This is a genomic window from Anabaena azotica FACHB-119 (assembly GCF_014697625.1).
In the GTDB taxonomy this organism is placed as follows: domain Bacteria; phylum Cyanobacteriota; class Cyanobacteriia; order Cyanobacteriales; family Nostocaceae; genus Trichormus; species Trichormus azoticus_A.
The window spans coordinates 1-52,719 of the sequence record NZ_JACJSG010000052.1 but is presented as its reverse complement, the minus strand read 5'-3'; the positions used below and the strand labels follow the sequence as shown (position 1 = coordinate 52,719).

38 protein-coding genes are annotated in these 52,719 nt (G+C 42.1%); 21 read left to right on the top strand and 17 right to left on the bottom strand.

Annotation, left to right across the window (positions count from 1 at the left end; translation table 11 throughout):
• A partial coding sequence (locus tag H6G83_RS28460; protein WP_190478347.1) for a hypothetical protein occupies positions 1-197 on the top strand: 197 nt, incomplete at its 5' end.
• On the opposite strand, the gene ptsP is transcribed toward H6G83_RS28460, so the two are convergent.
• Positions 194-2,749 (bottom strand): phosphoenolpyruvate--protein phosphotransferase, encoded by a 2,556-nt coding sequence (gene ptsP, locus H6G83_RS28455; protein ID WP_190478346.1) that lies wholly within the window; start codon positions 2,747-2,749, stop codon positions 194-196. The genes H6G83_RS28460 and ptsP overlap by 4 nt on opposite strands.
• A 16-nt stretch (positions 2,750-2,765) precedes the next feature.
• Between ptsP and H6G83_RS28450 the strand changes: the two genes are divergently transcribed.
• Complete coding sequence (locus H6G83_RS28450; protein ID WP_242044892.1) at positions 2,766-2,981, top strand: hypothetical protein; 216 nt, start codon at positions 2,766-2,768, stop codon at positions 2,979-2,981.
• Here the strand turns inward: H6G83_RS28450 and dhaL are convergent.
• Together dhaL and dhaK are read right to left on the bottom strand one after the other, a co-directional pair.
• The gene (dhaL, locus tag H6G83_RS28445) at positions 2,978-3,625 is read right to left on the bottom strand and encodes a dihydroxyacetone kinase subunit DhaL (protein WP_190478344.1); all 648 of its coding nucleotides are present in this window, start codon (positions 3,623-3,625) and stop codon (positions 2,978-2,980) included. The genes H6G83_RS28450 and dhaL overlap by 4 nt on opposite strands.
• A 1-nt stretch (position 3,626) precedes the next feature.
• On the bottom strand, positions 3,627-4,700 hold the full coding sequence (dhaK, locus tag H6G83_RS28440; protein ID WP_190478342.1) for a dihydroxyacetone kinase subunit DhaK: 1,074 nt from the start codon (positions 4,698-4,700) through the stop codon (positions 3,627-3,629).
• Between the two features lie 324 nt (positions 4,701-5,024).
• Here dhaK and H6G83_RS28435 point away from each other — a divergent pair, with 324 nt between their 5' ends.
• The gene (locus H6G83_RS28435; protein ID WP_199328626.1) at positions 5,025-5,975 is read left to right on the top strand and encodes an aminoglycoside phosphotransferase family protein; all 951 of its coding nucleotides are present in this window, start codon (positions 5,025-5,027) and stop codon (positions 5,973-5,975) included.
• A gap of 102 nt (positions 5,976-6,077) precedes the next feature.
• On the top strand, positions 6,078-6,464 hold the full coding sequence (locus tag H6G83_RS28430; protein ID WP_190478341.1) for a hypothetical protein: 387 nt from the start codon (positions 6,078-6,080) through the stop codon (positions 6,462-6,464).
• Between the two features lie 178 nt (positions 6,465-6,642).
• Here the strand turns inward: H6G83_RS28430 and H6G83_RS28425 are convergent, their stop codons facing one another.
• Both H6G83_RS28425 and H6G83_RS28420 read right to left on the bottom strand, forming a co-directional pair.
• Entirely contained in the window at positions 6,643-7,266 is a 624-nt protein-coding gene (locus H6G83_RS28425; protein ID WP_190478339.1) for a class I SAM-dependent methyltransferase, read from the bottom strand.
• 127 nt (positions 7,267-7,393) lie between these two features.
• Complete coding sequence (locus tag H6G83_RS28420; protein WP_190478337.1) at positions 7,394-8,899, bottom strand: phytoene desaturase family protein; 1,506 nt, start codon at positions 8,897-8,899, stop codon at positions 7,394-7,396.
• A gap of 325 nt (positions 8,900-9,224) precedes the next feature.
• On the opposite strand from H6G83_RS28420, the gene H6G83_RS28415 reads away from it, so the two are divergent.
• The 11 genes from H6G83_RS28415 (at position 9,225) to H6G83_RS28365 (ending at position 25,926) form a co-directional block, all read left to right on the top strand.
• Positions 9,225-11,135, top strand: a complete 1,911-nt coding sequence (locus H6G83_RS28415; protein WP_190478335.1) for a hybrid sensor histidine kinase/response regulator — start codon at positions 9,225-9,227, stop codon at positions 11,133-11,135.
• A 294-nt stretch (positions 11,136-11,429) separates the two neighbouring features.
• Positions 11,430-15,071, top strand: coding sequence for a PAS domain-containing protein (locus tag H6G83_RS28410; protein ID WP_190478333.1), 3,642 nt, complete (start codon positions 11,430-11,432; stop codon positions 15,069-15,071).
• Positions 15,072-15,079: 8 nt separating this feature from the next.
• Positions 15,080-15,535, top strand: a complete 456-nt coding sequence (locus H6G83_RS28405) for a response regulator (RefSeq protein ID WP_190478324.1) — start codon at positions 15,080-15,082, stop codon at positions 15,533-15,535.
• A gap of 135 nt (positions 15,536-15,670) precedes the next feature.
• Positions 15,671-16,216, top strand: coding sequence for a DUF1349 domain-containing protein (locus H6G83_RS28400; RefSeq protein WP_190478321.1), 546 nt, complete (start codon positions 15,671-15,673; stop codon positions 16,214-16,216).
• An 834-nt stretch (positions 16,217-17,050) separates the two neighbouring features.
• Complete coding sequence (locus tag H6G83_RS28395; RefSeq protein WP_190478319.1) at positions 17,051-17,371, top strand: DMT family transporter; 321 nt, start codon at positions 17,051-17,053, stop codon at positions 17,369-17,371.
• A 204-nt stretch (positions 17,372-17,575) separates the two neighbouring features.
• Positions 17,576-18,415: a class I SAM-dependent methyltransferase gene (locus tag H6G83_RS28390; protein ID WP_190478318.1), complete on the top strand. Its 840-nt coding sequence runs from the start codon at positions 17,576-17,578 to the stop codon at positions 18,413-18,415.
• Between the two features lie 28 nt (positions 18,416-18,443).
• Positions 18,444-19,220: a peroxiredoxin-like family protein gene (locus H6G83_RS28385; RefSeq protein WP_190478316.1), complete on the top strand. Its 777-nt coding sequence runs from the start codon at positions 18,444-18,446 to the stop codon at positions 19,218-19,220.
• A 107-nt stretch (positions 19,221-19,327) separates the two neighbouring features.
• Entirely contained in the window at positions 19,328-21,916 is a 2,589-nt protein-coding gene (locus tag H6G83_RS28380) for a chloride channel protein (protein WP_190478315.1), read from the top strand.
• 934 nt (positions 21,917-22,850) lie between these two features.
• Positions 22,851-24,251: a sugar porter family MFS transporter gene (locus tag H6G83_RS28375; RefSeq protein WP_190478313.1), complete on the top strand. Its 1,401-nt coding sequence runs from the start codon at positions 22,851-22,853 to the stop codon at positions 24,249-24,251.
• 116 nt (positions 24,252-24,367) lie between these two features.
• Entirely contained in the window at positions 24,368-24,757 is a 390-nt protein-coding gene (locus H6G83_RS28370; protein ID WP_242044886.1) for an MAPEG family protein, read from the top strand.
• Positions 24,758-24,897: 140 nt separating this feature from the next.
• Positions 24,898-25,926 carry a WD40 repeat domain-containing protein gene (locus H6G83_RS28365; RefSeq protein ID WP_190478307.1) on the top strand — a complete coding sequence of 343 codons (1,029 nt, stop codon included), beginning with the start codon at positions 24,898-24,900 and terminating at the stop codon, positions 25,924-25,926.
• Here the strand turns inward: H6G83_RS28365 and H6G83_RS28360 are convergent.
• A complete protein-coding gene (locus H6G83_RS28360; protein ID WP_190478305.1) occupies positions 25,923-26,624 on the bottom strand; it encodes an SDR family NAD(P)-dependent oxidoreductase in 702 nt (233 codons plus the stop codon). The two genes, H6G83_RS28365 and H6G83_RS28360, sit on opposite strands and share 4 nt — an antisense overlap.
• 68 nt (positions 26,625-26,692) lie before the next feature.
• On the bottom strand, positions 26,693-27,478 hold the full coding sequence (locus tag H6G83_RS28355; protein ID WP_190478303.1) for an MGMT family protein: 786 nt from the start codon (positions 27,476-27,478) through the stop codon (positions 26,693-26,695).
• Positions 27,479-27,499: 21 nt separating this feature from the next.
• Between H6G83_RS28355 and H6G83_RS28350 the strand changes: the two genes are divergently transcribed.
• From H6G83_RS28350 to H6G83_RS28335, 3 genes are all read left to right on the top strand, one after another.
• Positions 27,500-28,435, top strand: coding sequence for a M48 family peptidase (locus H6G83_RS28350; RefSeq protein WP_190478301.1), 936 nt, complete (start codon positions 27,500-27,502; stop codon positions 28,433-28,435).
• Between the two features lie 189 nt (positions 28,436-28,624).
• Positions 28,625-28,849 (top strand): DNA-binding protein, encoded by a 225-nt coding sequence (locus H6G83_RS28345; protein WP_242044883.1) that lies wholly within the window; start codon positions 28,625-28,627, stop codon positions 28,847-28,849.
• A 389-nt stretch (positions 28,850-29,238) separates the two neighbouring features.
• On the top strand, positions 29,239-30,432 hold the full coding sequence (locus H6G83_RS28335; RefSeq protein WP_190478296.1) for an MFS transporter: 1,194 nt from the start codon (positions 29,239-29,241) through the stop codon (positions 30,430-30,432).
• Between the two features lie 11 nt (positions 30,433-30,443).
• Here the strand turns inward: H6G83_RS28335 and H6G83_RS28330 are convergent, their stop codons facing one another.
• Together H6G83_RS28330 and H6G83_RS28325 are read right to left on the bottom strand one after the other, a co-directional pair.
• Positions 30,444-31,694, bottom strand: coding sequence for an energy transducer TonB (locus tag H6G83_RS28330; protein ID WP_190478290.1), 1,251 nt, complete (start codon positions 31,692-31,694; stop codon positions 30,444-30,446).
• A gap of 305 nt (positions 31,695-31,999) precedes the next feature.
• Positions 32,000-33,238 (bottom strand): damage-control phosphatase ARMT1 family protein, encoded by a 1,239-nt coding sequence (locus H6G83_RS28325; protein WP_190478289.1) that lies wholly within the window; start codon positions 33,236-33,238, stop codon positions 32,000-32,002.
• A 685-nt stretch (positions 33,239-33,923) separates the two neighbouring features.
• Here H6G83_RS28325 and H6G83_RS28320 point away from each other — a divergent pair.
• The gene (locus tag H6G83_RS28320; protein WP_190478288.1) at positions 33,924-35,261 is read left to right on the top strand and encodes a PrsW family glutamic-type intramembrane protease; all 1,338 of its coding nucleotides are present in this window, start codon (positions 33,924-33,926) and stop codon (positions 35,259-35,261) included.
• A 413-nt stretch (positions 35,262-35,674) separates the two neighbouring features.
• On the opposite strand, the gene H6G83_RS28315 is transcribed toward H6G83_RS28320, so the two are convergent.
• The 4 genes from H6G83_RS28315 to ndhM form a co-directional block, all read right to left on the bottom strand.
• Positions 35,675-36,322 (bottom strand): hypothetical protein, encoded by a 648-nt coding sequence (locus H6G83_RS28315; RefSeq protein ID WP_190478285.1) that lies wholly within the window; start codon positions 36,320-36,322, stop codon positions 35,675-35,677.
• Between the two features lie 627 nt (positions 36,323-36,949).
• The gene (locus tag H6G83_RS28310) at positions 36,950-38,518 is read right to left on the bottom strand and encodes a CHAT domain-containing protein (RefSeq protein WP_190478283.1); all 1,569 of its coding nucleotides are present in this window, start codon (positions 38,516-38,518) and stop codon (positions 36,950-36,952) included.
• A gap of 368 nt (positions 38,519-38,886) precedes the next feature.
• On the bottom strand, positions 38,887-41,166 hold the full coding sequence (locus tag H6G83_RS28305) for a protein phosphatase 2C domain-containing protein (RefSeq protein WP_190478281.1): 2,280 nt from the start codon (positions 41,164-41,166) through the stop codon (positions 38,887-38,889).
• A gap of 1,672 nt (positions 41,167-42,838) precedes the next feature.
• Complete coding sequence (gene ndhM / locus H6G83_RS28300) at positions 42,839-43,195, bottom strand: NAD(P)H-quinone oxidoreductase subunit M (protein WP_190478280.1); 357 nt, start codon at positions 43,193-43,195, stop codon at positions 42,839-42,841.
• 756 nt (positions 43,196-43,951) lie between these two features.
• On the opposite strand from ndhM, the gene H6G83_RS28295 reads away from it, so the two are divergent.
• On the top strand, positions 43,952-44,233 hold the full coding sequence (locus tag H6G83_RS28295) for an Npun_R1517 family heterocyst differentiation transcriptional regulator (protein ID WP_190478278.1): 282 nt from the start codon (positions 43,952-43,954) through the stop codon (positions 44,231-44,233).
• Between the two features lie 636 nt (positions 44,234-44,869).
• On the opposite strand, the gene H6G83_RS28290 is transcribed toward H6G83_RS28295, so the two are convergent.
• The 3 genes from H6G83_RS28290 to ctpB form a co-directional block, all read right to left on the bottom strand.
• The gene (locus H6G83_RS28290; RefSeq protein WP_190478276.1) at positions 44,870-45,565 is read right to left on the bottom strand and encodes a response regulator transcription factor; all 696 of its coding nucleotides are present in this window, start codon (positions 45,563-45,565) and stop codon (positions 44,870-44,872) included.
• A 257-nt stretch (positions 45,566-45,822) separates the two neighbouring features.
• Positions 45,823-46,794 (bottom strand): glycosyltransferase, encoded by a 972-nt coding sequence (locus H6G83_RS28285; RefSeq protein WP_190478274.1) that lies wholly within the window; start codon positions 46,792-46,794, stop codon positions 45,823-45,825.
• Positions 46,795-47,012: 218 nt separating this feature from the next.
• A complete protein-coding gene (ctpB, locus tag H6G83_RS28280) occupies positions 47,013-48,347 on the bottom strand; it encodes a carboxyl-terminal processing protease CtpB (RefSeq protein ID WP_190478270.1) in 1,335 nt (444 codons plus the stop codon).
• Between the two features lie 323 nt (positions 48,348-48,670).
• Between ctpB and H6G83_RS28275 the strand changes: the two genes are divergently transcribed.
• The gene (locus tag H6G83_RS28275; protein WP_190478268.1) at positions 48,671-49,369 is read left to right on the top strand and encodes a YdcF family protein; all 699 of its coding nucleotides are present in this window, start codon (positions 48,671-48,673) and stop codon (positions 49,367-49,369) included.
• 96 nt (positions 49,370-49,465) lie between these two features.
• Here the strand turns inward: H6G83_RS28275 and H6G83_RS28270 are convergent, their stop codons facing one another.
• The gene (locus tag H6G83_RS28270) at positions 49,466-52,054 is read right to left on the bottom strand and encodes a single-stranded-DNA-specific exonuclease RecJ (protein WP_190478266.1); all 2,589 of its coding nucleotides are present in this window, start codon (positions 52,052-52,054) and stop codon (positions 49,466-49,468) included.
• Positions 52,055-52,719: the final 665 nt, after the last annotated feature.

The window sequence follows — 52,719 nt, the reverse complement described above, 5'->3', positions numbered from 1 at the left end:
CAATTACCAATTACCAATTACCAATTACCAATTACCAATTACCAATTACCAATTACCAATTACCAATTACCAATTACCAATTACCAATTACCAATTACCAATTACCAATTACCAATTACCAATTACCAATTACCAATTACCAACCCTCACGATATGATAAGTGTTTAAACGGACATGATATCAGCCGTTTTCTTTAAGAAGAAACGATCGCTTTTACCTGTTCTACAGAATCTTGTTGTAATGCAGTTATAGCGATCGCCTCAGATGCAGTTACACTTAACTGGCAAATTGACTGTTTGATGGTAGGTATAGCTGGAGGGCTAACACTCAACTCATCCAACCCCAAACCTAATAAAATGGGAGTCGCTAAAGGATCTGCGGCTAGTTCACCACATAAGCCTACCCAGATACCAGCCTGATGGGCAACTTTTACAGTTCGTTGTATCATGCGTAACACAGCCGGCTGCATGGCATCAGCTAAATTTGCTACTTGGGGATTAGTGCGATCGCCTGCCATGACATACTGACTCAGATCATTAGTGCCAATACTAAAAAAGTCTACTTCCGCCGCTAACTGATCGGCGATCGCCACTGCTGCGGGGACTTCTATCATAATACCCAAGGAAATCGCCTCCGCAAATGGAATATTCGCTTGGCGTAGTTCTTCCTGTACTTGACTCAAAATAGCTTTAGCCGCCTTCACTTCCCCCAGAGTAGCAATCATGGGCAACATAATCTTAATATTCTGCCCAATACTTGCACGCAAAATCGCCCGCAATTGAGTCTTAAATAAATCCAGATGATTGAGACAGAAACGGATACCCCGACAACCCAAGAAAGGGTTAGCTTCGGCAACTTGGGGACGGAGGTAAGGAAGTGGCTTGTCACCGCCAACATCCAGAGTGCGAATAATCAACGGACGCTGTGCCAACACTTGGGCGATCGCTTGATACACTGCTAATTGTTCCTCTTCTGTGGGCGGGCTTGTCCTGCCTAAATAAAGAAACTCGGTACGCAACAACCCCACACCCTCAGCACCGTTAGATAAGGCTGCTTGTACATCTGCTATACTGCCAATATTAGCAAATACACTTACACGCCGACCATCCAGGGTGATTGCTGGCTGCTGTGCTTGGGCTTTTGCTGACTGTTGCCACCTTTGCCATGCTTGCCGCTTGGTTTCCAGCAACTCCAAAATATCTGCTTCTGGTTCTACCCAAGCCCTGCCACTTTCACCATCCAAAGCGATGATTGTCCCATCTTCTACTTGTAACACCTGGGCATCCATCCCTAAAACTGCGGGTATGCCTAGAGTCCGGGCAATAATGGCACTGTGGGATGTGGAACTGCCAGAGGTAGTACAAATGCCGAGAATCTTGTTTGGGTCTAGCCCCACGGTATCGGAAGGAGTTAAATCGGTTGCGACTAAAATCGCTGGTTCTGGTAAATCCAACACAGTGGCAACAGTACCACTTAGCAGTCGTAGCACCCTTTGCCCCACATCTATGACATCATCAACTCGTTCTTGCAGATATGTATCTTCCAGGGTGCGGTAGCTAGATGCCACCTCATCGACTACAGCTTGCCAAGCCGCTTCCGCATTAATTTTTTGTTCTCGGATGCGGTGCTGAACAGCTTCCAGCAATACTGGATCTGCTAAAAACAGTAAATGGGCATCAAAAATAGCCGCTTCCGCATCACCAATTTGTACTGATGCTTGCGAAAGCAAAGTCTGAACTTCCTGTTTAGCAGCTTGAATCGCCGTCTGTAACCGTTGCCACTCCGCTTCTGCATTGTCTACGTGGTATTGCTGAGGCGTGTAAATTGTGGGTTGATAATGGACAATGGGAGCGATCGCTACTCCAGGGGAAGCGGCAATTCCTGATAATTCACCTGGAGATGGGGGAGTGGCTGTATTTTCTACTAATGGTGGTGGGGGAATTGTATCGGCTTCACCAAAATTATTGGCAATTAACGCTTGCAGTGCCGCCAGTGCCGCATCTGCATCAACACCAGTAGCCGAAATAGCTAATTGATGTCCTTGGCGTACCCCTAATGTTGCTACTTGGTTAATACTGTCGCCCCGTACAGGTGGCGAAAGAGTGGTTAAGTTCTGTACCCAAATTTGGGCTTGAAATCGGGCAATAGTACCCACAAACTGAGCAGCAGGACGGGCGTGTAAACCCAAGCGGTTATTGATAGTTAGGCGAATTTCTCTATTAGCCAGGGGTGTGGGGGTGTGGGGGTGTAGGGGTTTAGGGGTAAGAGTTTTTTCTGATGTGACTGTAGGATTTATTACCTGAGAGTTAGAAGCTGGTTGATCATGGCTGATATCTGTGGTGATGCCTAATTGACTGGCTTTGGCTATTAATGCACCTTGGGCTTCAGCGATAACTTGGTGAATATTCATCCCAGCCGCCGCCGCCACTACAGCAGCGATCGCACCTTCTACCAGAGGCGCAGCACATAGATGTATCTTATCTCTTTGTGCTTCTGGGAGAAACTCCAGTGCCATTTCCGCACTCATCAAAGCACTACCCAAATCCATTAATACCAAAACACCATCATCACTGAATACAGAAGCGATCGCGGACTGTACTTGCATCGGATCTGTACCCAGTGGGTTGTCAGCATCAGCAATACCTGCGGCGATCGCCAGGGGAACCTGACCCTGAACCATTTGCGCCGCCAATTCTTGTACACCAAGGGCTAGTTGTTTACTATGAGAAACAATCACAATTCCAACCACGACAACACCGCCAACTTTGTTGAAAGGCTTTATTACCAATTACCCATTACCAATTACCAATTACCAATTACCAATTACCCATTACCAATTACCAATTACCCATTACCCATTACCCATTACCCATTACCCATTACCAATTACCAATTACCAATTACCAATTACCCATTACCCATTACCCATTACCCATTACCCATTACCAATTACCAACCCTTACGATATGATAACTGTTTAAGCTGACATCGTATAACCTCCAGCCTCCACCACAGCCAACAAACTCTGCAACATCAAATAAGCAGAAGTCGCCCCTGGGTCTTGATGTCCCACACTTCTTTCGCCCAAATAACTCGCCCGTCCTTTCCTCGCCAACATCGGCGTAGTCTCCTTCATCCCCTGTTCAGCCGCCGCTACAGCCTCTTGTAAAGCTTCTTGCAGATTTTTCCCACCACCCACAGCTTCCCCAAATTTCTCTACTGCGGGGGACAAAGCATCTACCATTGTTTTGTCTCCCAGTTGTGCCTTACCCCTTTGCAACACACCTTCTAAGCCAGCTTGGAGTAACCCTAGAATATCTTGTGCTGTTAATTCTTGCTTGCCAGCTACAGCCGTACTTGCTCTTAAAAACCAAGTACCATAAAGAGGGCCGCTTGCACCGCCAATACTAGAAATCAGCGTCATGCTCACAGTTTTGAAAATGCTACTGATGTCTTTGTCGGCAAGAGTTGGTAACTGACTGCTGACCTTTTTCCAACCCCGATCCATATTAATACCGTGGTCAGCATCACCGATCGCTGCATCTAATTCGGTCAAGTAATCTTTATTTTCTGCTATTTTGGTCGCGAAAAGCTGCAACCATTGCAAAATTTCTGCTTGAGTCATCTTAAATCCCCCAGCGCCAGCTAGGTGTTTTCACTGGTGCATCCCATAGCCGAATCATTTCATCATCTAGCTTTAACAGGGTAATTGAGCAACCTTGCATCTCTAAAGATGTGATATACGGCCCAATCAAATTTCTCACAATTTGTAGTCCATGTCGTTCACAGATGGCGGCTAGTTGACGGTAGACAAGATACAGTTCGGAAAGTGGAGTACCACCCATACTATTAACAAATGCTAGCAAGCGATCGCCTGATTGTAATGGTGAATTGACCAGTTCCACATCCATCCAATCGCCTTTATCTTCATCCCATTCTCGCACTGTCCGCCTATAGCCAGCATCATCAATTATCGACTGTACCAAAATTTCTGTAATTTCGTCTGCTGATTTGATATCGATGCGTTCTCTACCTGGTTCACCATGAATACCGATGCCAATTTCAATTTCGCGATCGCCTAATGCAAACGTTGGGCTACCTTTAGCTGGTACTGTACAAGAGGTCAGAGCAATTCCCATACTCCGCCCATTGGTATTTACTCGTCTACATAAATCTGCTATTTGTGATAAATCATACCCTTGTTCGGCTGCTGCGCCACAAATTTTTTCCGCCAGTACCGTCGTCCCTACACCCCGCCTGCCTTGGGTATAAAGACTATCTTTCACCGCCACATCATCATCAATCAAAATATTTAGCACCCGGATACCCTGACTACGAGCTAATTCCGTTGCCATTTCAAAGTTCATGATATCGCCACTGTAATTTTTGACGATATAAATCACACCAGCACCGCCGTCTACCTTTTGGGTAGCAGCTAGCATTTGGTCAGGAGTAGGGGAAGTAAAAACCTCCCCCGGACAAGCCGCATCTAGCATTCCCATACCCACAAAACCCGCGTGCATAGGCTCATGTCCACTCCCACCACCAGAAATAATTGCTACCTTTCCCTGTACAGGTGCATCAGCACGATAGACAAAGGCGGGATCATATTCCACCTTAATTAAATCGGCATGAGCTGCTGCCATACCCGCCAAACTTTCACGTACAAAGTCTTCTGGCTTGTTGATCAGTTTTTTCATGATCATGTTTGAGTTAAGAGGATTCTACAATCAGCATAAGTTATCTGGTGTTGCTGATTGAAAATATGAATTTAACTCACGCATTCGCGCAGCGTCTCGTAGAGAAGACGCAAAGTTACAAAGAATAAAAAAGATAATTTTGGCATTTCATACTCTGATTCAGCAACGCCAGTCATCTAGCTACTCTCCTTGGTCTTAAATTGAGGATTTCCATAGTACGTTGTGTTAAACCACAGAGACACTGAGAACACAGAGAGAAACACTCTCAACAGCAAAGCTTTGTGTGTAAGTTAAGATGACGATGGTTTGAATAACTCACAAAATATGGTAGCAAATATGGAGTCAGAGGGACAACTTAATGCAATAGGCACACCAGTAGCTGAAGTCGCCATAGATACAAACCTCGTCTACAGTTTGTTGTCAGCACAACATCCAGATTTAATGCACCTACCGCTTCATCTTGTGGACACAGGTTGGGATAATGTCATGTTTCGATTAGGCGATCGCTTATCTGTAAGGCTACCACGTCGGCAAATAGCAGCAACACTCATCGAAAATGAGCAAACATGGCTGCCAGTATTGGCAAAGCAACTGACTCTACCTGTTCCCGCTCCTTATAGAATAGGTTTGCCAACACAAGATTATCCTTGGCGCTGGAGCGTGTTACCTTGGTTAACTGGAGTAACGGCTGATCAACAAGAACCCCATGCAAATCAGGTAAAACTTTTTGCTGCATTCTTACGCTCATTGCATACACCTGCACCGACGAATGCGCCAAAAAATGCGGGACGTGGCGTACCACTTCAACAACGTGCGGCTTCTATAGAAGAACGAATGCAACGACTCCAGTCCAAAACTCATATCATTACTCACAAGCTGAGGGATATTTGGAATATGGCTTTGAACGCACCTATCGACGTTGAAGCCAAATGGCTACATGGTGATCTTCACCCGCGCAATATCCTTGTGGAAAATGGTGCGATCGCAGGTATCGTTGATTGGGGTGACATTACTTCAGGTGACATTGCCACAGACCTTGCTTCTATCTGGATGCTATTTAGTCAGCCAAATGCACGCTTCCAAGCACTCACAGAATACGCCAATGTTTCGCCAGCAACTCTACAACGTGCTTTAGGATGGGCAATAGTTTTTGGTGTCATGCTGTTAGATACAGGACTAATTGATCACCCAATACACGCAGTCATGGGAGAGAGAACATTACACCGTGTTTGTGAAGACGTGATTAATTTCTCAATTAACATACCTAAAAATTAATGTATCTCTAGATAGAAGTAATAAATATATGTGAAAGCTTACGATGCCTGTGAGTATTTATCATGACATTGAAGTGATACAGGAAAATAAAAGGAGGATGATATGCAGGGAATTTTATTATCTTTAAAACAGTTATTAAAGACAAGTATTTTAATGATTATTTCTATAACTTTTATCATAACTTCGGCTACGTTTATTGGTCAGCAACCTAGTTATGCAACTACATTAGAAGAATTAAAGCTGATACCCCCAGATTATAAACCTAATGCCGAGGAAAAGATTAACCGTGCTTATGAATTTGACCCAGGGGTCGGCATTCAACAAGAAGATAGGCAGCAAGCTTACGAGCAAGCCCTAAAGGATTCAGAAAATCTCAATACTTTAGAAAAGGCTTACGAAAGGAATTTAAAAGATAGACAGGCAGAAAATCCTCAAGGCGGAATTGTTGAAAAAGCATCAGACCTCATTGAAAACGTGACAGGCAAATAGGATTACAGATATCATGTACGCTTAAACACTTATCATATTTTGAGGGTTGGTAATGGTAAAAAGCAATTACCAATTACCAATTACCCATTACCAATTACCAATTACCAATTACCCATTACCAATTACCAATTACCCATTACCAATTACCCATTACCAATTACCCATTACCGTTGTGTTACTACTGTTTACAAGCAACGATGTGGAAGATATGCCAGTGCTTTTGTTCGCCTATAGCAGTAGTACCAGGGTGATCTTCCTCTTGAAAAAATTCAACTGTAAATGGTTGCAGTAATTTTTCTACCTCTGTGCGGGTGTGATGGCTCATGTTAGGATAGACTGCCCAAGAATCGCGATCGCCAAATAGTTGACCACAAAAACGCCCCCCAGTTTTCAGCGCTGTGACAATCTTGTGCCATAAACTAGAAAAATGCTCTGGCGGACAGAAAGGCAAACAAAAGCTAGCATTAATGAGATCCACCGATTCTGGTAGCGCTAGGTTTTCAAAGCGCATCACCAGAGTATCTAGAAGATTGTGATCGATATCAGGACGGTTTTGCAAGCGAGCGATCGCTTCTTCTTCACCATCAATTCCCAACACCCGCCAACCCCGCTTGAGAATTTCTACCGTATCTCGTCCATCCCCACAGCCCAAATCTACCGCCAATCGGCGATCATTCGCAAGCAAACTGTCAAATCTTGCCAGCGCTGTCATCAAAGTTTCTCGTGGCGGACGACCCTCCACAGCTTGATAGTAAGCCGACCAATTCCTTTCAAATGCTTGGTTTTCTTGTTGGTCATTCATGGTATTTAAACGAACTTATAACAATTCACTATGAAGTTGCACCAAATAGATTCATGTAGAGACGTTGCATGCAACGTCTCTACAGTTCACAATAAAGTGCATCTATGGCTACGCCAGACAAGCCACATCAAGAAACGGTATTAATATAACCCAAATCTTCGTTAACAAATCCAGCTGTACTGCGTGCAGCCTCTAAAATTGTCAGTAATCCACTTCCAGGGTGAACTGCACCACCAACCCAGTACAACCCGCTAATATTTTCTGAACGAATTGGCGGACGAAAAGGGCCAAGTTGGCTCCAATTGTGGCTGAGATTGAATACAGCACCCAAATGCACCCGATAATCATCATGCCAAGTTTGTGCTGTGTAACATCTCTGGGTAACAATATGTTCTTCAATATTGTCATATCCTAGTAAATGTAGGCGTTTAATAATGAAATCCTGGTAACTTTTTTGTTGATTATCCCAATCCACAGCATAAGAAGTATTGGGAATTGGTACTAACACATATAAAGTGCTGTGTCCATTTGGCGCGTTACTGGGGTCGATAATTGTCGGATTGCAGACATAGAACGGCGGATCAGTTTCATCTAATGCCGAATCATCTATCCAAGGGCGCTCAAGTCTGCGAATATTTTCTGATAAATAAATTTGATGATGTGGTAAGTCTTCATAGCGACGATTGATACCTAAATAAAGCATGAAGGTAGAGCAGGAAAATTGCATTTGCTGAAGTTTGCGCTCAGTGTAGCGACCCCGCGCTGAAGTTGGTAATAAGTGACCCATAGCGTGGGCAAAGTCAGCATTAATGACTACTGCATCAAAATTGAGATGCTTACCATCAGCAAATTCAAGACCACGTACCTGTCCCTGCTCAATCGAGACTTGATGCACTGGCGAGTTGAGGTGAATTTGCACACCCAAGTCTTGAGCAGCCTTACCCATTCCCTGCGCCAAAGCCCGAAATCCTCCCACTGGATGCCATACACCTTGGGCAAATTCCAAAAATGGAATCAGACTAAATACACTTGCTGCTAAAGTAGGGTGCATTCCTAAATATTTTGAGGGATAACTGAGAGCATAGACTAATCGTTCATCCCCAAAAAATCGCCAAAAGTGTTGATATAAACTTTCCCAAGGACGAAAAGATAGAAATGGGATAAGTTCTTCCCAACGCAAATAACCTAATAGAGAGCGTACAGGGCTTCCTAAATAAGGCTTGTAGCCCAAATCATATTTACGAATATGCTCTGTGTACCAGCGATCAAATGCTAATGGTAAATCGGCCCGTAAGCTTGCCAATTGTGTTTTAAATGACTCTAAATCCGAGGTCAAATCGAGTTGTGTACCATCCCAAAATCGCAGGCGAGTATAAGGTTCCAATCGTTTGAGTTGAACATAATCTGCAAAATTTAAACCAGCGTCGCGGAAGAGGTCATCATATAGGTGTGGCAGTTGCAGAATCGTCGGCCCTGTATCAAAGGCGTAAGAATCAACTTCTAACCCCCGCATCCGTCCACCTATGCGTTCAGCCGCCTCAAAGATTTGCACTTGATACCCCAGTCCAGCCAACCGGATCGCTGTAGCTAAACCCCCAGGCCCGGCTCCTACAATCGCAACTTGTTTAGACATAGATCAACTCCTCATTTTTTTGAGCCAGTATCAAATTTATCAAAATCTTTAACTCAAAAATCTTGACAGTTATCAGTTATCAGTTATTATTCTCCCCTGCTCCCCTGCTCCCCTGCTCCGTTCCCCTCCTGGGAGGGGTTAGGGGTGGGTTACTCCCTCATCTCCCCCATCTCCCCCCACTCCCTCATCTCCCCCAACTCCCCACTCTAATCTAGCGCTTGCTTGATTCTCTTAATTAAAAATATTAAATACTTGGTCTACTATGCGATCGCTAACTTTTGCTAGGATCAGCGTAAATCTGATACAGCAAATAATTGGATAATAAATGGCTAGTGAAACGCTCACGGCTTTATTAGTAGAGGATAATCCGGCTGATGTAGCATTGCTAACAGAACTCTTAGAAGATGGCGATGCTAAGTCTTGGCAGATAACTAATTTTAAGCGACTGAGCCAAGCGTTAGCAGAACTACAAAGTAAGGAATTTGATGTCATTCTTTTAGATTTGTCACTACCTGATTCTCAAGGTGTGGATACTGTTATGCAAGTGTATACCGCAGTACCTCACATCCCCATTGTTGTGTTAACGGGGTTGCCAGATAAAAACCTGGCTTTACAAGCTGTGGCTAAAGGCGCACAAGATTATTTGGTTAAAGGACAAATTTCACCAGAATTGTTGGTAAAAACAATTGAGTATGCGATTGAGCGATCGCAAATTGTCAGCAAACTGCAACAGCGTGAACGAGAATTTAGAACATTAGTAGAAAATACACCAGATATCATTGCTCGTCATGACCGTCAACATCGTTATGTTTACATCAACCCTGCTATCACCAGAGAATTTGGCATAGCTACTGCAACTTTTCTGGGTAAAACACCATCCGAACTCAACTATCCCCAAGAAAACAGTCAGTTTTTGGAAAATTGTCTAGAAAATGCCTTGACAACAGGAAAGATCCAGATAGAAGAATTTCAAGTAACAAATCAGGATGAAGCGAAAACATACCAAATTTATGTAGTTCCAGAATTTGCAGTTGATGGTTCAGTTGATTCGGTTGTCACTATTGCTCGTAATATTACCAAGTTAAGACAAACGGAAGCCGCATTTGCTGAATCGGAAACATTAAACCGTATGAAAGATGAATTTCTAGCCATGCTTTCCCATGAATTGAGAACCCCCCTAAACCCGATTCTGGGCTGGACAAGGCTACTGCAAACCCGTTCATTTTCCTCGGAGCAAACCAAATCAGCATTAGCCACAATTGAGCGTAATGCTCAACGCCAAGCCCAACTGGTGGAAGATTTACTAGACCTATCGCAAATGCTGCGAGGTCAACTCAAGCTGAAGTTAGCACCAGTGCAATTAATAGAACCAATCAATGCTGCAATCAAAACTGTCCGCCTAGCAGCACAGTCCAAGTCAATTGAAATTGAGACAGTACTGAACTCACATTTGGGGTATGTCAGAGGTGATGCAATTAGGCTGCAACAAGTAATGGAACATTTGCTTTCAAATGCTGTTAAGTTTACGCCTAACGGGGGTAAAATCACCATCCGCTTGGAACAGATTGCCAATGAAGCTCAAATCACGGTGAGCGATAATGGTAAAGGAATCAAGCCGAGTTTCCTACCCTTTGTGTTTGAGCGGTTTCGCCAGGAAGATAGTTCTAATACAAGACAATTTGGTGGTTTAGGGTTGGGGCTGGCGCTGGTGAGACAGATTTTAGAAGCACATGGAGGAACGGTAAGTGCAGCGAGTCCCGGCGAAGGCCAGGGTGCTATTTTTACCGTGAGATTGCCCTTATTATCCTCATCTTTGGCTATTACCCCCCAACAGTCCGATGAAAGTCAGGTTTTAAACTTGGCTGGAGTAAAAATACTCTTGGTGGAAGACGAGCCAGATTCCTGTGACTTGATAGTTTGGGTACTGGAACAAGCGGGTGCAAGCGTGACTGCTGCTACCTCTGCCACTGTAGCTTTAAATGTTCTGGCGCACTCAAAGTTTGATGTCATGGTGAGTGATATTGGTTTACCGGATCTTGATGGGTATAGTTTGCTCAAGCAAGTCCGCGCTCTCCCCTCCGCCCAAGAATTAACTGCGATCGCCCTCACCGCTTTTGCTGGTGAAGTCAACCAACAAACTGCTTTAGCAGCAGGCTATCAACAGCACCTATCGAAACCAATTGAGCCAGATATATTAGTTTTAAAAATCGCTGAGGTAATTGGGGCTAACAGTTGACAGTTATCAGTTATCAGTTATCAGTTATCAGTTATCAGTTATCAGTTGACAGTTATCAGTTATCAGTTAACAGTTATCAGTTATCAGTTATCAGTTATCAGTTATCAGTTATCAGTTATCAGTTATCAGTTATCAGTTATCAGTTATCAGTTATCAGTTATCAGTTATCAGTTATCAGTTATCAGTTATCAGTTGACAGTTGTTCCTTTCCCCCTTCCCCTTTCCCCCTTCCCCTTTCCCCTTTCCCCTTTCCCAAAACAAAGTTTTACAAGTGGCACTTTTAAGGATACTGATATGGAAAGCAAAGAGAACTCTATTTCCTCAGAACAGATAGAACTGATAGATAAAGTTCTGGCAGCTTCTAGTGATCATATCTATATTAGCGATCGCCACCTCCGCTATCTTTATGCCAGTCCAGCAGGGTTAGCAGCTTTGGGTTTACAACCAGCCCAATTATTGGGGAAAACTTGGCAAGAGTTGGGATTTCCGCCTGAAATTATGGAATTGTATGATCAAGAGCGCCAATCTGTATTTCAAACAGGCATTTCGATTACAGGTGAAACCAGTTTCCCAACTGTTCATGGTATCAGATATTACGAATATGTAATTGCGCCCATCTGGGGAGAAGATGGGGAAATTGTCGCAGTCATCAATACCAGCAGAGATATCAGCGATCGCCAACAGGTAGAAGAAGCATTACGTTCGCTCAATGAGGAACTAGAAGCCAGAGTCATCGCCCGAACCCAGGAGTTAGCCACCCTCAATCAATCCCTGCGCCTAGAAATTGCCCAACACCAACAAGCACAACAAGCATTACAAGAAAGCGAAATGCGATTCCAGTCTTTGATAGATGCCATGTTTGAAGGCATTGTCTTGCAGGAGGGTGGGAAAATTATTGAAGCCAATCCAGGGTTTGCCAGAATGTTTGGTTACACCTTAGAGGAAGTGATTGGGAAATCAGCCGTTGATTTCCTGACACCCGAATCTTGGGAAACTGTGGTGCATCACATTGAAAACCAATATGAACAGCCTTATGAAATCACTGGAATTAAGAAAGATGGTACACTCATATCATTGGAGGTTGTAGGTAAGCAAAGTTGGTATCAAGGGCGCAGTGTCAGAGTTTCGGCGCTGCGAGATATTACAGAACACAAACAAGCTCAAGCAGCTTTGAGGGAAAGCCAAATCCAACTCCAGCGCGAATTAGCGGAAATTGAAACTATCTATCAGTCAGCCCCGATAGGGTTGAATGTTTTAGATACAGATTTGCGCTTTGTCCGCATTAACGATCGCCTCGCCCAAATCAACGGTTTTCCTGTCGAGGCACATATCGGTCGTACAGTGCGCGAGTTATTACCAGATTTGGCTGACGCAGCCGAACAACTTCTACTTCCCATTTTAGCAACAGGCGAACCTGTTGTAAATATAGAAATCACTGGGGAAACCCCGGCGCAACCGGGTGTACAAAGAACTTGGTTAGAAAGCTTTCTGCCGTTAAAAGATGGCAACAGTATTATTGGCATCAGTACCGTGTGTGAGGAAATTACCGATGTCTTCGACGAGCTTCGCTTACGCAAACAAGCAGAACAAAGCTTACACCAAAGTGAAGCAACTTTACGCTTATTTGCTAAATATGCACCTGCTGGTATTGCCATGTTTGATCAGGATATGCGTTATGTCATAGCCAGCCAAAGATGGGTGGATGACTATCATCTTGGTGCGGTTGAATCATTAATTGGGCGATCGCACTACGAAATCTTTCCCGAAATCCCCCAGCGATGGCGACAAATCCATCAACGCTGTTTGGCTGGGGCGATAGAAAAATGTGATGAAGATTTGTTTGTGCATTCAGATGGAACCCAGCAATGGCTACGCTGGGAAGTTCACCCCTGGCATAATGCTATGGGTGAGATTGGCGGTATTATTATTTTTGCTGAGGACATTACAGCAAGTAAACAAGCACAAATCGCCTTGAGGGAAAACCAACAGCAATTAAAATTAGCACTGCAAGCCGCCAAAGCTGGAGCTTGGACATGGGATATTCAAACTAACGAGTTCTATTGGTCGGAAGAATTTTACAGGCTGTTTGGACTGGAACCGCATAGTCTTGAACCTTCCTATGAAAATAGCTTTAGTCGATTGCATCCAGAAGACAGGGAATTGGCGGAAGCAGAGGTAGCAAAAGCTATTGAGCAAGGGAAAAATATCAATTTTGAATATAGAATTTTATTACCCGATGGCACTGTGCGATGGGTAATTGGTGTAGGTCAAATGTGCTATGACGAATCTGGCCGTACTGAACGAATGGCGGGCATTGTTTTTGACATCACCGAACGCAAACAAGCCGAAGAGAAACTGCGTAAAAGTGAATATTTGTATCGGACTCTAGCCCACAACTTCCCCAATGGTGCAGTTCACATTTTTGACCATGATTTACGTTATCTGTTGTCTGATGGTCAAGAAATATCAAAGGTGGGTTTAAGTAAGGAACAACTAGAAGGTAAGACTCTCTGGGAAACCTTACCCCCCCAAACCAGCGCTGTTTTAGAACCTTGCTATCGGGCTGCATTGGCGGGTGAAGCCACAATTACCGAACTTACCTTTGGCGATCGCATCTATCAAATACATACACTTCCCCTATCCAACGAGCAAGGAGAAATCTTTGCGGGTTTATCCATGTCACAGAATATAACTCTGCAAAAGCAAGCAGAGCAAATCCTAAGAACGGCAAAAGATGAATTAGAATTGCAAGTACAACAACGTACAAAAGAACTACGTGAAACTAACGCTATTCTCCAACAGCGCGAACGAGAATTTAGAACATTAGTAGAAAATACACCCGATGTCATTACCCGACATAATCGCCAATATCGTTATCTTTATCTCAACCCCGCCGCCACAAAAGAATCTGGAATTCCCATCGCCACCTATTTAGGCAAAGCACCATCCGAGTTAGGTTATCCCCAAGAAATTGCAGATTTTTGGGAAACATCCCTAGAAGATGTTTTTAGCACAGGCAAGATGCGGATAGACGAATATCGAGTCATCAACCAGAGTGAACCCAAAATATACCAAACCTACTTAGTTCCAGAGTTAGCTGCGGATGGTGCGGTGGAATCTGTCTTAACTATCACCCGTGATGTAACCGCCTTAAGAGAAGCCGAAGAATCATCCAAACAACTCACAGAAGAACTCAAACGCTCTAACCATGAACTAGAGCAATTCGCCTATGTCGCTTCCCATGATTTACAAGAGCCACTGCGGGCAATTACTAGCTTTACCCAGATGCTAGCAAAGCGTTATCAAGGACAACTAGATACCAAAGCAGATACCTATATCGAGTTTATTGTAGACGGAGCCATGCGGATGCAACAACTCGTGAAAGATTTATTAACTTACTCTAGGGTTGGTCGCCATGAATTAAAGTTACAACCAGTTGACTGTAACGCCTTACTTGAACGTGTCAAAAAAGATTTGCAAATTAAAATTGCTGAAACTGAAGCCTTAATTGTCGCCGACCCCTTACCAACTGTCATGGCTGACCCCAATCAATTGTCAAATCTTTTACTCAACTTAATTAGCAATTCCCTAAAGTATCGTAGTGATATCATCCCCAAGATATATATCTCTGTTACAAGAAACACAATATCATCAACAGAGAAACACCATAATCAAACCTTCAGTCCACTTAATGCCAATTCTCAGCAAGAATGGATTTTTTCTGTTGAAGATAATGGCATTGGCATGGAAATGCAGTATGCCGAAAGAATATTTGCCATTTTTCAAAGGCTGCATACCAGTGATGAATACTCTGGTACAGGTTTAGGGTTAGCCATCTGTAAAAAGATTGTGGAACGGCATGGTGGTCGAATTTGGGTTGAGTCCCAACTAGGACAAGGAGCTACTTTTTACTTTACAATTCCCGTAGCTCATTAAAACTTACTATGTCACCTCATAATCAATTAAAAGTACTCCAAATCCTACTAGTTGAAGATTCCAAAAGTGATGCAGTCTTGATATCAGAAACTCTTAATGAGAGTAAATTTATCAATCAATTAAATATCGTTCGGGATGGAGTAGAGGCAACTGATTATTTATATAAACGCGGAAAATATACCCATGTATCTCGCCCTGATTTAATCTTGCTGGATTTAAACCTACCAAAAAAGAATGGTAGAGAATTGCTGGCAGAAATCAAAGCGGATGATAATCTCAAAACGATCCCAGTTGTTGTCTTAACCACTTCTTCTGATGAAGCTGACATTCTCAAGAGTTATAAGCTCCACGTTAATTGTTATCTTGTCAAACCAATTGATCTGGAGCGATTTGTAGAGATTGTCAGGTCAATTGAGAATTTTTGGTTAGCACTTGTTGAGTTACCTCCTCATGAGGATAATTAATACTATGTAAGTCAGTGGAAATAAAACAAATTATGTTAAAAAACGTAAATAGGCTGGAAACCCTTACCAATGACCAATGACTAATGACAGCCCTCACCGACTATCTTTAATTGCACCGTACTTAGTACAAAAATTATGACTCAGATGCAATGGTACAATAAACCTTCTACTTGGAATGAACAAGCTGGAGTTATTTCTGTTCACGCAGGTGCAAAAACCGATTTTTGGCAAAAGACTCACTATCATTTCATCCGTGATAATGGTAACTTTTATTATCAAGAAGTAAAAGGAGATTTCACAGTTAAAGTCAAAGTTATAGGAAATTATCAGGCTTTATATGACCAAGCCGGATTAATGGTTCGAGAAAACGAAAATACATGGCTCAAATGCGGAATTGAGTATGTTGAAGGGTTGCAAAACATCAGTGCTGTAGTCACAAGAGATTACTCAGATTGGTCGGTAGTTCCTTTATTGCAACCATCAACTGCCCTATGGCTGCACTTACAACGTCGCGCAGAAACAATAGAAGTACAATATTCTCTGGATGGTGAGAATTATCAAATGCTGCGACTGACATATCTTAGCCATGCAGAAATATTGCAAGTGGGACTAATGTGTGCTTCTCCACAGGGAGAAGGTTTTTTAGTTGTTTTTGAAGATTTCCAACTTACTCAACCATAGCAGTTTGATTAAATACAGCAGTTTCAATATTCGTGAAATACTGTAGAGACGTTACATGTAACGTCTCTACATTGTTTTGGGTTCTATGCTAGTACCTCATCTACCCAAAATATGCTGTAAGTATAAATAACTAGTTTTAAAAAAACTGGGAAATTGCAGTAAGTTAGAGATGATTTATAAAGTAAACATTAAATTGTAGTAGCGTGGCAAGGCTAAAATAGTGCAATAAGTTTCCTCTCTAACCTCTGTGTCTCTGTGCCTCTGTGGTTAATTAATGCAACATTTTAAGCTTGCCACGCCAGTAGTAGCGTGGCAAGGCTAAAATAGTGCAATAAGTTTCCTCTCTAACCTCTGTGTCTCTGTGCCTCTGTGGTTAATTAATGCAACATTTTAAGCTTGCCACGCTAGTAGTGGCGTGGCAAGGCTAAAATAGTGCAATAAAAAATCCGTTTTATCGGCGTTCATCGGCGTTCATCGGCGGTTTTTTATTTAAACCTATTGCCACATTTTAGTCCGGTCACGCCAGTAGTGGCGTGACCAAACTAAAATAGTGCATTATTTAAAAATCTCTCATCTTGTTCATCTGCGTTCATCTGCGTTCAATTTTCCCCAAACCTATTGCCACATTTTAGTCCAGTCGCGCTACTACTGGCGTGACCAAACTAAAATAGTGCATTATTTAAAAATCTATCATCTTGTTCATCTGCGTTCATCTGCGTTCATCTGCGTTCAAATTTATCCAAACCTATTGCCACATTTTAGTCCAGTCGCGCCACTACTTAATATTTACTTTATAAATAACCTATTATGAGTAATCAATTAGGAATTAAATAAATGTCCTGGCTTTTTCTATTTTTAGCAATTGCTTGCGAAATTTTTAGCACAACTTCACTAAAATTTGCCAATGGCTTTTCAAAACCAATTTACTTAATAGGTGCATTCGTTGGCTATCCTCTGGCCTTTAGCTTCTTTAGTTTATCTCTGAGAAACATAGAAATTAGTATTGGATATACTGTCTGGTCTGGTGTAGGAATTATGGGAACATCATTATTAGGTTCATTGATATTTAAAGAAAGCTTTAGTCCGATGAAAGTTTTTTTTATGACCTTGATTTTGGCAGGGGTTCTTGGCTTGATTCTAATTCAGGCTGAATAAAGCATTATCAATCAGAATAATTACAGCTTGGCAAAGTTAAAAAAACAAGTGTTTTTACTGTGATAGAAACATGAGTAATAAGGTAATTTAAGTTAGTCCTACGTGATATTTCTATCTGCTCATTTGAGCAGAAGTTGAATTACTGCAATATCAATGAAAACTTGGGATGTCTGTCGCACTATCTCATAATTTTAGGAAACGCTTATGACTTCTACTAATGAACTAGAAACAAAACTTTATGAAGCTTATGATACAGCCTATCAAGTTTTTCTGCAAAAATGGCTGGTAAATCGCCAAGTTGCTCTCGATTTGATCCAAAAACATTTACATCCCCAACCTCCACAAGTAGCGGTGTTAAGTGTAGGGGCTGGGCCTGGTGATTTTGATGTACAGGTAATACGTTTTCTTAAGCAACAGCTACCAAAGGATTTCACACTGCGCTATTTAGCTGTTGAACCAAACCCTTTCCATCGTCAACGATACGAAAAAGAAATTAACGTTCCAGAGTTCTCTGACGTTGAATTAAAGGTTTATCCAATAAAAGTCCAAGAGTTTCAGACAGATGAAAAGTTCGATATCATTCACTATACCCACTGCTTGTATTATATGCCCAATGATGAGCAGCAGATTATACGTCAAGGGTTGGAAATGCTTAAGGAAGATGGCTTCTTAGTGATTACTCTTGAGACCAGAGAAGCAGTGATATTTGAGACTATGTTTAAGTATGCTGCCTTCACAGGAGAAGGTTTTGCTGATATGCTAGAGATGGATAAAATGCAGACAATCGTTGAAGAACTGGGATTGTCGTATGAATTGATAAACTATCCAGAGTATCTGGATGTCCATCTGTGCTTTGAGGAGGCTTCTTCAGGAAGTAAAGCTTTATTGGATTTCTTTTGTCAGGCTGATTCTGATAAACTTTCTGCCCAACAGCGCGAAGAAATCTTAAGTCTGTTAGCGTCCAAGGTAAATCAACAAGATGGACGTGAACTTGTGTCTCTACCTTCGGCAACAATGATTATTCGTAAACAAATCGTTACATAGCCCTTGCTGAGTATTTGGAGGACAAAACTTGAATTCCTACACTATCATTAATCAGACCGAACTTCAGCGCGTTAGTGATGGCATGACCCGACCCCTACTAGAAAATTGCGGAACTGCTTCACATATCCTGATTTTAGTCTGGCCACAACTTGGGGATTTTGATAGTCTGGAATATGCTTGGTGGTTACAGCGCGAAACTAAAAAGTTGCCAGAGGAAAAACTGGCTATTCGTGCAGTGGGAATTGGCGATCGCAACTCTGGAACCAGATTTTGTGAGTATACAGGATTTCCCCCCGAAAAGTTATTTGTTGAACCTCATGCAGAACTACATCACAAACTGCAACTGTATTCAGGTTTAAATTTTTCTCTCCCTGGACTTTCTCCATCTGTGAAAGCTTGGCTCAATCTCATGTTAATGTGTGCTGGGATTGGCAGTCCGGGAACGCTAAGAGAGGTTTTTCGGGGATATAAAGGCGATCGCCAAGCGCCTCAACTTATACAAGATGATGAAATAATTCAAGGTACTCCTTTACCTGCTTTTCCAGGTTCGTTTTTTCGATTCGCTGGCGGAGGTGGATTTCAACGTCCCTTTGAATTAGCTACTCTACGGCTACGCAACATGGTGGAAGTCCTGAGTAATTGGCATATTTATGTTCCTAATTCTACCTACTTAACTCAGCGTGGGGGAACATTTTTATTTGATCACAAAGGGCAGTTAATTTACGAATATCGAGACCCAGGAATTCTTGGCTTTGCTGCTAACATGAGTCAGCCTCTATCATTTTTATCGGTGATTGACAATTAAATAGATTTTATTGTAGTTTCATTTTTTTAAGACAAACTATTAATTAGGTGAACGGTAAAACATTAAAGAAATTTATCATCACTTAATCAAAAGTGATTGCTAAAAATATGTTAGCTAGAAGTAAGATTATTTGGTTGAGGCTTTTGGGGCAAATGCTAAAACCTAAGCGTTTGGCTTTTGTTGAAGCCTGCGTGATTGGTTTGGTTTCTGGGCTGGCTGCAGTGCTTTTAGGACAGGCGGTAGACTGGGCTGGAGCATGGCGAGTACATCTTTCTTACCTGTATCCTGCCTTATTGGTGTTACCTGTGATGGGATTGTTAGGAGGAGTTTTAGCGGGTTGGCTGGTGGAACGCTTCGCACCGGCAGCCGCAGGTAGTGGGATGTCGGAAGTGAAGGCGGTATTGGCTCGTGTACCTATGCCGTTAAATCTGCGGATTGCTTTGGTAAAGCTGGTTAGTGCTACTTTAGTGTTGGGTGCGGGAATGCCTTTAGGGCGGGAAGGCCCAACTGTGCAGATTGGGGCAGCTTTGGCAAATCAGTTGAGTAATTGGGTTCCCACTTCTCCAGAACATCGTCGTCAACTCATCGCGGCGGGAGCGGGTGCGGGTTTAGCTGCGGCTTTTAATGCACCGATCGCCGGTGTACTGTTTGTCGTAGAAGAATTATTACAAGATGTATCGGGTATTACTCTGGGTACTGCTATTTTGTCCTCTTTTATTGCGGCGGTGATTTCTCGCCTCTACGGCAGTCACAGCTTAGATTTGAATGTAAATTTAGCAGTTTCTCATACCACCTTCTTCGCTCCAGAAATCCCTTTCTACTTGATTTTGGGAACGTTAGGTGGAATACTAAGTATTGTATTTAATCAAGGTATAATTGCTAGTCTGAAAATTAACCGTCGGGTGCTAAATCTGAGTTTACCTTGGCGGTTGGGAATTGTTGGGTTAGTTACTGGTGTGGCGATCGCATTATTACCCATGACCTTTCGCAATAATGCGGGGCTGAGAGAAATTTTACTTCTCGGTAATGCTAATTGGCTATTTGCAGCGATCGCACTTTTAGTCCAATTTACCCTCATCATCTTTACCTACGGTGCGGGAGCGCCAGCCGGGTTACTAGTTCCCACCTTAGTATTAGGAGCAGCCCTTGGCTACCTAGTCGGGGCTACAGAACAGAGTCTACTGGGGATGAGCGCTGCAACTACCTATGCTCAGGTAGGCATGGCTGCGTTGTTTAGTGGCGTGTCCAAAGTACCAATCACAGCCGTGATCATCGTCTTTGAGATGACCACGGATTTTAATTTGGTGTTACCGCTCATGATTGTATCGGTGATTGCCTATTTAGTCGCCGAAAAGTTTGACAAAAGGTCACTTTATGACCTGTTGCTGGAGTGGAAAGGCATTCACATCAGCAAACAACCGAGTGCAGAAGGGTTTTTATCACAAATCACAGCCGCAGATGTCATGCAACGGCGTGTGGAAACCCTATCTAGCCAAATGACGATTGAGGAAGCAGTGCAGGCATTTTCCCAATCTCACCATCGCAACTTTCCCGTTGTCAACAATGGTAAAGTTGTGGGAATCGTGGCACAGAAAGATTTAGTTGATATTGGTTCGCAACATTTAGGCGCAGATACGCCTATCAGTGAGATTATGACACCAGAGCCAGTGACAGCAACTCCCACAGCTACACTAGCTCACGTACTCCACCTACTTAATCGTTATCACCTCAGTTGCTTACCTGTGACAGAAGGTCGAAAATTAGTAGGAATTATTAGCCGTAGTGATATTATTCGTGTCGAAGCAGAGCGCTTAAATGGCAATAGCCCAGAAATAAAACCTCAATCAGCACCTTCTTATATTATTCATCAAACTCGCGCTCCGGCTACAGGCAAAGGCAGGTTGCTAGTACCGCTTGCACATCCACAGACAGCGCAGACTTTACTAGAAATGGCAGGTGCGATCGCCAAAGCTCACAATTACGAAATAGAATGCTTACAAGTAATTATAGTTCCACCTAACCGCATTCCCTCCCAAACACCTGTAGAAACAGCCAAAAGCCTCAGCCTGTTGCAGCAAGCAATATTATTAGGTGAAGATTGGCGCATTCCTATTCACACCCAAATTCGCGTCGCCCATAATGTAGCAGAGCCAATTTTAGAGGCGGTGAAAGAAAGACACATCGATTTGGTGCTGATGGGATGGAAAGGATGTACAGCCACTCCAGGGAGAGTTTTTAGCCGAGTAGTGGATACTGTAATTCGCCAAGCTCCTTGTCATGTGGTCTTAGCTAAATTGAATGATCAAAGAGTTTTTGACCGTTGGTTACTACCAATGGCTGGGGGGCCTAACTCTCAGCAAGCAATTAAATTATTACCTGCTCTGGCTTCTTTGAGTACATCACCCGAAATCAAGCTATGCCAAGTTTTTCCGCCTAGTGAATCAACTCCTGACACCAGATTACTAGAAAAGTCTGCTCACTTTCTCCAAAACCAAGTTAGAGGTACAGTCGTAGCTACTCCAGTCCAAGCCAATTCTATTTCTGAGGCTGTACTTGATTGTGCTGATCAAGACAACAGTGATGTGATTGTTTTGGGAGCTAGCCGAGAGAGTTTATTAAAACAGGTAATGCAAGGAAATATTGCCGAGAATATTGCTCGCAAGAGTCATTGCACAGTGATTATGGTCAAAACATAATCAGGGGTGGATTATGCAACTGATATTAGTAAATATTAAGTAGGGTGTGTTACGGCTATGTAAGGATTTGAGCGTTTGCGAAATTAGGAATTAGTTAGCCGTAACGCACCAGCAAATGGGGTGCGTTAAGCGCTGCTTTAACGCACCCTACTGGACTGTCTAGACTAAAATGTTGCATTATTCCTTTGTTGTAGGATGGGCATCTTGCCCGTCCGGTGCGGGCAAGATGCCCACACTACAAGATTTATTTTTATTGCACTAATTTAGTCCGGTCACGCTACTGGCGCGACCGGACTAAACTTGTGCATTAGTGAAAAATCTATCATCTTGTCATCTGCTTTCATCTGCGTTCATCTGCGTTCGATTTTTTCTAAATGTAATGCAACATTTAAGGCTAGACACGCCACTACATTTTAAGGTTTACTCTATAAATCATCTCTAAGTACATGAAGACATAGTTAGAAATTATATATTAGTAATTATTACTCAGTATTAGAAACTGTCACAAGACAGATTGGTGTGAATATCTATCGCTAGGAGAAGGTAGAACGCACCAGACGAAAGGCAGTATTAAATAAGAATTTTAACATAGTTAACTTTTCTACACATATATCGTTTGTTTCCAGTTTTTTTACTGAGAAAGTAAACGAATGTAACAAAAAAGGCGATGTCCAAGGACAAGCCGCTCTGCGTCTACGCAGCGACTTGATTAAGTATTGCCATTGGTACTTTTGTCAGCTGCACAAATGTTTTTCCATATGGCGACCAATAGCACAACAGCTATTAACCGTAACATCAACTTTTTTACATAGCAGTTGCTAGGTAAATCAGGACTCAGAGCAATCATAAAACTCTCATAACAAACAGCTTTTAAGCATATTCCCAATCCCCAATCCCCAGTCCCCAATCCCTTAATAATGACGAGATATAAAATATGACACTTACAACAGAACGACGTAAAACTAACACCTTGTATGTCATTTTGATTGCGGGGGCGGCGGCTCTCGGTGGCTTTTTGTTCGGGTTTGATACAGCAGTCATCAACGGTGCGGTTGCAGCTTTGTCCACCGCTTTCAATGCTAATAGTGTACTGACTGGACTGGCTGTGTCGCTGGCATTGTTAGGGTCTGCATTAGGAGCCTTCTATGCAGGGAAGATTGCTGACAGATATGGTCGAGTTAAAGCAATGGTAGTTGCTGCGGTATTTTTTACCATCAGTGCCATTGGCTCTGGAATTGCCTTTACTATTTGGGATTTTATCTTTTGGCGGGCATTGGGTGGGTTAGCAGTTGGTGTTGCTAGTGTGATTGCTCCAACATACATTGCAGAATGTTCTCCTGCCCATTTACGCGGAAGGTTGGGTTCTCTGCAACAATTAGCGATCGTTGTGGGGATTTTCATTGCTTTGCTATCTGACTACTTTATTGCTGTGTCCGCAGGTTCGGCCGAGTCACCATTTTTGTTTGGTATCGCCGCTTGGCGGTGGATGTTTTGGACGGAAATTCCTCCGGCGGTGCTGTATGGGATGGCTGCTTTGATGATTCCCGAATCTCCTCGCTACTTAGTTGCTCAAGGACGAGAACCAGAAGCGGCTAACGTGCTGAATAAGATTATTGGCGGTAACGTTATGGCAAAAATTGAGGAAATTCGCCAAACGGTGATGCGGGAACGCCAGCCCAAGTTTTCTGACCTGTTTACCAGAAGTGGCGGACTCTTGCCAATTGTTTGGATCGGCATTGGCTTATCTCTACTTCAGCAATTCGTCGGGATTAATGTCATTTTCTACTACAGCAGTATTTTATGGCGAGCCGTTGGGTTTTCCGAAAAAAATTCTCTGACGATTACGGTGATTACAGGTGCTGTCAATATTATTACTACATTGATTGCGATCGCCTTTGTAGATAAATTTGGTCGTAAACCTTTGCTCATTCTGGGTTCAATCGGTATGACTGTGACCTTGGGAACGATGGCTTATACATTTGCCAGGGCTTCAGTTGATGCGGCTGGTAATCCTACTTTAACAGGCAATGCAGGTATTGTGGCTCTGATCGCTGCCAACCTCTATGTATTTTGCTTCGGTTTCTCCTGGGGGCCTGTTACCTGGGTACTGTTAGGGGAAATGTTTAATAACAAGATTCGCGCTGCTGCACTTTCAGTTGCTGCGGCTATGCAATGGGTGGCGAATTTCCTTGTTTCCACAACATTTCCTCCCATACTACAATATTTCGGCTTGGGTTCTGCCTATGGTTTATATACAATTGCGGCGGCTATCTCACTCTTTTTCGTTCTCTTTTTTATTAGAGAAACTAAAGGAATTGAGTTAGAAGATATGTAATAGTCTTGCCCCAGGCTATTGCGAATTTTATCTTTAACCACTCTCACAATAACTGGCAAAAGAAGCGTTAAATTAACAGTAGTCGGCTTACCGGGGTGAAGTATATGATTTCAGATATGACAGTTCCTTTATGGGGTCTAGTAATTTTCATTGTCTGGACGATCGCTGTAGTTGTACTTCTACTAGCCGTGAGAATTCGCCATCTATCTACTGGCGGTTCACCAAAAGATTTTGGCATACAAAACGACGAAAGTTTGCTTTGGCGATTATATCGAGTCCAGGCTAATTTAGTAGAAAACTTACCTTTATATATAGGAGTTTTGTTTCTCCTGACAGTTCGTGGTGTATCTGGAACTGTGGTTGATTCGCTAGTTGTTGTGTACATCATATTTAGGCTTGTACATTCTCTAATTCACATAGCCGGAATTAATCCTCTATTCCGTCTTGTATGTTTAGTGATTCAGCTAGGTTGCTTGCTTGTTTTAACTACCCTTGCAGTTATTTAGCTAAAACAAAAATTCATCTCACATCCGTCAGGGCGGTGTGGGATGAATTGATGATGACACTTGCGTAAGTCCTAATATTGTGGAACAGGGTTTAGTTTCACGAGTCGAGTTAGATATCAAGCTTGAGAAACTTCCTAACTATGACTCTGAACCATATTTTGCACAATTACCTAACAGCTACCATTTTGGCTGTAGTCACCATCGCTGTTTCGGGTTGCAATACCTTGACTTCGGACAGTCAGGATTTAATTACGCGATCGCCAAAAAATAGCCAACTGCTTAATACTCTTTCCACCCAATCTGATGCTTGCTATTCAGTGGCTTATTCTCCAAACATCTCTCATACTCTTGCTAGTGCTGATAGTAAAACTGTCAAAGTGTGGAATCCTAACAAGGGTCGAATCTTGCACAGCCTATCAGGACAGGCTTGGGCTGTCAGCTTTAGTCCAGATGGGCAGATTCTTGCTAGTGGCTCTCAAGATGGTAGTCTGAATTTGTGGGATATCAAGAGTGGGAAACTCATCCGCACTCTTAAACATTCAGAACCAGTGATTGATGTAGTCTTTAGTCCAGATGGAAAGTACATCGCTAGTGGTCTTGATTTGGGGTCTAACATCAGATTGTGGAATTGGCGTACCGGAGAAATCATCCGCCTTAAGGATGATCCTGACGCTTATAAAATGGGATTTTCTCACATCAAGTATCAACCAACTTCTTTTAGTTCTGATAGTCAGACTTTGTTTGCCACAAATGCTTCCCAATCTGGGATTCAATCGTGGAATCTTCAGACTGGGAAGCGAACAGGCAATTTTGAGGCTAAATCATCGATAAATGCTGTCGCTATCAGCCCGGATGGAAACAATCTAGCTGTTGGTATTCGTGACAATGCTATTAAGCTGTGGAATGTTAGTAATGGTCAGCTAATTTATAATCTGATTGGTCATACGGGTGAAGTGAAAACTGTTGCTTTTAGTCCAGATGGAAAGCAGATTGCTAGTGGCTCTCAAGATGGCAGTGTTAAACTGTGGAATATTAGTACTGGCAAAGTCATCAGCACTTTTAGAGCGCATAAACAGCTAGTTTGGGCTGTTGCTTTTAATCCTGATGGCAAAACAATCGCTAGTTGTGGTCAAGATGGGACTATTAAGATTTGGCGCACCCCTATCTAAAAAGAGATGACTTGGCGATCGCGCAAAAACTTCCCGCTTATGTGGCTTGGAGCCTCAGTTGCTAACCAAATTGCTGTGTCTGCTCCTTGTTCTGGCGATCGCGGTGCTGATGCGCCTCCCATATCTGTCTTCACCCATCCCGGACACATGGCGTTAATCACGATCCCTTTGGCTTGCAAAGCTTGTGCTAACATCATTGTTGCCCCATTTAATGCTAGTTTTGATAGACAATAACTTGGGACATCAGCCGATAAACTTTCCAATGCTCCATACCCACTGGAAACATTAATCACTCTAGCATCCTGGGATTTTTCTAACAAAGGTAGAAATGCTTGCACCATGCGAATGGGGCCAAATGTGTTGGCGTTCATCGTCACATCAAGCAACTCACGGGAAATGGTGAGAATATTTACACCTTCATCTGGATACACCCCAGCATTATTAATCAAAACATCTAAGCGATCAATTTGTGGGTGCAAAGTTGCTACTGCTTGGTTAATCGAGTCGTCATCGCTAACATCTAACTCAATGGGAATCACCTTTGATTGCAGTTTTTGAGCAGCTTGTTGGGCGTGATCAAGTGAGCGGGATGTAATTATTACTTCATAACCTTTTGCTAGTAGACCTTGGGCGATCGCAAATCCAATTCCTCGGTTAGCACCTGTGATTAATGCGCGTTTGTCTTGTGTGGAATTCATTTTGAGTTCTACCTTTTTGAAGCAATAAATATTTCAATACAGCCCTGTCACCTGTCATCTGTCATCTGTCATTTGCTATAAATAGTTGCGTCTTGATATAAATATTTATTAATTTTTACAAAATGTTTATTAACAGTCCTAGATAAATTTGATTCATATAAGACTTCTATACTTTCAGACTCTAGTTTACTCTTTTGATTAGGGGCATATTTGATTAAATAACCTTGAGAGTCTAAAATTCTGTGGATTGGATAATTATCAGCAGATGTCTTTTTAAGATATGTGGGAATAGCCCTAAGATAACTTTTATCTACTCCAATTGCTGCCAGTATGTGTTTGTATGTTACTACTTTGCCTGCTGGTACTTTCAATATAAAATCGAGAAAGCGTTCATAAGGGTTTTCAGACAATGCTGGGAACTGAGCGGGTTTAATTTGAACATTATTTCCCACACGAATGATACCCGACTTGATAATTACACCTAACATACCTCTTTTATATTGCAGAGTTTTTAAAGAATCTACTAAATGAGCTATGCGTTTACATGGTTCACAAGGGAAAGTTAAACGAATAGCAGCCCCACTATCAAAAGTTATCAGAGAACCAGAAGTAAAATTATCAGATGTGATTCCTGCTATGACAATATTTTCCCGTAATTCTCCTGCGGGAATTGCCAAGTCTATAATATCTTCATGTCTGACAACTAAAACTTGTCTGGGACTGATGGGATTAGCATTCATATCTTCTGCAATACCATAACCTTCTTTTAAACTGAGTTCGTCAACTTGTCTCATTTCTGAACCCTGTTTATGTTTGAGAAAAAGGTGTAAAATAGAACCGTTCTTACTCAACATACATTAATAACTCACTTAAAAATGGATCATAAAATTATTTATTTAAAAAATATTAAAATCCAAGAAAATAATATTTTACAGGAAATTTTGCATTTAGCCTCAAATTTTCAGGAGAACTCATGGCGAATAAAACAACTACATCAAAGTTTAATTACAAAAGCAACAATAATTGAGAAAATATGTGCCGAACAACAAGCAACACCAGCAAATCTGGCTGACCAATCTCGTAAAATATACGCATGGCTCAAATTTTTAACAGATGAGGATTATCTCCACCTCCACGTAAAAAATACTTGCTATATGTGGAAAATGGCTAAAGATATTCTGAGTATGCGAGGTCAAAAACCACTGCAATTAATGATTGCCATAAATAATATAGCTGGGCTATATAAAGGTAAAATATCTACTAGCGCAGCTAGTATCATGGTTAGTGAAGGCTTTATCAATGCACCAAATGCAGTATTACAAGCGTTAGTAGAATCTGCACTTCTGGGTAAGAAACAAAAGAATACACAAATCATTCGAGAGTTTGCCAGTACAGAAGAGTACAGTAATGTTTTATTAGAGCTTGATTTGATTGCTGAGGTAATGGCAGAAAACCCACAAGGGAAGTTTTATAATCTTGATGAATTATTTGATAAAGTCAATCATGAATATTTCTTTTCCAGCCTTCCTAAACCGCGTCTAGCATGGAGTCGAATTAACACTTACCGTAAATTAGGACATTATGAGTCAGCTAGAGATAGGGTAGTGATCAGCTTAACTCTTGATGATGCTAAAGTACCTGAGTTTGTAGTTGAATTTGTATTGTATCACGAATTATTACATAAATACCACGGCACAAAGTGGGTGCAAGGAAAAAGAATGGTTCATACTAAAGAGTTCCGTGCTAGTGAAAGTCAATTTAAATTTTATAACGAAGCATCGGAATGGTTAAAGATATCAACATCTGGATAAAGTTATTTAAGAAATATCATATTTATATTGATTTCTCAGAATTAAAATATTGTTTTTTATTTTTTTGCAGACTTTCTTATTACAAAAATAATCTTGTAAAAACTCATGATTTTTTAGGCTGATCATTGCAGAGCCAATTGAGAATTAAAAATTTGGCAGATATTAGTTTTACCTTATGAGCTAAAAATGATGGATGAAAATAAACCTGAGCGGATACAAATTAATTTAGACTTGTCACCAGAATTGTATGAAACAATCAACAAGTTAAAACAACAGATTAATGGAGATACTGCTGAAATATTGCTAAAAGGAATCATCCTTTTAGAAGTAGCTCTAGAAGCAAAGCTACAAGGTAAACAAGTTTGGATTACAGACGATAAGCAAAACCTTGAATCTGAAATTGTAGGTATTTAATAGATGACAAGTGTAATAGATATCTCACAGAGAATTACTACTAAAGGTGAAAATCCTTTAATTGTATTCACAAAAAGCAAACAGTCTCAAGAAAATTCAAAACTTGAGCGTAGACTGCAAGAACTCAAGTTTAAACAGGAACTGAGAAAAGATTGGATTTTATTTATAGTTAGAGATGTAGTGATATATTCTACAATTATACTTTTCATTCTGGCGGCTAGTGGTTATTCCTTATTTATGCACATTTACAGGTGAGAAGTTAGAGCGATGGCGTTCCGCCCAGCGTAGCTGATCGCACTCCAGAGAGATGGGCATCAAGTAATTTTTGAGCATGATCAACTAAGTAAATCTCAGTAACTGAATCCTTTCAGGCAGGAGCATTTCTACCAATGACAGATTATCGACACACCCAAGCGCCTCTGTGGATTGGAGTGGCGATCGCTTTTTACGCCTTTATCGCCATTGGCATTGCGGAAGCCGGGTTAGGGGTGCTTTTGCCCTCCATTGTATCAACCTATGAGCTGAGTTCAGCAACCGTCAGCTTGCTATTTGTGAGTCAAATTAGCGGCTATATTCTCGCAGCATTTACCAGCAGTCTAGTGAGTAACCGTCTCGGATTAGGAAAAATGCTACTGATAGCTGCGGTGGCGCTGACAATGGCACTCATCATCTACGCTACCTCCCCCTACTGGTTACTCATGGTTGCAGCCGGAAGCGTGCTGGGTTTGGGCATTGGCTTAATTGATGCAGGCATTAACACTTACATTGTCCAAGATTCGCGCAGTGCCAATCTGATTGGTTTGCTTCATGGTTTCTACGGTATTGGCGCATTCTGCGGCCCCACCATCGCTACTACTTTACTAGCATTAAGCATGAACTGGCGGCAGGTTTATTATGTATTAGCGGGCATCGTCAGCTTATTAATCGTCAGCGTCTTGGGTGTAATAATTTACCGCTACACCCCAATGACACAACGCATATCGGCATCGAATGCAACTGCCGTAAAAAATTTAGGGCGATCGCTCCAAAATCCTGTGGTACTATTAACTGGGTTACTGCTGCTGGTTTATGTTGGTGTCGAAGCCTGCATCGGTAGCTGGGCATACACTGTACAATCAGTCGGTCGTCAAACTCCCCAACTCATCGCTGGTTATAGCGTCAGTGCCTACTGGTTAGGGTTAACCTTGGGACGTTTTATCTTAGGTTACTTCTTACAACGGCTTGGGGGAGTCCGCACCATCAGTATGTCCCTAACTTTGGTAATCATGGGATTGCTGACTTGGTGGCAACTACCAGATCAATTAATTAGCTTACCCTTGATTGGCTTTGGCTTGGCAGCAATCTTTCCCGCCACCATCTGGCTCATACCCCAACGATTACCAGAAGCCCTTGTTCCTGCGGCTGTTAGCTTCGCCACCAGCGTCGCCAGTTTTGGCGCAGCACTTATACCAACTGGCGCAGGTTGGGCAGCAAGTTGGGCAAGTTTAGAAATTATCCCCCTGTTGATGCTACCATTGGCGTTGTTAATCGTAGGCTTACATTGCTGGCTAGTGCAACATTCGGTGAAACAAAAAACGCTGTAATTATTATTAGTTCAAGGTCGCTTTTTTAAGCTATATTTGATGATAGCTAGCACCCCTTGTCTACCTCCATCTTTCGGTTTTAATTTCCAATCTCGTGCTGATGTTTGCGCTGCTTCATCCAGTTCGCGATCGCCTGTAGAATCAATTAGCCGTACACTAGTTATATTGCCATTTTCATCCGCATTAAGTGCCATTTTTGCATTACCTTGTATACCTAATCGTCTGGCTCTATCTGGATATTTATAGTCACATTTAATGCAATCTGCACGGTCTAAGAAAGAGCCTTGATCCGTCGGTGGTTTTGGTGCTGTAGCGACTTCTTCTTTCTTTGGTTGATTACCAACACCATCACCGGAACCGTTACCAACGCCATTACCGGAACCGTCACCAACGCCATTACCCACGCCATCACCCACGCCATTACCAACACCATTACCCACGCCATTACCGGAACCGTTACCAAAGCCATTACCCACGCCATTACCCACGCCATTACCGGAACCATTGCTAGAACCATTGCTGGTAGAATTACCGGAACCGTTAGTGGTACGGCTACCAGGAGTTTGGCTAGAAGGTTGCGATCGCTGCGTACCATTTGATGGAGGATTAATAGACGTAGGTGCAGGTGAAGATGCAGGAACTGGTGGTATTGAGTTTGCTACTGGCTTTGATGGTGTAGTAGGTGTGGTTGGTTGCGGTGGCGGACTCTTCAAGCGTTCAACCAACTTTGCGGTAGAACTATTTGGTTCTAATGGAGGTTCATTTGTAATTGGTGGCTGAGTTACAACTGGCTTTGAAGTTTCGGGTGGTGTTGTTGGCTGTGGTGGCGAAGTCTTTGATGTATCAGTTAACTTTTGTATTGGAGAAGTAATAACTGGTATTTTCTGCGGTAACAATTGCTGGGATGGTTGTACAGTTGGCTGTTTTACCACAGACCTTGAAGAGGTATCTGCACTTGTGGAGGTTTGCTGTTGAGCAAACTTACCACCTCCGCCACCACCTCCGCCACCACCAGCATCTACTTTTGATGGCGATTTCTCAATTTCTGGGAGTTTTTTTACTTCCTGATTTGGCACTTCTATAAGCGTCAGTTCAATTGGCTCATCTTTAACTTGAGGATTTTTTATCAAAAAATAGCCAAGAAATAAAGTCAGTAGCCCAATATGTAGTACAAATGAGCCAATTGAACTGTAGATAAGAAACGACCTGAGTGCCTTAGCTTCTTTTTCTCGCTGCTGGAGAGCGGTACTCGATAAGCTCATATTATTTTATAATTCATTGTCACTAATTCCTTTATTAGAATACAGTACAATTTACCAAACTTATAATTTTTAGTATTAAATTCTTCATTTCGCACTGATTATCTGACTAAAATGTATTTTTTTGTAAAAAATCTTAGTATTTGTAGGGTGGATAGTGCAGGGAGCCAAAAGCATGATACGCTAGGCTATGTATATTTTAAAAATCAGCCTAAATCCTATAGTTTAAAACTTATGGTTATCATTTGATTTGGCAATTAAAACATCTAGCTTATATTTTGTAAATTATGCTGACAATTCTTCAATTACTAAGCTACAAACTGAATTACACCCCATTGCCCGTTTGTTAACCAAGAAGGGTCAGATTTTGCGACTTCCTCGACAACTTCAGATTTTAAACCTACTGCTACTTCTGATTTGAGAGTACGTAAGGCTACCATTGGTGCAGGCAAATAGCAAACGATATCAGCTATATTAGTAGTAATCTGCCAATGGCGATCGCCTAACAGTCGGCGATAATTTGCGTCTCCTTTAACTACCAGCAAACCCGTATTTGTTAACTCATCTTTCAGATATTTCGGCATTTCCCAAAATGCTAAAGGTGATGTCCAAAAATAATCTTCAGACAAGACTAAACACCCTGACATAATATAACTTTCTAACCTTTGAGCCAAAGATATAGCCTGCTGATTGCTACTAGCGACTAAAAAGCTAGTTGTATCATATACATCCTTAATCATAGCATCAGAAACGAAAGTTGGATGTGGTTTCAAATGCAGATAAATCTGATTAACCAACTTACTACTTAATAAGAAATCCACCAAACATAAGTCACATACCAATTCAAAACCAGCATTATCTACGATAAAATCAATCCGTTTTACCTCACCACTAGTTAACAAGTCTCTGACTTGAGCAGCATCATTAACTAGTATGTTCCCTAACTGACTTTCAACATCAAATCTGCTGCGATCAGCTACGCTGGGCGGAACGCCATCGCTCTCAAATGCAGACCACAAACTGAGGTCAACTCGATTTCCCCACAAAGCAAAATATAATAGTGTAATTAAAGCTGTTTGATTTATTTCTCCCTCAGTTTGCCAATCATCTACCCATTTATTTACTTGGCTGCATAAAAGAATAATTGAATCGAGAGATGCTTCTAAACCTTGAGATTTTTGTAATTGAAATGGATCAATACCTTGCCATCTACCAGGGCGAAAATAATGAGTAATTTCTAAAATTAGTCGATAAAAGTAAGTTTCAGCAAAGAACCAAGGCACGTCTAGCCAACGCTGACCATTGTAGGTTTGTAGATAGTTATTCCAAGCGGAAAAATCCGTACTATTATCATTTTCTAGAGGTACTAAATAACCTAGTTGTAACTCTGTAGCTAGATTTTCTAACCTAGAATTAATTTCTGGGGAAAAATCATTTTCTCCTACAACTCTACGAGCGATCGCAGGCATTCGTTGAGTAACTGTATACTGGGTAAAAGTACCTAATTCTGAACCTACAAGTGCTGGTGGTAGTGGTAATTTTGGCATTGGATAAGAATTGCACACAATTTTTATTACCCATGTTGAGAGAGAAAAGGTATCCTTTCTATATTTTCCCCGAAAGCGATCGCCTCTGTGTCTTTAAGTTGATTGGCTTGTGATGGCAGAAAACTGGGAAACATTATATTATTGATAAACTTTATGAATAAGTATTTGGGTTAAGAATAATTAACCGCCGATATATGCCGTACCCGTTGGCAACCTTTAGCGCCACCTCTCGTAGAGCATGATGAAGTGGGTTTTCTTCCTCAATCTAACCCACTTTACTAGAACTTACGCCAGTGTCATAAACTAACTGTAGGGTGCGGCAGACCCAATAATTTCGGACAAATTCAGGAATTTTCTACATCTGACGCTACTATTGTGCCAGTTGTGTAAGTCCTGTTCACTCTAGCCTAAGTGTCTTGAATATTTGTTACCCATCTGTACTTTTTATTAATGTCAGGCTTTCTAGAATTGACACATCTAAATAAATCAGGTACAAACAATACTTTTTGTAGTAATAAGACTTGTCACAATTAAGAAAAATAATTTTAAATTTTGTATGCGTGAATTTTAAATTTATTCGTAGATAGTAGAGCTATAGTGTATTTAGCAATGCTGCTATTGGCACGGCCAAGGTTAACCCCCCAATGCCAAGCATTTTATGAATTAGTTTGGAAATACCTACTCGATGACAGGCAAAAACGCAAGACATAATGCTTTTCTGCGGCTAGTGTCTGGTAATGGAGCAGCATTTGGGTCAGAATCTCGCTACTCGCTTACCAGTAAAGAAGTAGTAATTGGACGTGACCCCAGTTGCCAAGTTGTTTTAGATGCCATGATGTATCGAATGGTGTCCCGCCGTCATGCTGTGGTTCGTCCCGTCGCTTCATCTGTAGATGGCACATTTAGCTGGGTACTTTGTGATTTGAATAGTGCTAACGGTACTTATCTAAATGATCAACGCTTGTATGGGTGTCAGGAATTGCACGCAGGCGATCGCATTTCTTTAGGTGCTGATGGGCCGCAATTCCTGTTCGAGTACGCAGTTGCACCCCAACCGACAATTATCACTAACCAAGTTGCACCCCTCCCTTCAGCCAAAAATTCCCAACAAAAGCCAGACTCGGTCAGCTTCACTCAGCTTTTCCCCATCATTTCCACCGGGAAAGATTTGACCCGTAAAGCTTACCTTGTCCCCGGAATACTAACGGTGGTATTTGTGGTGCTGATGTTTGCCACAGTCGGAAGACCACAAGCCAATCAAGTAATAGTAGCTACTTACATCGCCCTAGCTGCTTACTATTTTATTTACCAACTTTGCGGTAAACCTAAACCTTGGTGGGTGCTAGTCGGTGCAGCGTTGACAACAACGTTAATTTTGCTCAGTCCAATATTAAATTTATTTATCTACATTTTTCGTGTGATTCTTCCTGGTGATGTACCAGCAGTAGACCAACCCATCAACAGCCTCACAGAGTTATTTGTGGGGTACTTTTTTGGCGCTGGGTTGATGGAAGAATTACTCAAAGCTTTACCTATATTGGCAGCATATCTCATCGCCTTGGGACTACCCTCACCTTGGCGCGAACGTATCGGCATTTGGGAACCTTTGGATGGTATCCTTTTGGGAACGGCTTCGGCTGTCGGCTTTACTTTGTTGGAAACTCTCGGTCAATATGTCCCAGCCGCTTCCTTACAAGCGGGTTCAGATGTAGGCTTACAAGTCTTGATTGCCAGAATTTTGGGTTTACCAGCTGGACACATGGCTTATAGTGGTTATCTAGGATATTTCATCGGCCTCGCTGCACTCAAACCCCGTCATGCTAAACAGATTCTCGCCGTTGGCTACTTCAGCGCCGCCGCACTTCATGCTTTATGGAATACAGCCGGACACAGTAATACTTTACTCTTAGTTGTTGTTGGGGTCTTGTCTTATGCTTTCTTAATGGCAGCAATTCTTAAGGCTAGAGCATTATCACCGACGCGATCGCAAAATTTTGCTACTCGTTTCCTAGATCCTAAGTGAAGTGCTGAGTTGGGAGTTTGAGGAATTGTTTTTGTCATTATCTCTCGGTTTACTTTGAGTTTATCGCAGTCACCAGAGCAATCAAGACATCAATCATAAAACCTTTACACTCATCGCCTCTTTAGCCTGTCCCCTGTCCCCTGTAACCTGTCCCCTAATAAATCTATCTTAGGGTAGATTGCTCTAATTTTTTCATCAGCGTATTGTAACAATACTATCATTTGTTATAAGTAAAAGCTAACACTGTAAATCAAAAATTTGCCACAACAATGTGACCTGTGAGTAAAATAACTGTTCACTGGGATTAAATAAAAACTTACAACAGAAGTTATACGAAATTAGCGAAGATAGTTTTGTTTACCGTTGCTGGACTACATTAATCAAGATTTTTCATCTAAAATCCCAAGCTGGTATTAGGATTCAGGCTGAGAATCATTGAGTTGTTGGATGGCATAGTAAGCGATCGCCACACTCATCTTCGCCTGTTCAACTTCTGATAAACTAGACCAATCTTGACTATTCACGTTATCAACTATAGAGGTTAAATTTTGTCCTTCCCGGCTCCGCATAGCATAAGCGTAGGGACGGGTTAAGATTGACAAATCATCTGTTGCCCATGTGGGTAATACACTCTGTACACACTCTACTAATTGCTCACCTAAAGATTGCCCAGATGAAACAATCTCTGTGGCTTTAGTGGCGATCGCACTTAGCCAACCTTGAGGGACACCAGCCGCAAAAGCTGTATATAAATTTTCTTGAAGGTGATCTACAACTGTCGATTCTGTATTATTATTGTAGTATGAAGAAAAGCTCAATTCAGACCATAGATTATCAAGTTTGTCGTAAAAAACCTGCGCTCTAGTTGTAAGTTCTTCATCTAAAACCTCTTGGGCTGCGAATTGCCGTTCGAGTTCGTCAAAATAAGCTGCTGACCCGTCATCACTGGGATTCCAAGGATAGGCTGCATCCTCTGGTTCTAATAAAGCTGCTAACAAATCCAGTTCGATTTGAGATCCTACAGAATGGCAAGTGTCTGAACTGTTAATTTTATGAATCATTGTTTGCCCCTTGTTCAATTAGGTTGTTGACATTGAAAGCTACAGCAGTCAGATTGAGATTTCCGCAAAAAAAAATAGTTTATTTTAATCTTTCAATTGTCCATTTACTGCACTGCTTGTGTCAGTTGTGCGTTGTGGTTAGTCTGGTATAACGCCAAATTACGTTTTAGGCAGGGTTAAAATAAATTTTTACATATACTAACAAAATCTTGATCCCTTGTAAGTAATCTTTTTCCCAGAAAATACGCAAATAAAATATATAAAAAGGAATATGAAAAAATTATGATAATTAATTATCGATATTATGTTTAAGCGCTGAATAGTTTTTCAACAAAAACCCGACATTTAGAAACTTACAAATAAGAACCAAATTTTTCCCCCTTCCCTGACAGGTGTAGGTTTTTTATTGGTGTTCCAAAAACCTGGGTTTTAGGGTGTAGGGGTGTAAGGGTATAGGGGTGTAGGGGTGAATAAAACAACGATTTTCTCGTTAGTTTTAGAGTCCTTACTCACTGCTAGATTAAAAACCTACACTTGTGAGTTCCCCTTTCCCCCTTCCCCTTTTCCCCTTTCCCTCTTCTTCCCCAGTCCCCTTTCCCCCTTCCCCTCTTCTTCCCCAGTCCCCAATTAAACATCCTCAATCACAAATTCCCAAATTTCACCTCTGGGACTACCAAACTTTAACTGCATACCTGATTTTAAGGGAACTTGCTCCCGCCGCAGGAGTTGTTGCCAACCGTTAGTTCCTAAAAACCACGTACCAAAGGTAGAAAAATCTTGGAGATAATAAGTGGGGACTTGAGTAGTTTCGGTAGAAATATTCCGACATAAAATTTCCGCGTGTTCCTTAGAAACATAGCGTTCAGGAATGACGATATCATTATTTTCCGTGCGACCGATGCGCGTGACACCTGTTCTTAAAGGACAAGTGCGACCGCCGGGGGAAAGCGATCGCAATAAAGCGACCGACCTGGGAATATTAGGATTAGAAATAGTAATATCTGGCATTTCCGTTACACTGTCATCAAAACCTTTGATGAGTTCACCATCAAAGTCTGGATGGAGATAGAGAACGGGTAAAGTCCAAGCCGGTTGATTATACTTATATATTGTTAGCAGTTCTTGCCTAGCCTCTGCCACTGCTTCATCGATTGATTTACGCGATCGCAATGCTTCGGCAAAAGCTTGAATAAAACTGTGGCTTTCCCGGTCAGCAATTTCATCGCGCATTGCCAAAACCGCCGGCACACCGTGACGAATTAACACTTCTGCCAAACTACTAGTAGGGATAGCCTGATGATTAATAGCTGCTGGCTGTGCGCCCCAACAGGCGTTAAACACAGCTAATTTCACAGCACTGCGAGTTAATGCTTGGGCTAATTCTATACCATTGAGGCTCATTTGTGGGCGTAAAAACAGCAATCCACCGTCGGGGTTTGGTAAACCGTGACCAGCATAGAAAAACACATTATATGCTTTAGTTTCCAACTCTTGAATCAGCTCTTGGGGTGTTGGCTGGATGAGAGTTTTGACACTACAGGGTGCATAATTATGGTAATGATTGCCATTTAACAGCGTTTGTTCTAGGATAGCGGCTTCCTTTTGCAGTTGCAGGTTTTGGTCATGTCCCAGAACCAACAACACTTTTAGGGCTTGGTCAGTGCGTAAATATGGTAAAGCTTCAACTTCAGTAGTAGTCCGGCTAAATAACACATCCGGGGAGAGGGACATTGCCGGCTGACCGGGTTCCCGTTGCATAATTTCCCAGGGTAGAGCAATTAAATCTGGGTCACGAATTTCTAAACGAAAGCGCAGAAGTGTATGCTGACCCATAGCGATACCGCGACTACGTTCAAAACTGCCGAGAATTGGCCCATCAAATATCCAACGCCACAAGTTCATTCCCAAGTACTGCATGAGGCGACTACCATAACCTGTGGTTTGGTTGGAGGGGGGTGAGACTAAATTCCAAGGAATTGGGTTTGTTAAGGGGGGTCTGGTATCTGAAGAAATATGAATTCCACTATGGCCAGCAAACATTTGCTGCCATTCTTGCCAAACTTGAGTGAGTTCAACAGGCCAAGCACAGTCACGCAGAACATAGCCACTGGGATAGGGAGCCTTAACCACCCAAATGGCGAAACTATCTTTGCCAGTATTGATGAGACGGGCGATCGCCAGATTCAGGGATGGCATGGATTAGGACACTACAAAGTACAAACAATGCAAAAGTATGCGTACTGAAAGTTTCCTTCTTCACCAAAAGCTAAATTGTATAGCTTTTTATAGGCAAATAAACAACTCAGCACTCTTGATGATACTTGCCAAGTATAATTTCCTTTTGGGAAAACTCTTAACTTGTGCATAGCATCTTGTTTTTATCTCTATTATTTCAGCTTCTTATTAGTTTATCCTATATTCAAGGCACTAAGACCCCTACGTCTGCATCTAAGGAATTTACCAGAAATTAACTCCTATTGTGGGGTGGGCATCTTGCCCGCCCGTTATCATAGTTTTGGTGCTGTACTGCCTACTACTTGATTTTTCATTTTTATGCGTAAGTCCTATTGTGATGAATTCTTCGAGTCGGTTGCACTGGGATTATTTGTCGGATTTGGTGTAGAGGGTAGGCTGTCTTTGGGAACCGAGACACTATCGCAAGGACTGGCTTGATTGGGTGGTAAAACAGTCACAGCAAATCGTCTCAGTTCGGCTAATGGCATCTTGATTGGCTGATATGAAGGTGCAGGAGGATTCGTAGCCAGATTATTAGCACTAGCTGAGTTGGGACTGCTGCATAGACGCAGATACACGTCATAACCCCCAGAAGCGGGTTGAGAATTAGGTTTTTTATCGATAACTTCCAAAAAACTTTCAGGATTTAACTTTAGTTTATCAACAGTGATTTCACTATTTGTTTTAATTATCCATCCAGAGGCGAGATTATTTAGCGATCGCTCTACTTTGGGACTCTGGGTAGCTGATACAGTCTCCGTTGGGGTGGTTGTGCGCGTGGCGTATTGCGATCGAAATAACATCACCCAATAACCAAATACCCCAGCCGTCGCCACTAGGATTAAAGGTACGAGCCAATTTAGCGGTAGTTTGCCGATTCTGTTGGGTAGGTTGTTAGCAACTACTTTGGTTTTTTGTTCTGAGTTAGTCTCTGGTGATGTTAGCTGTTGCGGGCTGGCTGTCAAATTAACAGTCTTGATATTAATACCTTCAGGAATAACTGCTTTTAGGCTTATTTGTGGTTCGCTATATTTAACTCGACAATTAACCAAAGCGATGGTGACGTTATCATGGCCATTTTTATTGTTAGCAATGCTTACCAATCGCTCGACCACATTCACAATATTATTTTCTTCACCAGTGAGAATAGGTAAAACTTCCGTTTCCCAATAATCTTCCACACGGTCAAAATCACTCAACCCGTCAGAAGTCAATAGAAATATCCCATCTTCATCGATGATAAATCTTTGGGCTGTGGGATGTAAAGAACTGCTGGGACTCATTCCCAAAGCCTGCACCAGAGAACCAGAGCCACCTTGTTGCACAGCTTCACGATAGACAGCATAGCCTAATCTCACTTCCCGCGATGCCACATCATCGTCGAGGGTGACTTGATAACAACCGTGGCGAGTAATCCAATAGGCGCGACTGTCGCCGACATGGGTAATATACATTTCATGGGCAATAGGTAATGCCATGACCAAGGTTGTACCCATGCGTTTTCGCCCTTGGCGATTTTCGCTGTCATTGCGTTGACTAATTTTATCATTGGCAATAGCTACTGCTCTTTCTAAATCAGCTATGAGAACAGAGGGTTCAATATGCTCTACTGGTACATTTGTTAGTTGTTGTACCTGCTGCTGGATAGTTTCAATGGCTAAATTAGAAGCAACATTTCCGCCTTCATGTCCACCAATGCCATCACAAACAATTGCCAAAGCATTAGATTGGGGTGGTTTACTCAATAATGTGCCACTGGGAGGATAACAAGCATCTTCATTACGTTGCCGACTGGGGCCTGTGTCTGTTTGTGTGGCAATTTGGATAGTAGCGGTTTGTGATTTGCCTAATTCTGTCAATGCTTGGTCTAAAACCGCTACTAGCACTTCACAAGACTTAATTTCACCTTGAATCAGTTGATAGCTAATTTGGTCAATAAATTCTGCTATTGCTGGTTTGGCTTCCTCACGTAATTGCTGCCAAAATTCTCCCAATTGGGGCAATTCTGGCGCTCCCTTCGAGTCTGAATGTAGTTCCAATAACCGCAATAATGGCCCTTCTACCCGCAACAGGTAGGGGTTAAGTAAGCTAGAAGCTACACCTTCACTCTGAAAAGGTTGCCAAAGATTAGCAATTTGCCACAGCCAATGTAGTTGGCGCATTGACGGGGCGTAGCGCCAAGCATTGGTAAACTCTTCACACAAACGCACTTTTTGCGGTAAATTGCCTACCAAGATAGGCGATTTTTCTAATAAGAAAACTTCACTGTGCAGCTTACTCTCTGTTGATGGTATGACTCCGTAAACTTGGGGAATATGTAAACGGTAAGGGATGAGGCGAAGATAGGGTCGGATGGGGTGGATATTTTCTAATTCGGGTGTTTGGGGTGATAAACCAGGTTTAGTATCTAAAACAACGGATTCATTGATAATTAAATAGCGATCGCCTAATATTTCTCCCGCACTGTCAACACTCAGACTATCTCCCAGCACCCACAAATAACGCTTGGGTAAGGGTGTGGAGCATCGCTGGCAAAACTTATGCGTCAGGGGATTAGCAGCCTGACACAGTTCATTTGGACAGTAGAGCGTTGCCGCATCATTTTCCATAGTGTTCGCACCGATCAGCGATTGGCAATTGTTTCAACAGTACGGTAGCGGCTAGAATTAAGACCGCTCAGATTTTTTATTAGTTGACAATTGACAATTGACAATTGACAGCTGTTCATTCCAGGTTTAAAACTTCTCCTTTTCAGGAGAAAAAGCCAAAAATTTCCGTTTCTCAATCCTCTCACGAGTGAGGCAGGAGTAATTGTCAACTGTCAACTGTTCACTGTCCATTGTTAAATTCATTTATTCAACAGGGGATTATGATTATTAGCCTGCCATGCCAGCAGATGTCAATACTTATTTGAAGTTATGCAAACAACTCACTCCTTTGTCCATCCTACAGCCTCATCATAGCTTTATTTAGCTTGTGCTTTTCCTGAAGTTTGTTGACTCGTAGACGGTTGAGAGTTAACTGTTAACCCTCAACCGTCTACGCGAAAATATGTATAACTTACGATAGGCGATCGCTTATTGCAATAGTTTATAAGTTGCGAAACAGTCATAAAGTTTAATTAAGAATTAAGATATTTAAGAATCAGACAACAAGAAGATTCATAATTAGTTACGCCACCCCGCCAGCTGCCTAATAGCCTACAGCTACTTTGTTGCAGAACTCGGAGAGGAGGCTAACACCTACATAATTCTTAATCAATCCCAACAAAAGCAGGACTTACGCAACTGGCGCTTGGGGTAAGCTGCGTCAGATGTGAAAAATCCACAGAATGTGTACGACATTATTGGGGCTGACGCACCCTACAGTTAGTTTGATCATGACACTTGCGTAAGTCCTATAAGAGTTATAAAGGTTGCTAATGGGTAAGATAGGACTAGGGGTTATGACTCGGTAGTGGTTAAACACCCTCTCCCATTGGATAATAAATGTTTAATCGATTTGCTACTGTGCAAATTGAGACATTTAGGAAAATAATTTAAAACTTTTATTTGTTAGTTGACAGTTGTAGGGTCAGGGTCAATCTGCTCCTACCAATCAGTTGTGAGTTAGCTTTTCCCTTAATGGTCAGGACTTACGCACCAAGGTTATCTGTTGAGACAGGGTGTAGGGGGGTAAGGGTGTAAGGGTGTAAGGGTTTTAAAGATTTACACCCCTATACCCCTACACCCTTGCCCAAACCCTTGATTTTTCGTTTTTATGCGTAAATCCTAATGGTGTTAACGGGACTTAGACCAAAATCAAGCCCAAACGTAACCCAAACTAGCTTGGCGGTATGGCTGCGTTGGTTATTTCCTTCATGAGTTTATGAGTTTATCGTAAATAAAAGGGTTTAAGACCCCTACGTCTATACGTAGTATCAGTTTCCGTCGGGGTTTAAATCCCCGACTGTTCGCGTAGCGTGCCGTAGGCAAAATGTCTTTAATGCGCGAATGCGCGAATTGTTAATACGATGTGAAAGCTATGCTAATTCAGCATTAGACTCTGTTTTTATCTACATTTCTGTTTAATTCCCGTTAATAGGTGGGCATTGCCCACCCTACGAAATCATCAAGGTTTTGAAGCTCAGATTTCCCAGTGGAAGCAGATGGGGCAAGATAAAAGCTAACCTGAGTGTTGAGTAAGGTTAGCGATAGGGGGATGTTAAACGCTGAGTAAATATTCTAGCCTCTAATCTCTAGCCTCCAGCCCCTAGCCGCTAGTTCCTCACCTTTAACCTACTTACTTATCACCAACGGCAACTTGAGGAAGTCCTAAGCTGTAGTTAGTCACACGAGCAGAGAGATTATAGCTGATTTCGCCTTTTTGCAGGAGCGATCGCAGATAATGCTCTAAGTCTGAGCCAATGCGGCGTAAGTTATAGTCTGTAAGATCCGCACCACTGGAAGCTTCGACTAGTTCATCGAACTTACGATAAATCTTTTGCAAAGCATCTTCATTCCAATTTAATTCGTTGTCTGGGTCAACATCCAAGGTTAAGACTTGATTGCTGGGAACTAGTTCGCCATCCCGGTCAATTTCAGCTGCAAAAATGCGGATGTGTCTGGTTGTAGACTTGAGCAGCAATGCGTTGTCCATAGCAGGGTGTCAGATTCAAGTTAATTACACTGCAATCATTGTAGACGCTATATACAGCCATAAAAGCAATCAAATTAATTGAGAATTGGCAAGTGCGCTAGTGCATAAGCGTGACTTTGAGCCAGTACTGAGTTAAAAGTAGAAAGTTATTACTTCTGCCCCCTGTCAACTGTCAACTGTCAACTGTCAACTGCCTCCTCTTTTCCCCTGAGATGGGATTTTTCTGAGGTGAACTTAGAGCTTATGCTATGGTGGAAAATCCAAATCTTAATTTTCATTAAATTTACGAGCTAAACTTGCCAAATTTTCTGATGAAAAAAACGTACATTGGGTAAATTTACGGTAGTAGCATCTAACTACGTCCAGCTTTAATAAAAGCAAAAAGAATAGAGGATTTACTTACGTGTAAACACTAAACTTTCAGTAAAAACTCAAACTGTTCTTGATTGTCAAATAAAGTTGATGTAAAAAGCTTTAAAAAGCTAGAACAACTTCTTACAGAAACTTTATTGTATATAATCTCAAAAACTGAATAATAGTTATGGCTTACCTGCACAACAACTTGTACAGGAAAAATCAAACTTACACTTGAAAGTCTATCTAAAAAACACAGGAGAGTCCAATGACAGTTAAATACTGTAAATTGAAAAAACATTGTTAATTTAGGCACAACGGATTCAAAAAACTATAAAGAAATTTCGTAGGAAATACATCTCCTTAACCTCATAACCACCAAATACAGGAATCCCTAAGACTATGAACTCCAAAGCATTACCACGGCAGCTTAATAATATAGAAGTCGGTGTCTATGAGTGCGAAATACATCTCAAATTTCGGTTAGTTGAAGAAAAAAGTTTGTTGGGCGATCGCGAACAACTAATGCAGGTGCTACTAGATGCGCTCACAGAAGGGTCTGATGACTTTTTAGAGATGCTACAAGCGTCTGTAAAAGCACAAGAAGTCTCTGAGTTTAAAGCGTCACCCCAAATGCGTCGTCAACTGATGCGTTTACGGAATGCTGTTGATACTAATCAGTAGTTACAAATAAAGCTGTAATTTGAGTAGTGGCAAATCAAATACTGGGCAGAAAATCTTAATTATTTGGGAGTTAGCCTACCTAAATATTTGCTCTAAATAATGAGTTGGCTTGTATAACTTAATGCTTTTGTTAATAAGCTCAAATTTACCCTACTCCTCGAAAAGCTAAACAAAGCAACTGTAAAGGTAGTTCTCACTAATTATTTTACGTATAGAGTTGAGTAATTACTAACACTATCATGCTCTGCTTCTTCAGTTGGTAAAAGCGCTAGAAGATTAGTTGAACAGAGCAATTATTATAACCAGGGTTTTACTTCGACTTGCGGAGATTAATTAGTAAAAATAACCACAAATAATGTGATGGTTTCACCATCTTGAAAATTGTTGGTAGTTGATTTTTCAAGAGGTGTAAATGATTAATGTGATAGTCTTGCTGCTACATGAGGTATTTTTGATCAACCTCTGTGTCTCAGTACCTCTGTGTTGATATTTTTTACCACAGAGGCACAGATATAGCAGGGGACAGGTGATAGGTAACAGGGTACAGGCAAGAGAAAGCCCTTGCCGTAAAGATTTGATGATTCATCAATGTCCGCGCCCTATGTAGGGACTGCTATATAGGGTGTCAAGAGCAGTCTATTTTGCTAGTCCATGTTCTAAGGCAAAGCGAACTAACTCTGTACGGCTGTTAGTACCTGTTTTACTGAACAAACGGCTGACATATTTTTCGACGTTACGCACGCTAGTTTCTAGACGGCGGGCGATTTCTTTATTCATTAACCCTTCGGCTACTAGATTTAAAACACTCTGTTCTCTGGGGGTGAGGTCGATTTTAAAAGGAGCGGGTGACTGAGAAATGGCGTTTCTTTGAGTTAATAAAGCTTTAATTTGGGCGATTTGATTAGCTAACTCGGCAATATCTGGGGTTTCGCCGTCTTCGGTGATGGTTTGGGGCTTGCTAGTGCGGCGGGTAAGTAAATTTTCTACTATGGCTACCAACTCATCTGGATCGAAGGGTTTAGGAAGGTAAGCATCAACGCCAGCTTGATAACCTTGGATGCGATCGCTTGTCATCCCTTTTGCTGTTAAAAATACCACGGGGAGAGATTGGAAGCGCGGGTCATCGCGCAATTGCTTGAGAAATTGATACCCATCAACTTGAGGCATCATCACATCAGAAATCACTAGGTCTGGTGTGTTTTGCTGCATCCAATCCCAACCCTCACGGGCATTACTGGCGACTTGAACGTTAAAACCACTTTCTTGTAAGTAGTCTTTGACGGCTTCTCTTAATCCCGGTTCATCATCTACCAGTAACAATTGTGCTGACATCTAAAAATTTCCTTTGGTCTAAGTTATAAGTGGAAGTGGGGAGTAGGGAATGCTCTTCAGGGAAGGTTTTTCATCAAGTAATGAGGGAGAACTGTAAAATCCCGGAAATGATCAGAGTTTTATCTACCTCTACACCCTAAAACCAGTATTTTTCGGTCGAAGTGTAAAAAACCTGCCCTTGCAAGAGTAGGGAGTGGGGACTGGGCAAAGAAACTACCTTGTTTCAATGTAGCGAATGTTGAATCTAAAATTCAAACTCAATTGAGCCATTCAATTGTCTTAGCCTCTTCTGGTAGCTTGGCGTTCCGTTGTCCGCCTGCACGCGCTCTGGCTGTGAATAGGCTGATGGGAGTATTGAGCAAATCTACTAAGTCGGCTCGTCCGGCGATCGCTTTGGCACTAGAGCGTGGTAACTCTTTAATTAACCAACGTGCTAAACGGTAGCCAACTTCCTTAAGGCTGATATCTCGCATTAACTCTACACCATGCAGTTCGTGCAGGTAGCGATTGGAGCGCCCATAACGTCGCCATTGACTGGCTAACTCTTTAAGTGTGACCCGGTGGCGGTGCTGAACAATAGCTTCTGGCGCAAATTCTAAACTGCCAAGATTTGACCGCAAAATCCGCCAACAAATATCCGCATCACCACCACTATTGAGATGAGGACGAAATAATCCTGATTGATCAAAGACAGTACGGCGAATTGCTAGGTTAGCTGTTTGCCCATAGGGACAAAAGCGATGGGCTAAAGTGTGCTTTTGGGAGAGGGTTTCTTGACGGTCGGCGTATTTTTCTAATAAGTTTGTTCCTGGTAAGGCAACAATTTCACCAACAACAATCACTATTTCAGTATTGACAAAAGGTTTAATTAGTGCATTAAGCCATTGAGGTTGAGGACGGCAATCAGCATCCGTAAATACCACAATTTCGCCCACAGCCGCCTTAATTCCAGTATTACGAGCCGCGTAGGAGCTTTGAATTTGCTTTTCGCTGAGGGGGTGAATTGTGATGGAAGAATTAGCGGAAAATTTTTCTATAAAAGTGAAGGTGCGATCGCTGCTGTTATTATCTACCAACAGATACTCTACCCGTTCTCTAGGATAGGTTTGAGATGTAAAACAGTTAATTAAATCTGGTAAATCTGCCTCACCGTTATAAATAGGAACAACCACCGACACCATTGGCAAATAGCTGTTGGCGGTGGTTGTATCAATTTGCTGATGATTCATAAAACCTGAGAGAGTGGTTTGGGCAATACTAACTTAGTACAGCTTGGCAGAAAGTGGGGAGGGGGAAAGGGAAAGGGGAAAAGAGGTGTAATTATTTTCTCCCCTGCTCCCCCACTCCTGTGCTCCTGTGCTCCTGTGCTCCTGTGCTCCTCTGCTCCCCTGCTCCCCTGCTCCTGTGCTCCTCTGCTCGATAACTGATAACTGATAACTGATAACTGTTAAAACTTCAACTCATTGGCTCCCAGGCGCATTGGTTGATTGGTTGGGTTTATGGGCGGAGTAGCGAAGGTATTGTTAGATAATACAGCGATCGCACGAGCATATTGAGGATCGTTCTGAGTCCCAATCAGTTGAGGATTGGATGCAAGTTGACGTTCCTGTGCTTCGGTTAATTCTAGTTTGATATCTGGAGTAATACCTTTATGGTTGATATCTGTACCTTTGGGGGTGTAGTAGTGTGCAATGGTGACTGCTAAACCAGAACCGTCTGGTAGTTCATGGACTGACTGCACTAAAGCTTTACCAAAGGTTTGAGTCCCAACAACTACGGCTCGTTTATTGTCCTTGAGCGCACCTGTAAGAATTTCACTGGCGCTAGCTGAGTTACCATCTACCAATACTGCCAAAGGCAATTTTGTTAAGGCAGTGCGGTTAGCCTTCATGTCCTCGTTAAATCCTTGACGGTTAACTGTACGGACGATGCCACCATCATCTAACCACATCCGGGCAATTTCTACGCTTGCCTGCAATAAACCACCAGGATTTCCCCGCAAATCTAACACGTAAGAATCTACTTTTTGTCCGTTCAACTTGCGGATAGCTCGTGCCATTTGCTCGGAGGCGTGAGCGCTAAATTCCCGTAACCGGATGTAACCTACGCGACGGTTGCCTTCTTGCTTGAGGTTGTAGGTGACGGTGGGAACTTCGATTTTGGCTCTTGTCAGCTTTAAATCAATGTTGTTGCCGCTACGTCCTAGACGTAAGGTAATGACAGTGCCTTCTTTACCACGAATTAATTTAGAGGCATCATCTACTTTCATTTGCTGGGTAGATTTGCCATCAATGGCTAAGATTTCGTCCCCTGCTTTAATTCCCGCCTTCAAAGCAGGTGAATTTTCTATAGCTTCTAGTACAGTCAGCCGCTTGGTTGTTTCATTCAGTTCCATGCGGATACCGATACCGGAGACTTCACCAGAAGTTTGATTGGTGAGAGCTTCAAACTGTTGGGGATCCATGAACCTTGTATATGGATCGTTCAGCTTTTGTAGAGCTTCCCGAATTGCCACATACGCTTCTTCTTTAGATGAATATTCTTTACTTAATAAGTTTTTTCTAACTGCTAGCCAATCTTGTTGATTAAACTTGCCATCAACATATTCACTATTTACTAATTGCCATACTTGGTCTACCACAGCTTTGGGGCTGTCTTGTAAGGCGGCGCGAACGCTGCGAGTCCAAGCGGGGCCAAATAATGATACAGTTGCTGTTGTAGCGATCGCCCCTCCAATCATGGCAACTTGGAGCAGCGAGTGATTTTTCGCAGATGAGTTCATGTATATCAGCAGGAATCTATTGTGATTTTGACAGTTTAGCAATCAGACTTTCGGGAAATTCTTAAGTTTTTATACTTAATTTTTAGCTACACTCCCACCATTAATTCTCCTCTTTAAACTAAGTGCAAGTTTTGCGTTACTTTATTAACAATCATTAACGGTTGGCGATTTTCTCAATCAGTCTAATCTGGGACTATGACAATTGTGTGACAGTTCTGTTACTGTCATGTTTACACCCCATATTAATTTTCTAAGATAGCACTTCTCTCAAAGAATGGCCGGTCTTTTTTAGCTTAACTAACAAAGCCTTTTTATCTTGTGTTATGAGGCGCAAATTTCCCAGAAATTTATCAGTCCCCAGAGGACAGAAACTGAGAAAAAAGTGGCAATTACTACAAAAACTTGTGTGGGTTTTATGTCTAGTGTTTAGTTGTTGGCTTGTCATCACCACTATAACCCTAGTTTCTGCATCCTCCCAACCTGTGGATGCCTTTTTTATCCTTGGTGGTAGTATTAGAAGAGAAATTTATATTGCCCAAACAGCCAAACAATATCCACAAACTCCCATTTTAATTTCACATGGTTCTCAAGACCCATGTATTAAGCTAATTTTTCAGCGTCAGTTTGCAGACTTGGACAATGTTTGGTTAGAAAAGTGTGCTAATTCGACTTTTGATAATTTTTACTATGGAGTGCCAATTTTACAACGTTGGGGAGTACATAAGGTAAAACTGATAACTTCACCCACTCACCTACCGCGAGCTAAATTGATGGCACAAATTCTTTTAGGCGCTCATGGTATTTGGGTTGAGGTTGAGGTTGTTAAAGAAAAGGGTGTTCCAGGTAATAGGGAGTCGTGGGTAAAAACAGGATTAGATGTCACCCGTAGTTTGTTGTGGGCGGGTTTGGGTCAAATTATTCAACCACAATGCACAGATGTGATTCAACTAAGCAAAGTTGATATGTCAGCTTGGCAGCGTCGAGGTTTTAAATGTGAACATCAAGGGAATTTAGGGAGATGAGGGACTGGGGACTGGGGAGAGAATGAGATATATACAGTAGGATGGGCGGTGCAGCGCCGTATCATGATTTTGGTGCTGCACTGCCTACCCTACAGATTAATACTCATTGGATGGCGAATTAGTCTCATAGCTAGCGATCGCTATAATAGTAGACAAAGGTACTTCCGCAAAATAGTTCTGCTGAAACTGTTCTTCGCTGATGGCTGCGACAAACTCAGCAATGGCTGCATCAGCATTGCTTTGTTGGACATGATCAGCATCCCAGGTAAATTGTAAACAACGGTCTTGTCTTTTGACTGTGAATCCCCAATACTTCAAAGCTTTGATGCCTAAAAGTAGGCATCTGTCGCTAATCTTCAGTTTGTCTAAAATTTGCTTGCGGGTGCGTAATTCATTGGTGCGACTGAGGTATTTAGCAATTCCCACTAGGGTAAGCCAAATGTCTGGCGGTGGTTGGTGCTGGGGTTTCGACCAAGCCAGAACTAGCTGTTGATTATTGTAAAGCGACTTTCGCCACCAAGCGCGTAAATCGTCCCAGTTGGTGGGGCATTCTTTGAGGATGAGGGACTGGTGAGACAGTGCTGCAGGAGGGTTTCCCTCCGTAGGCGACTGCGTTCGCCCTTGGCGTGCCGTTGGCGCAGCCTCTCGTAGAGAAGGCATACCCGGAGGGGGACTAGGGACTGGGGACTGGGGAAGGTTACGCCAGTCTAGAATGTGGGTTGAGTGGTGGGTTTTAAGTTCTGAGTTGGGGTTGGGGCGGACGGCTATTAATCTGATTTCGTAGCGTTTTTTATAGGTGTTGTAATCTAATTCGGCGATACAATCACATCTACCTATGGGTAATTCATCTTTATAATGTCCCCACCAGATACCGGGGAAGGGGTTTCTTGTGGAGTCGTCGCGAATATCAAATTCGGTTTTAATATACTGTACTTTTTTTCCTTGCCAATCTTGTTGATTGCGATGCCAAGCATTTTCAACCCAGCAATTTTGAATCAAAAGTTTGGGAACAGGGTTTCCCATACCGCAGGGTTCTAGCAGTTTGAGTTCTAAAAATAAATCTTTACCTAAGTCTGCAACTGTAACTGCAATATCTGCTTGCACTGTCGGGGCGAGATTGACAGAACCCAAAGTTTGCCGTAGTTGCTGGTTTATTGCTTGGGTAAATAGGGGAATATTTTCTGCTAACAAACTCAAGCCAGCAGCAAAGGGATGTCCGCCGAAGCGATGTAATAAATGTGCTTGGTTCTTCACCAATTGATATAAATCAACTGAGTTTACCGAACGGGCGGAACCACGGGCGAGGGGGGATGAGGGGGATGAGGGAGATGAGGGGGATGAGGGGGATGAGGGGGATGAGGGAGATGAGGGAGATGAGGGGGATGAGGGGGATGAGGGGGATGAGGGAGATGAGGGAGATGAGGGGGATGAGGAGGACACTTTTAATATGTCTCCCTCTACTCCCCCTACTCCTTCCACTCCCCCCAGTCCCTCCGTACTCAACAAAATCGTCGGGCGGCCTGTTTCTTGGGCGACTTGTCCGGCGACTAAACCTAAGACACCGACAGGCCATTGGGGGTCTTCTAAAACGATGACGCTGGTGGTTGATAGGTCTAATTGGGTGAGTTTTTGTGTTACTTGTGCTTGTACGTCTTTCTGTAAGGACTTACGACGGGTGTTTGCTAATTCTGTGATTTCGGCTAAATGATGACAACGATTAATGTCTCGACTGGTGAGGAGTTCGACGCAGAAACTCGCATCGCCTTGGATGCGGCTGACGGCGTTAATGCGGGGGCCTAGACCGAAGGAAATATCTGTGGGGCGATCGCCACTTCTCTGGCACAATTCTAATAATCGCCCTACCCCTGGTCTGCGTCTAGCGGTTGGTGGTTGTTGAAAATCGGCTTGTAATTTTTGGATGCCTAACTGTGCTAAATAACGACAATCACCACTAAGTTGCACTAAATCGGCAATTAAACCAACTGCAACTAAATCTAATAAATCCTCTAAAGGATTTTTTGGTACATCAGGTAAAGTTTGATAAAGAGCTTCTATCAACTTATAAGCTACACCCACACCAGATAGATGAAACAAGGGATGTTCATTAGGTAAATAGCGGGGATTAATAATTGCTGTGACTGCGGGACGTTCGGCGGGTAAGGTGTGATGGTCTGTAACTATGACATCTATACCTAATTTTTGAGCATAAATAATTTCATTAATATTTGTACTGCCTGTATCGCAAGTAACAATTAATGTAACACCTTGATTAGCTAAATTATCAATGCCTGATTCATTCAGTCCGTGAGACTCTTTTAAACGATTGGGAATGTAATAATCCAACTGTTGATATTGCCCAAAAAATTGCCCCAAACCATCCCATAGAACAGCAGTTGAAGTAATCCCATCAGCGTCAAAGTCTCCCCAAATCGCCACTTTCTCCCCGGCTTGACGCGCCTGTTTTAATCTTGCCACTGCTAGCTGCATTTCTTGCCCAAACTCAAAGGGGCTAGCTGGTTGATAAGTTTTATAGTTAATGAAAGCTGCTAATTGTGATTCGTCTTTTATCCCCCGTTGCCATAATAATTGTGCTGCATACAAACCTTTAGATGTAGCTGCATACTTTTGCACCGCTTGGATAAACCAGTCTGGTGCTTGTTCATTTGCTGTTAAAATCCACTGCATTTTTTAACTCAAATTAAATAATTTATTCAAAAATAATTTCATGTTTGTAAAAATATATTTATTATGCTAATTTTTTCCAATTACCAAATCCTACAAATACAAAATTAATCCACCCACAAATCTAAGCCAGACTATAATTTTAAACAACTCAGGACTTACGCAACTGGCACTTGGGGTAGGGTGCGTCAGATGTGGAAAATCCTTGAATCTGTACGAAATTATTGGGGCTGACGCACCCTACAGTTACTTTGATTATGACACTTGTGTAAGTCCTACAACTTTAGAGGATGTTTGAAAAGTCATCATTGATTGCCCGAACCCGATTACTCCGGGTAAAGTTGTTTAAGGATATTTGTCCATAAAGCTACTAACTGTAAAACCCGTAGCCTTTTAACAGTGAACAGTTGTAGGGGCGGGTTCATTGAGTAATTCATGGTAAAAACAGATATGTTCGTTAAACCCGCCCGTACTTAAATACGAAAGTCAAACACCACAGCAATTGGTGGAAGACGTATTTTGGCGCTTCTTTATCCCCTACCATCCGCAGTCAGGACTGATAACTGATAACTGATAACTGATAACTGATAACTGATAACTGATAACTGATAACTGATAACTGATAACTGATAACTGATAACTGATAACTGATAACTGATAACTGATAA

What these genes read in the sequence shown, in the direction of transcription:
- dhaL (WP_190478344.1), bottom strand. Translation starts at nt 3,625, where the DNA reads ATGACTCAAGCAGAAATTTTGCAATGGTTGCAGCTTTTCGCGACCAAA.
- dhaK (WP_190478342.1), bottom strand. Translation starts at nt 4,700, where the DNA reads ATGAAAAAACTGATCAACAAGCCAGAAGACTTTGTACGTGAAAGTTTG.
- H6G83_RS28435 (WP_199328626.1), top strand. Translation starts at nt 5,025, where the DNA reads ATGGTAGCAAATATGGAGTCAGAGGGACAACTTAATGCAATAGGCACA.
- H6G83_RS28430 (WP_190478341.1), top strand. Translation starts at nt 6,078, where the DNA reads ATGCAGGGAATTTTATTATCTTTAAAACAGTTATTAAAGACAAGTATT.
- H6G83_RS28425 (WP_190478339.1), bottom strand. Translation starts at nt 7,266, where the DNA reads ATGAATGACCAACAAGAAAACCAAGCATTTGAAAGGAATTGGTCGGCT.
- H6G83_RS28420 (WP_190478337.1), bottom strand. Translation starts at nt 8,899, where the DNA reads ATGTCTAAACAAGTTGCGATTGTAGGAGCCGGGCCTGGGGGTTTAGCT.
- H6G83_RS28415 (WP_190478335.1), top strand. Translation starts at nt 9,225, where the DNA reads ATGGCTAGTGAAACGCTCACGGCTTTATTAGTAGAGGATAATCCGGCT.
- H6G83_RS28410 (WP_190478333.1), top strand. Translation starts at nt 11,430, where the DNA reads ATGGAAAGCAAAGAGAACTCTATTTCCTCAGAACAGATAGAACTGATA.
- H6G83_RS28405 (WP_190478324.1), top strand. Translation starts at nt 15,080, where the DNA reads ATGTCACCTCATAATCAATTAAAAGTACTCCAAATCCTACTAGTTGAA.
- H6G83_RS28400 (WP_190478321.1), top strand. Translation starts at nt 15,671, where the DNA reads ATGACTCAGATGCAATGGTACAATAAACCTTCTACTTGGAATGAACAA.
- H6G83_RS28395 (WP_190478319.1), top strand. Translation starts at nt 17,051, where the DNA reads ATGTCCTGGCTTTTTCTATTTTTAGCAATTGCTTGCGAAATTTTTAGC.
- H6G83_RS28390 (WP_190478318.1), top strand. Translation starts at nt 17,576, where the DNA reads ATGACTTCTACTAATGAACTAGAAACAAAACTTTATGAAGCTTATGAT.
- H6G83_RS28380 (WP_190478315.1), top strand. Translation starts at nt 19,328, where the DNA reads ATGTTAGCTAGAAGTAAGATTATTTGGTTGAGGCTTTTGGGGCAAATG.
- H6G83_RS28375 (WP_190478313.1), top strand. Translation starts at nt 22,851, where the DNA reads ATGACACTTACAACAGAACGACGTAAAACTAACACCTTGTATGTCATT.
- H6G83_RS28370 (WP_242044886.1), top strand. Translation starts at nt 24,368, where the DNA reads ATGACAGTTCCTTTATGGGGTCTAGTAATTTTCATTGTCTGGACGATC.
- H6G83_RS28365 (WP_190478307.1), top strand. Translation starts at nt 24,898, where the DNA reads ATGACTCTGAACCATATTTTGCACAATTACCTAACAGCTACCATTTTG.
- H6G83_RS28360 (WP_190478305.1), bottom strand. Translation starts at nt 26,624, where the DNA reads ATGAATTCCACACAAGACAAACGCGCATTAATCACAGGTGCTAACCGA.
- H6G83_RS28355 (WP_190478303.1), bottom strand. Translation starts at nt 27,478, where the DNA reads ATGTTGAGTAAGAACGGTTCTATTTTACACCTTTTTCTCAAACATAAA.
- H6G83_RS28350 (WP_190478301.1), top strand. Translation starts at nt 27,500, where the DNA reads ATGGATCATAAAATTATTTATTTAAAAAATATTAAAATCCAAGAAAAT.
- H6G83_RS28345 (WP_242044883.1), top strand. Translation starts at nt 28,625, where the DNA reads ATGGATGAAAATAAACCTGAGCGGATACAAATTAATTTAGACTTGTCA.
- H6G83_RS28335 (WP_190478296.1), top strand. Translation starts at nt 29,239, where the DNA reads ATGACAGATTATCGACACACCCAAGCGCCTCTGTGGATTGGAGTGGCG.
- H6G83_RS28330 (WP_190478290.1), bottom strand. Translation starts at nt 31,694, where the DNA reads ATGAGCTTATCGAGTACCGCTCTCCAGCAGCGAGAAAAAGAAGCTAAG.
- H6G83_RS28325 (WP_190478289.1), bottom strand. Translation starts at nt 33,238, where the DNA reads ATGCCAAAATTACCACTACCACCAGCACTTGTAGGTTCAGAATTAGGT.
- H6G83_RS28320 (WP_190478288.1), top strand. Translation starts at nt 33,924, where the DNA reads ATGACAGGCAAAAACGCAAGACATAATGCTTTTCTGCGGCTAGTGTCT.
- H6G83_RS28315 (WP_190478285.1), bottom strand. Translation starts at nt 36,322, where the DNA reads ATGATTCATAAAATTAACAGTTCAGACACTTGCCATTCTGTAGGATCT.
- H6G83_RS28310 (WP_190478283.1), bottom strand. Translation starts at nt 38,518, where the DNA reads ATGCCATCCCTGAATCTGGCGATCGCCCGTCTCATCAATACTGGCAAA.
- H6G83_RS28305 (WP_190478281.1), bottom strand. Translation starts at nt 41,166, where the DNA reads ATGGAAAATGATGCGGCAACGCTCTACTGTCCAAATGAACTGTGTCAG.
- ndhM (WP_190478280.1), bottom strand. Translation starts at nt 43,195, where the DNA reads ATGGACAACGCATTGCTGCTCAAGTCTACAACCAGACACATCCGCATT.
- H6G83_RS28295 (WP_190478278.1), top strand. Translation starts at nt 43,952, where the DNA reads ATGAACTCCAAAGCATTACCACGGCAGCTTAATAATATAGAAGTCGGT.
- H6G83_RS28290 (WP_190478276.1), bottom strand. Translation starts at nt 45,565, where the DNA reads ATGTCAGCACAATTGTTACTGGTAGATGATGAACCGGGATTAAGAGAA.
- H6G83_RS28285 (WP_190478274.1), bottom strand. Translation starts at nt 46,794, where the DNA reads ATGAATCATCAGCAAATTGATACAACCACCGCCAACAGCTATTTGCCA.
- ctpB (WP_190478270.1), bottom strand. Translation starts at nt 48,347, where the DNA reads ATGAACTCATCTGCGAAAAATCACTCGCTGCTCCAAGTTGCCATGATT.
- H6G83_RS28275 (WP_190478268.1), top strand. Translation starts at nt 48,671, where the DNA reads ATGAGGCGCAAATTTCCCAGAAATTTATCAGTCCCCAGAGGACAGAAA.
- H6G83_RS28270 (WP_190478266.1), bottom strand. Translation starts at nt 52,054, where the DNA reads ATGCAGTGGATTTTAACAGCAAATGAACAAGCACCAGACTGGTTTATC.